Source organism: Microbacterium sp. NPDC089695, from assembly GCF_044749085.1.
Lineage (GTDB): Bacteria > Actinomycetota > Actinomycetes > Actinomycetales > Microbacteriaceae > Microbacterium.
Genome location: NZ_JBIVHG010000001.1, coordinates 1,282,592 through 1,337,452 on the forward strand (window position 1 = coordinate 1,282,592; position 54,861 = coordinate 1,337,452).

The 54,861-nt window shown below is 70.3% G+C and carries 58 protein-coding genes (2 of these 58 only partly in view); 28 read left to right on the top strand and 30 right to left on the bottom strand.

The genetic code is table 11. From position 1 onward, the window contains the following. A protein-coding gene (gene glp / locus ACIPYT_RS06320) for a gephyrin-like molybdotransferase Glp (RefSeq protein ID WP_401071720.1) crosses the window boundary here: on the bottom strand, positions 1-327 show its 5' portion. The gene continues 906 nt to the left of window position 1, outside the view; only the first 327 of its 1,233 coding nucleotides appear in the window; it begins with the start codon at positions 325-327; its stop codon lies beyond the left edge, outside the window. Next, complete coding sequence (locus ACIPYT_RS06325) at positions 324-1,094, bottom strand: HesA/MoeB/ThiF family protein (RefSeq protein WP_401071722.1); 771 nt, start codon at positions 1,092-1,094, stop codon at positions 324-326. Before ACIPYT_RS06325 ends, glp begins: the two co-directional genes overlap by 4 nt. A 129-nt stretch (positions 1,095-1,223) precedes the next feature. Here ACIPYT_RS06325 and ACIPYT_RS06330 point away from each other — a divergent pair, with 129 nt between their 5' ends. From ACIPYT_RS06330 to moaA, 5 genes are all read left to right on the top strand, one after another. After that, on the top strand, positions 1,224-1,616 hold the full coding sequence (locus ACIPYT_RS06330) for a molybdopterin-binding protein (RefSeq protein ID WP_401071724.1): 393 nt from the start codon (positions 1,224-1,226) through the stop codon (positions 1,614-1,616). Position 1,617: 1 nt separating this feature from the next. Then, positions 1,618-2,400, top strand: coding sequence for a molybdate ABC transporter substrate-binding protein (gene modA, locus ACIPYT_RS06335; RefSeq protein ID WP_401071726.1), 783 nt, complete (start codon positions 1,618-1,620; stop codon positions 2,398-2,400). Then, on the top strand, positions 2,397-3,182 hold the full coding sequence (modB, locus tag ACIPYT_RS06340) for a molybdate ABC transporter permease subunit (RefSeq protein WP_401071728.1): 786 nt from the start codon (positions 2,397-2,399) through the stop codon (positions 3,180-3,182). The genes modA and modB overlap by 4 nt, the downstream gene beginning before the upstream one ends. Further along, positions 3,179-4,243: a sulfate/molybdate ABC transporter ATP-binding protein gene (locus ACIPYT_RS06345; RefSeq protein WP_401071730.1), complete on the top strand. Its 1,065-nt coding sequence runs from the start codon at positions 3,179-3,181 to the stop codon at positions 4,241-4,243. Before modB ends, ACIPYT_RS06345 begins: the two co-directional genes overlap by 4 nt. 80 nt (positions 4,244-4,323) lie before the next feature. Next, a complete protein-coding gene (gene moaA, locus ACIPYT_RS06350) occupies positions 4,324-5,394 on the top strand; it encodes a GTP 3',8-cyclase MoaA (RefSeq protein WP_401071732.1) in 1,071 nt (356 codons plus the stop codon). Positions 5,395-5,603: 209 nt separating this feature from the next. Here moaA and ACIPYT_RS06355 read toward each other — a convergent pair whose 3' ends face one another. Further along, positions 5,604-6,818 carry an amidohydrolase gene (locus ACIPYT_RS06355; RefSeq protein ID WP_401071734.1) on the bottom strand — a complete coding sequence of 405 codons (1,215 nt, stop codon included), beginning with the start codon at positions 6,816-6,818 and terminating at the stop codon, positions 5,604-5,606. Positions 6,819-6,938: 120 nt separating this feature from the next. Continuing rightward, a complete protein-coding gene (locus ACIPYT_RS06360; RefSeq protein WP_401071736.1) occupies positions 6,939-7,583 on the bottom strand; it encodes a TetR/AcrR family transcriptional regulator in 645 nt (214 codons plus the stop codon). A 156-nt stretch (positions 7,584-7,739) separates the two neighbouring features. Here ACIPYT_RS06360 and ACIPYT_RS06365 point away from each other — a divergent pair, with 156 nt between their 5' ends. The 6 genes from ACIPYT_RS06365 to ACIPYT_RS06390 all read left to right on the top strand — a co-directional run bounded on the left by ACIPYT_RS06365 (position 7,740) and on the right by ACIPYT_RS06390 (position 15,659). Next, positions 7,740-9,404: an ABC transporter substrate-binding protein gene (locus ACIPYT_RS06365; RefSeq protein ID WP_401071738.1), complete on the top strand. Its 1,665-nt coding sequence runs from the start codon at positions 7,740-7,742 to the stop codon at positions 9,402-9,404. A gap of 182 nt (positions 9,405-9,586) precedes the next feature. After that, positions 9,587-10,411, top strand: coding sequence for an ABC transporter ATP-binding protein (locus ACIPYT_RS06370; protein ID WP_401071740.1), 825 nt, complete (start codon positions 9,587-9,589; stop codon positions 10,409-10,411). Beyond that, positions 10,408-11,229 (top strand): ABC transporter ATP-binding protein, encoded by an 822-nt coding sequence (locus tag ACIPYT_RS06375; protein WP_401071742.1) that lies wholly within the window; start codon positions 10,408-10,410, stop codon positions 11,227-11,229. The genes ACIPYT_RS06370 and ACIPYT_RS06375 overlap by 4 nt, the downstream gene beginning before the upstream one ends. Then, positions 11,226-12,326 (top strand): ABC transporter permease, encoded by a 1,101-nt coding sequence (locus ACIPYT_RS06380; RefSeq protein WP_401071744.1) that lies wholly within the window; start codon positions 11,226-11,228, stop codon positions 12,324-12,326. Before ACIPYT_RS06375 ends, ACIPYT_RS06380 begins: the two co-directional genes overlap by 4 nt. A 1-nt stretch (position 12,327) precedes the next feature. Then, positions 12,328-13,416: an ABC transporter permease gene (locus tag ACIPYT_RS06385; RefSeq protein ID WP_401071746.1), complete on the top strand. Its 1,089-nt coding sequence runs from the start codon at positions 12,328-12,330 to the stop codon at positions 13,414-13,416. Then, on the top strand, positions 13,413-15,659 hold the full coding sequence (locus ACIPYT_RS06390; protein ID WP_401071748.1) for a glycoside hydrolase family 3 N-terminal domain-containing protein: 2,247 nt from the start codon (positions 13,413-13,415) through the stop codon (positions 15,657-15,659). The genes ACIPYT_RS06385 and ACIPYT_RS06390 overlap by 4 nt, the downstream gene beginning before the upstream one ends. A 105-nt stretch (positions 15,660-15,764) precedes the next feature. On the opposite strand, the gene soxR is transcribed toward ACIPYT_RS06390, so the two are convergent. Then, a complete protein-coding gene (soxR, locus tag ACIPYT_RS06395) occupies positions 15,765-16,238 on the bottom strand; it encodes a redox-sensitive transcriptional activator SoxR (protein WP_401071749.1) in 474 nt (157 codons plus the stop codon). 74 nt (positions 16,239-16,312) lie between these two features. Here soxR and fdxA point away from each other — a divergent pair, with 74 nt between their 5' ends. The 3 genes from fdxA to ACIPYT_RS06410 are packed head-to-tail and all read left to right on the top strand — an operon-like array spanning position 16,313 to position 17,845. Further along, a complete protein-coding gene (gene fdxA, locus ACIPYT_RS06400) occupies positions 16,313-16,639 on the top strand; it encodes a ferredoxin (protein ID WP_401071751.1) in 327 nt (108 codons plus the stop codon). Then, positions 16,636-17,172, top strand: coding sequence for a flavin reductase family protein (locus ACIPYT_RS06405; RefSeq protein WP_401071753.1), 537 nt, complete (start codon positions 16,636-16,638; stop codon positions 17,170-17,172). The genes fdxA and ACIPYT_RS06405 overlap by 4 nt, the downstream gene beginning before the upstream one ends. A 43-nt stretch (positions 17,173-17,215) precedes the next feature. Next, on the top strand, positions 17,216-17,845 hold the full coding sequence (locus ACIPYT_RS06410) for a superoxide dismutase (RefSeq protein ID WP_401071755.1): 630 nt from the start codon (positions 17,216-17,218) through the stop codon (positions 17,843-17,845). A gap of 129 nt (positions 17,846-17,974) precedes the next feature. Here the strand turns inward: ACIPYT_RS06410 and ACIPYT_RS06415 are convergent, their stop codons facing one another. Both ACIPYT_RS06415 and ACIPYT_RS06420 read right to left on the bottom strand, forming a co-directional pair. Beyond that, the gene (locus ACIPYT_RS06415; protein WP_401071757.1) at positions 17,975-18,379 is read right to left on the bottom strand and encodes an arsenate reductase ArsC; all 405 of its coding nucleotides are present in this window, start codon (positions 18,377-18,379) and stop codon (positions 17,975-17,977) included. A gap of 92 nt (positions 18,380-18,471) precedes the next feature. After that, complete coding sequence (locus ACIPYT_RS06420) at positions 18,472-20,133, bottom strand: glycoside hydrolase family 13 protein (protein WP_401071759.1); 1,662 nt, start codon at positions 20,131-20,133, stop codon at positions 18,472-18,474. Between the two features lie 117 nt (positions 20,134-20,250). Here ACIPYT_RS06420 and ACIPYT_RS06425 point away from each other — a divergent pair, with 117 nt between their 5' ends. Then, on the top strand, positions 20,251-20,679 hold the full coding sequence (locus tag ACIPYT_RS06425; RefSeq protein ID WP_401071761.1) for a DUF1761 domain-containing protein: 429 nt from the start codon (positions 20,251-20,253) through the stop codon (positions 20,677-20,679). Here the strand turns inward: ACIPYT_RS06425 and ACIPYT_RS06430 are convergent. Continuing rightward, positions 20,676-21,128 carry a VOC family protein gene (locus ACIPYT_RS06430; protein WP_401071763.1) on the bottom strand — a complete coding sequence of 151 codons (453 nt, stop codon included), beginning with the start codon at positions 21,126-21,128 and terminating at the stop codon, positions 20,676-20,678. The two genes, ACIPYT_RS06425 and ACIPYT_RS06430, sit on opposite strands and share 4 nt — an antisense overlap. A gap of 185 nt (positions 21,129-21,313) precedes the next feature. Between ACIPYT_RS06430 and ACIPYT_RS06435 the strand changes: the two genes are divergently transcribed. Further along, complete coding sequence (locus ACIPYT_RS06435) at positions 21,314-22,579, top strand: hypothetical protein (protein ID WP_401071765.1); 1,266 nt, start codon at positions 21,314-21,316, stop codon at positions 22,577-22,579. Positions 22,580-22,631: 52 nt separating this feature from the next. Here the strand turns inward: ACIPYT_RS06435 and purQ are convergent, their stop codons facing one another. From purQ to ACIPYT_RS06450, 3 genes are all read right to left on the bottom strand, one after another. Further along, on the bottom strand, positions 22,632-23,339 hold the full coding sequence (gene purQ, locus ACIPYT_RS06440) for a phosphoribosylformylglycinamidine synthase subunit PurQ (protein ID WP_401071767.1): 708 nt from the start codon (positions 23,337-23,339) through the stop codon (positions 22,632-22,634). Continuing rightward, a complete protein-coding gene (gene purS / locus ACIPYT_RS06445) occupies positions 23,336-23,584 on the bottom strand; it encodes a phosphoribosylformylglycinamidine synthase subunit PurS (RefSeq protein WP_401071769.1) in 249 nt (82 codons plus the stop codon). The genes purQ and purS overlap by 4 nt, the downstream gene beginning before the upstream one ends. Positions 23,585-23,659: 75 nt before the next feature. Further along, a complete protein-coding gene (locus ACIPYT_RS06450; protein ID WP_401071771.1) occupies positions 23,660-24,190 on the bottom strand; it encodes an adenine phosphoribosyltransferase in 531 nt (176 codons plus the stop codon). A gap of 253 nt (positions 24,191-24,443) precedes the next feature. On the opposite strand from ACIPYT_RS06450, the gene ACIPYT_RS06455 reads away from it, so the two are divergent. Continuing rightward, positions 24,444-25,439 carry a LacI family DNA-binding transcriptional regulator gene (locus ACIPYT_RS06455; protein ID WP_401071773.1) on the top strand — a complete coding sequence of 332 codons (996 nt, stop codon included), beginning with the start codon at positions 24,444-24,446 and terminating at the stop codon, positions 25,437-25,439. A gap of 91 nt (positions 25,440-25,530) precedes the next feature. On the opposite strand, the gene ACIPYT_RS06460 is transcribed toward ACIPYT_RS06455, so the two are convergent. Both ACIPYT_RS06460 and ACIPYT_RS06465 read right to left on the bottom strand, forming a co-directional pair. Further along, entirely contained in the window at positions 25,531-26,592 is a 1,062-nt protein-coding gene (locus ACIPYT_RS06460) for a hypothetical protein (RefSeq protein ID WP_401071775.1), read from the bottom strand. Continuing rightward, the gene (locus tag ACIPYT_RS06465; protein ID WP_401071777.1) at positions 26,565-27,437 is read right to left on the bottom strand and encodes a DUF1266 domain-containing protein; all 873 of its coding nucleotides are present in this window, start codon (positions 27,435-27,437) and stop codon (positions 26,565-26,567) included. The genes ACIPYT_RS06460 and ACIPYT_RS06465 overlap by 28 nt, the downstream gene beginning before the upstream one ends. Before the next feature lie 115 nt (positions 27,438-27,552). Between ACIPYT_RS06465 and ACIPYT_RS06470 the strand changes: the two genes are divergently transcribed. After that, positions 27,553-28,236, top strand: coding sequence for a TetR/AcrR family transcriptional regulator (locus ACIPYT_RS06470; RefSeq protein WP_401071779.1), 684 nt, complete (start codon positions 27,553-27,555; stop codon positions 28,234-28,236). A 51-nt stretch (positions 28,237-28,287) separates the two neighbouring features. On the opposite strand, the gene ACIPYT_RS06475 is transcribed toward ACIPYT_RS06470, so the two are convergent. Next, complete coding sequence (locus ACIPYT_RS06475) at positions 28,288-28,926, bottom strand: GntR family transcriptional regulator (protein WP_401071781.1); 639 nt, start codon at positions 28,924-28,926, stop codon at positions 28,288-28,290. 149 nt (positions 28,927-29,075) lie between these two features. Between ACIPYT_RS06475 and ACIPYT_RS06480 the strand changes: the two genes are divergently transcribed. The 4 genes from ACIPYT_RS06480 to ACIPYT_RS06495 are packed head-to-tail and all read left to right on the top strand — an operon-like array spanning position 29,076 to position 34,479. Further along, positions 29,076-30,353, top strand: coding sequence for an NRAMP family divalent metal transporter (locus ACIPYT_RS06480; RefSeq protein WP_401071783.1), 1,278 nt, complete (start codon positions 29,076-29,078; stop codon positions 30,351-30,353). 4 nt (positions 30,354-30,357) lie between these two features. Then, entirely contained in the window at positions 30,358-31,125 is a 768-nt protein-coding gene (locus tag ACIPYT_RS06485; RefSeq protein WP_401071785.1) for a LamB/YcsF family protein, read from the top strand. Between the two features lie 16 nt (positions 31,126-31,141). Further along, on the top strand, positions 31,142-32,749 hold the full coding sequence (locus tag ACIPYT_RS06490; RefSeq protein ID WP_401071787.1) for a carboxyltransferase domain-containing protein: 1,608 nt from the start codon (positions 31,142-31,144) through the stop codon (positions 32,747-32,749). Beyond that, complete coding sequence (locus ACIPYT_RS06495; RefSeq protein ID WP_401071789.1) at positions 32,746-34,479, top strand: acetyl/propionyl/methylcrotonyl-CoA carboxylase subunit alpha; 1,734 nt, start codon at positions 32,746-32,748, stop codon at positions 34,477-34,479. Before ACIPYT_RS06490 ends, ACIPYT_RS06495 begins: the two co-directional genes overlap by 4 nt. Before the next feature lie 71 nt (positions 34,480-34,550). On the opposite strand, the gene ACIPYT_RS06500 is transcribed toward ACIPYT_RS06495, so the two are convergent. The 11 genes from ACIPYT_RS06500 to ACIPYT_RS06550 all read right to left on the bottom strand — a co-directional run bounded on the left by ACIPYT_RS06500 (position 34,551) and on the right by ACIPYT_RS06550 (position 44,267). Next, positions 34,551-35,906: a uracil-xanthine permease family protein gene (locus ACIPYT_RS06500; RefSeq protein ID WP_401071791.1), complete on the bottom strand. Its 1,356-nt coding sequence runs from the start codon at positions 35,904-35,906 to the stop codon at positions 34,551-34,553. 87 nt (positions 35,907-35,993) lie between these two features. Continuing rightward, a complete protein-coding gene (locus tag ACIPYT_RS06505) occupies positions 35,994-36,761 on the bottom strand; it encodes a carboxymuconolactone decarboxylase family protein (protein WP_401071793.1) in 768 nt (255 codons plus the stop codon). Positions 36,762-36,838: 77 nt separating this feature from the next. After that, on the bottom strand, positions 36,839-37,528 hold the full coding sequence (locus ACIPYT_RS06510; RefSeq protein ID WP_401071795.1) for a GntR family transcriptional regulator: 690 nt from the start codon (positions 37,526-37,528) through the stop codon (positions 36,839-36,841). A gap of 31 nt (positions 37,529-37,559) precedes the next feature. After that, complete coding sequence (locus ACIPYT_RS06515; RefSeq protein ID WP_401071797.1) at positions 37,560-38,435, bottom strand: NAD(P)-dependent oxidoreductase; 876 nt, start codon at positions 38,433-38,435, stop codon at positions 37,560-37,562. Beyond that, on the bottom strand, positions 38,432-38,851 hold the full coding sequence (locus ACIPYT_RS06520) for a carboxymuconolactone decarboxylase family protein (RefSeq protein WP_401071799.1): 420 nt from the start codon (positions 38,849-38,851) through the stop codon (positions 38,432-38,434). Before ACIPYT_RS06520 ends, ACIPYT_RS06515 begins: the two co-directional genes overlap by 4 nt. Beyond that, positions 38,851-39,261, bottom strand: coding sequence for a cupin domain-containing protein (locus ACIPYT_RS06525; RefSeq protein WP_401071801.1), 411 nt, complete (start codon positions 39,259-39,261; stop codon positions 38,851-38,853). Before ACIPYT_RS06525 ends, ACIPYT_RS06520 begins: the two co-directional genes overlap by 1 nt. Then, a complete protein-coding gene (locus ACIPYT_RS06530; RefSeq protein ID WP_401071803.1) occupies positions 39,258-40,178 on the bottom strand; it encodes an NAD(P)-dependent oxidoreductase in 921 nt (306 codons plus the stop codon). Before ACIPYT_RS06530 ends, ACIPYT_RS06525 begins: the two co-directional genes overlap by 4 nt. Beyond that, complete coding sequence (locus ACIPYT_RS06535; protein ID WP_401071805.1) at positions 40,175-41,056, bottom strand: SDR family NAD(P)-dependent oxidoreductase; 882 nt, start codon at positions 41,054-41,056, stop codon at positions 40,175-40,177. The genes ACIPYT_RS06530 and ACIPYT_RS06535 overlap by 4 nt, the downstream gene beginning before the upstream one ends. Before the next feature lie 14 nt (positions 41,057-41,070). Then, on the bottom strand, positions 41,071-41,865 hold the full coding sequence (locus ACIPYT_RS06540) for an N-acyl homoserine lactonase family protein (RefSeq protein WP_401071807.1): 795 nt from the start codon (positions 41,863-41,865) through the stop codon (positions 41,071-41,073). 12 nt (positions 41,866-41,877) lie between these two features. Continuing rightward, positions 41,878-43,239 carry an MFS transporter gene (locus tag ACIPYT_RS06545; RefSeq protein ID WP_401071809.1) on the bottom strand — a complete coding sequence of 454 codons (1,362 nt, stop codon included), beginning with the start codon at positions 43,237-43,239 and terminating at the stop codon, positions 41,878-41,880. Between the two features lie 152 nt (positions 43,240-43,391). Beyond that, complete coding sequence (locus ACIPYT_RS06550; RefSeq protein ID WP_401071811.1) at positions 43,392-44,267, bottom strand: phosphoribosylaminoimidazolesuccinocarboxamide synthase; 876 nt, start codon at positions 44,265-44,267, stop codon at positions 43,392-43,394. Between the two features lie 78 nt (positions 44,268-44,345). Between ACIPYT_RS06550 and ACIPYT_RS06555 the strand changes: the two genes are divergently transcribed. The 5 genes from ACIPYT_RS06555 to ACIPYT_RS06575 all read left to right on the top strand — a co-directional run bounded on the left by ACIPYT_RS06555 (position 44,346) and on the right by ACIPYT_RS06575 (position 49,455). Beyond that, a complete protein-coding gene (locus ACIPYT_RS06555) occupies positions 44,346-44,969 on the top strand; it encodes a PadR family transcriptional regulator (protein ID WP_401071813.1) in 624 nt (207 codons plus the stop codon). Beyond that, positions 44,966-46,519, top strand: a complete 1,554-nt coding sequence (locus ACIPYT_RS06560) for an MFS transporter (RefSeq protein ID WP_401071815.1) — start codon at positions 44,966-44,968, stop codon at positions 46,517-46,519. Before ACIPYT_RS06555 ends, ACIPYT_RS06560 begins: the two co-directional genes overlap by 4 nt. A 111-nt stretch (positions 46,520-46,630) precedes the next feature. Further along, entirely contained in the window at positions 46,631-47,185 is a 555-nt protein-coding gene (locus ACIPYT_RS06565; protein ID WP_401071817.1) for a GNAT family N-acetyltransferase, read from the top strand. A gap of 117 nt (positions 47,186-47,302) precedes the next feature. Next, the gene (locus tag ACIPYT_RS06570) at positions 47,303-48,730 is read left to right on the top strand and encodes an amino acid ABC transporter substrate-binding protein/permease (RefSeq protein ID WP_401074757.1); all 1,428 of its coding nucleotides are present in this window, start codon (positions 47,303-47,305) and stop codon (positions 48,728-48,730) included. After that, positions 48,727-49,455 (top strand): amino acid ABC transporter ATP-binding protein, encoded by a 729-nt coding sequence (locus tag ACIPYT_RS06575; RefSeq protein ID WP_401071819.1) that lies wholly within the window; start codon positions 48,727-48,729, stop codon positions 49,453-49,455. Before ACIPYT_RS06570 ends, ACIPYT_RS06575 begins: the two co-directional genes overlap by 4 nt. A 108-nt stretch (positions 49,456-49,563) precedes the next feature. Here the strand turns inward: ACIPYT_RS06575 and ACIPYT_RS06580 are convergent, their stop codons facing one another. From ACIPYT_RS06580 to ACIPYT_RS06595, 4 genes are all read right to left on the bottom strand, one after another. Then, a complete protein-coding gene (locus ACIPYT_RS06580) occupies positions 49,564-50,880 on the bottom strand; it encodes an MFS transporter (RefSeq protein WP_401071821.1) in 1,317 nt (438 codons plus the stop codon). Continuing rightward, on the bottom strand, positions 50,877-51,362 hold the full coding sequence (locus ACIPYT_RS06585) for a winged helix-turn-helix transcriptional regulator (protein WP_401071823.1): 486 nt from the start codon (positions 51,360-51,362) through the stop codon (positions 50,877-50,879). The genes ACIPYT_RS06580 and ACIPYT_RS06585 overlap by 4 nt, the downstream gene beginning before the upstream one ends. 141 nt (positions 51,363-51,503) lie before the next feature. Next, positions 51,504-52,781: a phosphoribosylamine--glycine ligase gene (purD, locus tag ACIPYT_RS06590; RefSeq protein WP_401071825.1), complete on the bottom strand. Its 1,278-nt coding sequence runs from the start codon at positions 52,779-52,781 to the stop codon at positions 51,504-51,506. A 164-nt stretch (positions 52,782-52,945) separates the two neighbouring features. After that, positions 52,946-53,626 carry an NUDIX hydrolase gene (locus tag ACIPYT_RS06595; RefSeq protein ID WP_401071827.1) on the bottom strand — a complete coding sequence of 227 codons (681 nt, stop codon included), beginning with the start codon at positions 53,624-53,626 and terminating at the stop codon, positions 52,946-52,948. Between the two features lie 157 nt (positions 53,627-53,783). Here ACIPYT_RS06595 and ACIPYT_RS06600 point away from each other — a divergent pair, with 157 nt between their 5' ends. Further along, positions 53,784-54,155 carry a sterol carrier family protein gene (locus tag ACIPYT_RS06600; protein WP_401071829.1) on the top strand — a complete coding sequence of 124 codons (372 nt, stop codon included), beginning with the start codon at positions 53,784-53,786 and terminating at the stop codon, positions 54,153-54,155. A gap of 2 nt (positions 54,156-54,157) precedes the next feature. Here the strand turns inward: ACIPYT_RS06600 and ACIPYT_RS06605 are convergent, their stop codons facing one another. Beyond that, positions 54,158-54,861 carry the 3' portion of a heme ABC transporter ATP-binding protein gene (locus ACIPYT_RS06605; protein WP_401071831.1) on the bottom strand. It continues 85 nt past the right edge of the window, so the window shows 704 of its 789 coding nt (coding positions 86-789); its start codon lies off the right edge, out of view — the gene reads right to left on this strand; the stop codon is at positions 54,158-54,160.

Consider the following 54,861-nt stretch of genomic DNA (forward strand, 5'->3'; position numbering starts at 1 on the left):
GGCCGCTGTCGGCGCGGGGGAGCCCGTCATGATCCGGGCGGCCTCACCCGCGCCCAGAGCCGGATCGTCGGCGACGCCGGCCGGCAGATCGGCGACGACGCGCACGCGCACGGGGTTCTCGGGGGACGCCGCGGCGACATCGGCCGCGCGCACAGCGAACCCGTCCATCGCGGAGTTGTCGAACAGGGGGATGTCGTGGGCGGCCGTCGCATCGACCGCGAGGGTGCGGCCCGCGGCATCCTCGATCGGCACCTGTGCGACGGGCAGCGTCTGCACCGCGTCGAGCACCCGGGCGAGCTGCTCCTCGACCGTGAGCCGCGCGCTCATGCGGTCACCGCCGGACGGATCGCGATCTCGTGCTGTCGGGCCGACAGGGCGTCGATCATCGCGAGGCGGCCGAGCAGCGGCTCCCCTGCGCCGGTGATCAGCTTCACGGCCTCGCCGGCCAGCATCCCGCCGACCTGCACGCACAGCGCCCCGAGCACGCCGACCTGCGCGCAGCTGGGCGGCTCGCCCTCGGTGCCGGGCGGGAAGAGGTCGGCCAGCACGACCGGCTCGTGCCCGGCGGGTGGCGCCGACCAGAACACGGTCGCCTGCGCGTGCCACTCCTGCACGGCGCCCCACACGAGCGGGAGGCCGAGCGCCTCGGCTGCCGCCGCGACATCGCGTCTGGTGGCGAACGAGTCGCTCGTGTCGATCACGACGTCGGCGTCGTGCAGCAGATCGGTCGCGTTCGCGGCGTCGAGGCGTACCTGCTGCGGGACGACCGCGGCCTGCGGAGCGAGCGCGGTGATCGCCCGCTCGGCCGACACGGTCTTGGCGGTGCCGACGTCGTCCGCACGATGCGCGAGCTGGCGCTGCAGGTTCGTGAGCTCGACCACGTCGTCGTCGATCACCGTGATCGTGCCGACTCCGGCCGCCGCCAGCGCGAGCAGCACCGGCGAGCCGATGCCGCCGACCCCGACGACCGCGACGTGGGATGCCGCGAGCCGCCTCTGCCCCTCCTCGCCGATGCCCGCCAGCACCGCGTGTCGGGCCGTGCGCACGAGCTCCGCAGGATCGAGCACGGGCGCGGGTGCGACGAGGGGGTCCATGGGACAAGGCTATGCCCGTCCCTCTCCGGAGGGTTCGAGTGCGAAGCGAGCGCAGGGATGCGTGCCCCGGATCTCCGCATCTGCGCCTCCTGCGGCCCTGAACACCCGCAAGGGCGGTACCCTCGAGCCATGCAGACCTTCCGCATCGCTCGCGCCGCCCAGCTTCTCGGGGTCAGTGACGACACCGTGCGCCGCTGGATCGACCAGGGACTGCTCCCGACCACGGATGCTGTGCCCGCCGAGATCCCCGGCGACGCTCTCGCCGCGCGGGCCGTCGCGCTCGCCGATGAGACGACGGATCCCAACGGCATCCTGTCGAGCGCTCGGAACCGCTTCGTGGGCATCGTGACGCGCGTGCAGATCGACGGACTCATGGCGCAGGTCGACCTGCAGTCCGGGCCTCATCGCGTGGTCTCCCTGATGTCCGCCGAGGCGGCGCGTGAACTCCACCTCGAGTTCGGCTCCCTCGCCACCGCATCCGTCAAGGCGACCCAGGTCGTCGTCGAAGTCCCGAAGGGCTGACATGAACCGCTCACTCGTCCGATCCGCCGCCGTGCTGGTGCTTGCCGCGCTCGCCCTCACCGGATGCTCGTCGCCCGCCGCCGAGCCCGCGCCCGACGAGACGGCCGCCACGGAGGCCAGCACGCTCAGCGGCGACCTCACCGTCTACGCCGCGGCATCCCTGCAGGGCGCCTTCGACGAGATCGGCGCGGCCTTCACCGAGGAGAACCCCGACGTGCGCTTCAGCGGCGTGTACGACGGCTCGTCGACCCTGGTCACCCAGCTGCAGGAGGGCGCACCCGGCGACGTGTTCGCCTCGGCCGACGAGAAGAACATGGACAAGCTCGCCGACCTCGCGATCGATCCGACCCTGTTCGCGTCGAACACGCTCGTGATCGCCGTGCCCGCGGGCAACCCGGGCGGTGTCGAGACGCTGGCCGACCTCGCCGACGTCACGACGGTGCTGTGCGCGCCCGAGGTGCCGTGCGGAGCGGCATCCGCCACGCTGCTGTCGCACGCCGGGCTCACGGTCGAAGCCGCCAGCCTCGAGCAGAACGTCACCGCCGTGCTGACCAAGGTCGCCGCGGGAGAGGCGGATGCCGGACTCGTCTACGCGACCGATGTGATCGGCCGCGACGACGTCGAGGTCATCGTGCCCGACGGGGCAGACGACGTCGTGAACCACTATCCGATCGCCGCGCTCGACGGCGCGCCGAACAGCGACGCCGCGGAGGCGTTCGTCGCGTTCGTGCTGTCGGATGCCGGGCAGAAGATCCTCGCGGACTACGGCTTCGGAGCCCCGTGAGCGCCGACGCGCGGGGCTACGCGCCGCGCGCGATCGTCGTGCCGGCGCTCGTCGGCCTCGCGTTCCTGATCCTGCCGCTCACGGCGCTCGTCGCCCGGGTGCAGTGGTCGACCTTCGTCGCCGACGTGACCTCGGACGCCGCCCGATCCGCCCTGGTCCTCTCGCTCGGCACCGGGCTTCTCGCGACCCTGATCTGCGTGATCGTGGGCGTGCCTCTCGCGCTCACCATCGCCCGATCGGGGCCGCGGGTCGCGGCCGTTCTGCGCGCCGCCGTCACGGTGCCGCTCGTGCTGCCGCCCATGGTCGGCGGCGTCGCCCTCCTTTACCTGTTCGGCCGTGCCGGATGGTTCGGCGCGCTCGGTCTGTCGTTCAGCACGCCGGCCGTGGTGCTCGCGCAGACGTTCGTGGCGCTCCCGTTCCTCGTGCTCGCTGTCGAGGGCGCCGTGCGCACCTCGGGAGTCGACTTCGAACGCATGGCCGCCGCGCTCGGTGCGAGTCGGTGGACGATCCTGCGGCGCATCACGCTTCCGCTGGCCGCCCCGGGCATCGTCGCGGGCGTCGTGCTGTGCTTCGCCCGCGCGATCGGCGAGTTCGGCGCCACGGCCTTGTTCGCGGGCAACCGCCCCGGAGTGACGCAGACCATGCCCCTCGCGATCTACACCGCGTTCAACGGGGCCGGCGTCACACAGGGTGCCGCCGTCGCGCTCGCTCTGCTGCTGCTCGCGGCGGCCATCGCGGTGCTGCTGCTGGTGCGCGGCTGGCGTCCGGGGGCGGCACGATGAGCGGGCAGGTCGACGGGATGCAGGCGCGGGTCGTCGTCGAGCGGGAGCACTTCGCGGTGGACGTCGCGCTGCAGGTCGCGGTCGGCGAGACCGTCGCCGTCATGGGCCCGAGCGGGGCGGGCAAGTCGACGCTGCTGCAGGCGCTCGCCGGATTCGCCTCGCTCGACGAGGGTGAGATCGCCGTGGCGGGCCGGGTGGTCGACCGCGTCGCCGCTCCCCGCGTGCGCACCGAGCCGATGCGGCGCGGCATCGTGCTGCTCGGACAGAACCCGCGGCTGTTCCCGCACCTGAGCGTGCGCGAGAACGTCGCCTTCGGGCCCCGCGCGGCGGGCACCTCGGCCGCGCACGCGCGGCGGGATGCCGACGACTGGCTCGACCGCGTGGGCCTCCCCGGCGCCGGGGATCGACGGCCGCAGGAGCTGTCGGGCGGCGAGGCGCAGCGCGTCGCCGTCGCGCGAGCGCTCGCCGCCGCTCCCCGCGTCGTGCTGCTGGATGAGCCCCTCGTCGCCCTCGACCCCGAGACCGCCGGCGGCATCAGGCGGATGCTGCGCGACCAGCTCGACGGCACCACCACCGTCGCGGTGACGCACGACGCCGCCGACGCGGTCGCTCTCGCCGACCGGCTCGTCGTGCTCGAACGCGGGCGCGTCACGCAGGAGGGCGCCGTGCGCGAGGTGCTCGCCGCTCCGGCATCCGGTTTCGTCGCCTCGATCGCGGGGGTCAACCGGATCGAGGGCGTCAGCGACGGTGGCGGATGGAGGCGCGGCGACGTACTGCTGTTCGCGGCGGACGCCGGATCGCAGGCGCTCGCAGCCGCCGACGGGGTCGCACTCGCAGCGGTGTTCCGGCCGGGCGATTTGCGCGTGGCGGGCGAGGGTGCGGCGACGAACTCGTGGCGGGCGGTCGTGGCGCGTGTCGAGCCGACGGTGGAGGGGGTGCGCGTACTCACCGACCTCGGCGCCGTCGACCTCTCGCTGTCGGATGCCGGGGCGCTGCGCCCCGGAGACGCACTCGCTCTGCAGGTCGCCCCCGAGCACGTGCGGTTCGTCCCGGCATCCTGAGCCCGTCGCGGCGTGTCGTCTCGTGACGGCCCTCGGCCCCGCTGCGCGGGTTAGTCTCGAAGGATGACGGGGAGCGGGGGATGACCGCCGTACCGGTCGCGATCGGCGTACGGTCGGTCGCCGCGCCGGCGGGCGCCGACGGTGCGCTCGTCGACACCCACGGGCGCGTCCACCGCGACCTGCGCATCTCCCTGACGGACCGCTGCTCGCTGCGATGCACCTACTGCATGCCCGAGCAGGGCAACGAGTGGCTCGCCCGCACCAGCATCCTGTCGACCGACGAGATCGTCGAGGTGGCCGAGGTCGCGGCAGGGCTCGGCATCCGCACCTTCCGCCTCACCGGCGGGGAGCCGCTGCTGCGACCCGACATCGTCGACGTGGTGCGGCGCGTCTCGCGCATCGAGGGAGCGGACGGCCCGGTCGAGGTCGCGATGACCACCAACGGCATCACGCTCGAGAAGCATCTGCCCGACCTGATCGCCGCGGGGCTCACCCGGCTGAACATCAGCATCGACACGATCGACCGGCAGAAGTTCGCCGACCTCACGCGCCGCGACCGCCTCGACGATGTGCTGTCGGGGATCGCCGCGGCCGCGGCATCCGACCTGCGCCCGCTCAAGCTCAACGCCGTCGCGATGCGCGGTGTGAACGACGACGAGCTCACCGACCTCGTCGCGTTCGCCATGGACGTGGGGGCGCAGCTGCGCTTCATCGAGCAGATGCCGCTCGACGCGGGGCACACCTGGGATCGTGCATCGATGGTCACGCGCGAGGAGATCCTCGCCGCGCTCCGCGAGCGGTGGCGGCTCGACCCGGTGCCCGGCCGCGGCGGGGCTCCGGCCGAGAAGTGGCGCATCGACGGCGGCCCGCACGAGGTCGGCGTGATCGCCTCGGTGACGGCGCCGTTCTGCGGGGCGTGCGATCGACTGCGGCTGACCGCCGACGGCCAGTTCCGCAACTGCCTGTTCTCGAACACCGAGTACGACCTCTCCGGCGTGCTGCGCGAGAACGCGGCATCCGCTCCCGCCGACCGGGCCGAGGCGATCGCCGCGCTGCTGCGCTCGTGCGTGCACGGCAAGCTGCCCGGGCACGCGATCGACGACCCGTCGTTCCTGCAGCCGGCCCGCGGGATGAACGCGATCGGCGGCTGAGGGCGGCGTCTGCGGAGTCGGACTCGGGGTGCTCGCCATGACGCTCCCTGGTGCGCCGTCCACAACTCCGGAGAGAACGACCGTTCCGGGGTGCTGAACGGGCTGCTGAGCCCGAACACCGGCGCTTTTCCGGAGTTGTGGTGCGGCGACGGACTGCTCAGGCCGCGACGGAACGCCCAGACCGGGGTGTCCGGACCCGAACCCGGGCGTCAGCCGAGGAACTCGCGCGCGGCTGCCGACAGCGCCGTGACGCCGACCTCGATCGTCGGGTGGATCTCGGGCGCGAAGAACGGCGAGTGGTTGGTCGGGATGTCCTTGTCGAGCGTCCCCGCGGCCATCGCGGTCTGGAAGCGCACCGGGTCGATGCCGCCCCAGAACCAGAACACGAGCGGGGCGCCGGTGTCGCGGGCGAACCACGACACGTCTTCGCTGCCCGTGAACATGCCGGGGTCGATCACCGACGCCTCGCCGAGGGCCTTCTGCAGCGCCGCGGTCACGCGCGCCGTGGCGTCCTCGTCGTTGATCGTCGGCGGGAGGGCGTGGTCGGTGCGGATCTCGGGCTCGCGTTCGGCGCCGGATGCCGCGGCTTCGGCGCGCACGATGCGCTCGACGCTCGCGAGGACCTTGTCGCGCATCTCGTCGGTCGGATAGCGCAGGCTCAGCTCGAGCTTCGCCTCGGCCGGGATGATGTTGTTCTTGAGCCCCGCGTGGATCGATCCGACCGTGACGACCGCCACGTCGCGCGGGTCGACCTCGCGCGCCGCGATCGTCTGCAGCCGCATGACCGTGGCCGCGGCCATGACGACGGGGTCGATCGTGGAGTGCGGGCGCGAACCGTGTCCGCCCCGGCCGTGCAGGGTGACGGTGAGGCCGTCGGACGCGGCCATCTGCGTGCCGGGGCGCACACCGATCGTGCCGGCGGGCAGCGGGGTGACGTGCTGGCCGAGCACGATGTCGGGGCGCGGCACGAGGTCGAGCAGCCCGTCGTCGAGCATCGCGCGGGCGCCGGCGCCGTACTCCTCGGCGGGCTGGATCAGCACCACGAGCGTGCCCGACCAGTCGGCGCGGTCGGCGACGAGCCGCTCGACGGCGCCGATCATGGCGGTCACGTGCATGTCGTGGCCGCACGCGTGCATGACGGGCACGGTGTTGCCGGCGGGGTCGATGCCGGTGGCGGTGCTGGCGTAGGCCAGGCCGGTCTCCTCGCCGACGGGCAGCGCGTCCATGTCGGCGCGCACCCACACCACGGGGCCGTCGCCGTTCTCGAGCACGCCCACGACTCCGGTGACGCCGACGCCCTCGCGCACGTCGAGGCCCAGGTCGCGCAGGTGGCCGGCGGCGATGCCGGCGGTGCGCGTCTCCTGGAACGAGAGCTCAGGATGCTGGTGCAGGTCGATGTACAGCGCTTCGAGGTCGATCGTCATGGCCCCGAGCCTACTCGCGGCCGGTCAGCGGCATTGCGGCGAGCCACCCCTGTCCGTGCGACCCACCCCGTTGCGCGCGGTCCGCAGGGGGGTGGATCGCTCAGAAGGGGGTGGTTCGGGTCAGTGGCGGTAGGACTCCAGCTCGGGGCCCGGGTGCAGCACGCCGTTCACGATCGCGCGGATCGCGAACTCGCTCGCCTCGCCCAGGTCGAACACCTCGCGGTGCAGCAGCCACTGCAGCTGCAGTCCGTCCATGACGGCCAGGATGCCGGCGGCGGCCATCGCCACGGTGTCGGGCTCGACGACGCCCTCCTGCGCGCAGAGCTCGTGGAACGCCTCGGTGACCTCGCGGCGCAGCGTCGTGTAGCGCTCCTCGAAGTACTCGCGTCCGGGGTGGTTGTCGGTCACCGACTCCGACGACAGCACGGTGTACGCCTGCACGATGCCGGGGCGCGAGACGTTGGCGATCGCGGTGCGCACGAGGTGCAGGAACAGCTCCGGTCCGCCGGGGATGTGCTTCTCGGCGAGGTTCTGCACGTCGGCCTGGTCGCGGTAGGCGAGCACTTCGAGAAGCAGCTTCTGCTTCGAGCCGAAATGGTGCAGCACGCCGGCGTGGGTGATGCCGACCTGCTCCGCGACGTCGGCGAGCGTGCCGTTCGTCGACCCCTTGTTGCCGAAGATCTCGACCGCGGCCTTGAGGATCTGCTCGCGCTTCTCCCGGGTCGCCGGGCGCACGTGCGTCGTGGCGACAGCATCCGTGGGCATGGTCTCTCCTCTCCTGCTGGGACCGTACTTGCCAACCTTACTTACTAACGAGTAACCTCGCATCAACTTACTTTCTCGCCAGTAAGCAAAAATATCGGCGGATGCCCGAGCAGCCGCCGCACACACAGCACAACGACCCGTGCCCTAGGAGAAGCAATGAAGCTCAGGAAATCCCTCATCGCCGCGCTCGCGGTCGGCGCCCTCGGCGCCACGGTCCTCGCGGGCTGCTCGTCGGACGGCGGCTCCGGCGACGGCGCCGAAGGCGGCGCAGCGCTCACGATCGCCAAGCCCGACGGCGCGATCACGACCGAGTCGAACAACCCGTACGTCGGCGACTCATCGGCATCCAAGTACGGCTACGGCAAGGTCATCTTCGAGTCCCTCGCCCTCGTCAACCAGACCGGCGACCGCGAGACCACGCCGTGGCTCGCCGAGAGCATCGAGTGGAACGACGACTACACGTCGGTCACCGTCGTCCCCCGCAAGGACGTCACCTGGAGCGACGGCGAGCCCTTCACCGCCGACGACATCGTCTACACCTACGAGCTCGTCTCGACCCCCGCGCTCGACACCGCCGGCCTGAAGTTCGAGGGCGCGACCGTCGAGGGCGACGCCGTCACGCTGAACTTCGGCGAATCCAAGTTCGTCAACCAGTCGCGCGTGCTGCACGTGCCGATCGTCCCGAAGCACATCTGGGAGAACCTCGACGACCCGGCGACGAACCCCGTCAAGGGCGACGACCTGGTCGGCACCGGCCCGTACGCGCTGTCGAACTGGTCGACCGAGTCGGTCACGCTCGAGGCTCGCGACGACTACTGGGGCGGCGACCTCGCCGTGCCCGAGCTGCATTACGTCTCGTACGGCGACAACACCGCGCTGACCACGGCTCTCGCGCAGGGCGAGGCCGACTGGGCGCAGGCGTTCATCCCGCAGATCCAGGAGCAGTTCCTCGACGCCGACCCCGAGCACAACAAGTTCTTCGTGGCCCCGACCACCGGCTCGGCGACGCTGTTCATGAACCTGCAGCAGAAGCCCTTCGACGACGTCGCCTTCCGTCAGGCCCTCGCCTGGGTCATCGACCGCGACGCCTACGTCGACATCGCCCGCGAGGGCGCGAGCGAGCCGGTCTGGTCGGTCACCGGTCTGTCGTCGATCCTCGAGGACGAGATCCAGCCCGAGTTCAAGGACGAGAACTACTCCGTCGACGCCGAGAAGGCACGCGGCATCCTCGAGGATGCCGGCTACACGTGGAAGGACGACGCGCTGATCGACCCCGACGGCACCCCCGTCTCGTTCACGCTGTCAGTGCCCTCGGGCTGGAGCGACTGGAACACCGCGCAGGAGCTCATCGCCGAGGACGTCACCGAGGCGATCGGCGCCGAGGTCAAGATCGACATGCCCGACTGGGGCGGCTGGGCAGGCCCCCGCGACGAGGGCAGCTTCTCGGCGATCATCCACTGGCTCGAGGACAGCGGCACGGCGTACGGCCTGTACACGTCGACCATGGACCCGCGCTGGATCTCCCCCGAGGGGATCGCGGGCTTCAACTTCGGTCGCTTCGACGACCCGGTGGCCACCGAGGCGCTGAACACCTACGCGAACGCGTCGTCCGACGAGGAGCGCACCGCGGCGATCACCACGCTCGAGGAGATCTTCGTCGACCAGGTGCCGGCGATCCCGCTCGGCGCCCACCCGCTGCTCGGCGAGTACAACACGCGCAACTACGTCGGCTGGCCGTCGGAGGACGACCCCTACGCATCGGGTGACCCGACGCAGCAGAACATCGTGATGATCCTCACGAAGCTGAAGCCCGCCGAGTAAGACGCCTCACCCGGTCGTTGAGCGAGGACCGAAGGACCGAGACGAAACGCGTCCACCCGGCGCGGAACGTCGAACGCAGGCGCAGCGCGTTTCGTCACTTCGACTCGCTTCGCTCGCTCAGTACGGCGCTCGCTCCGCTCGCTCAACGACCGGGTGCTCAGCACCCGACGAAGGACACCACCATGCCAGACCCCCTCCTCAGCGTGCGCGACTTCTCGGTCGTGTACGACGTCGATCCGCCCGTCGAGGCGGTGAAGAACGTGACGCTCGAGCTGCAGCGCGGCGAGATCCTCGGCCTGGCCGGCGAGAGCGGATCCGGCAAGACCACGCTCGCCTACGGGGTGCAGCGCCTGCTGCGGGCTCCCGCGGTGATCGCGGGCGGCGACGTCACGTTCCACGACGCCTCGGGCGTCGACGTCGACATCAGCGCCCTCGACGTCGAGGCCATGCAGCGCTTCCGCTGGGACAAGGTGTCGATGGTGTTCCAGGGCGCGATAAACGCGCTCAACCCGGTCGCGACCATCGGTTCGCAACTGGAGGACGTATTCGAGATCCACCGTCCGGACATGACCAGGAGACAGCGCCGCGCCGAGGCCGAGGAGCTGCTGGAGATCGTCAAGGTCGGACGTCAGCGCATGAAGTCCTTCCCGCACGAGCTGTCCGGCGGTATGCGTCAGCGCGTCATGATCGCGATGGCGCTCGCCCTGCGTCCGCAGCTCATGGTGATGGACGAGCCGACGACCGCGCTCGACGTCCTCGTGCAGCGCGAGATCCTGAAGCAGATCTCGCAGCTGCGGCACGAGTTCGGCTTCTCGGTGATCTTCATCACTCACGACCTCCCGCTGCTGCTCGAGATCAGCGACCGCATCGCGATCATGCGTGCGGGTGAGATCGTCGAACTGGCACCGGCCGAGCGGATCTGGAACGACCCGCAGCACGACTACACGAAGACGCTGCTGTCGTCTTTCCCCCGCCTGACCGGCGAGAGAGGGGTGCTGGCGCGATGACCACCCTCGAATTCGAGAACGTCACGAAGATCTACAACGTCCGCGGCGCCGGCCAGCTCAAGGCCCTCGACGACGTGAGCTTCACCCTCACCTCCGGACAGACGATCGGACTCGTCGGCCAGTCGGGCAGCGGCAAGTCGACGATCGCCAAGATCCTCACGCAGCTCGAGACCCCGACCAGCGGCCAGGTGCGTCTCGACGGCACACCCATCCCGCGACGGGGCAAGGGCCTGCGCGCCTACCGGCAGCAATTGCGCATGGTCTTCCAGGACCCGTTCGCCTCGCTCAACCCGTATCACACGATCCGCTACCACATCGAGCGTCCCATCCGCCTCGACGACGTCGTGCCGAAGAACGACACCGAGGCCGAGGTGCGCCGGCTGCTCGAGCGCGTGCGCCTCGACGCGGATGCCGTGATCGACCGCCGCCCGCACGAGCTCTCCGGCGGCCAGCGCCAGCGCGTCGCGATCGCCCGCGCCCTGGCATCCCGCCCGAGCCTCCTTGTGGCCGACGAGCCCGTCTCGATGCTCGACGTGTCGATCCGCCTCGGCGTGCTGAACCTGCTCGCCGACCTGCAGCGCGAAGAGGGCCTCGGCGTGCTGTACATCACCCACGACCTCGCGACGGCGCGGCACTTCAGCGACGAGATCATGGTGCTCAACCAGGGTCGTGTCGTCGAGTACGGCCCCGCCGACGACGTCATCCTCGACCCGCAGGACCCGTACACCCGCGAGCTCCGCGCCGCATCGCCCGACCCCGAGAAGCACTTCGCCTCGGCGGGCGCGTCCGGCGCCGGACACACAGGAGGCGCCCAGTGACCACCGCATCGCCCGAGCTCGGGCAGACCGGACTGAACCCGGAGGACGGACGCCCCGACGCGCTCGAGGTCGGCACCACCGCGACGGCCGCGCAGAAGGGGCGGAAGATCGTGCCCTGGCGGTTCTTCGCCGGACGCGCCGCGTTCTACCTGTTCACCCTCTGGGCCGCGATCACGATCAACTTCTTCCTGCCGCGGTTCATGAAGGGCGACGCGGTCAGCTCGTACCTGGCCCGCAACCGGAACATCAGCCCCGAGGCCGCTGATTCGCTCCGCATCCTGCTCGGCATCGACTCCGACAAGTCGCTGTGGCAGCAGTACATCGAGTACTGGGGCACGCTGTTCCGCGGCGACCTCGGCATCTCGACGCTGCACGGTCTGCGACCCGTCGCCGAGGTGCTCAGCGCCGCCCTTCCGTGGACCCTGGGTCTGGTCGGACTCGCGACCATCATCTCGTTCGCCCTCGGCACTGTCGGCGGCGCGATCGTCGGGTGGAAGCGGGGCAGCCGTCTCGACGCGCTCATCCCGATCACGACGTTCTTCAACACCATCCCGTACTTCTGGCTCGGCCTCATCGCGATCGCGATCTTCTCGTCGACGCTCAAGTGGTTCCCCTCGTCGCACGCCTACGGCAAGGGGCAGTCGCCGGAATGGAGCCTCGACTTCATCGGACAGGTGATCGCGCACGGCACCCTGCCGGCGGTCACGATCATCATCGCCTCGCTCGGCGGATGGATGCTGGGCATGCGCAACATGATGCTCACGGTGCTCGACGAGGACTACATCACGGTCGCGCAGGCCAAGGGCATGCCGAACCGGCGCGTGCTGTGGGCCTACGCCGCCCGCAACGCGGTGCTGCCGCAGATCCAGAGCTTCGCGCTGTCGATCGGCTTCATCGTCGGCGGCACGATCGTCATGGAGATGGTGTTCAGCTACCCGGGCGTCGGCAAACTGCTGCTCGACGCCACGAACGCGAAGGACTTCGCCCTCATGCAGGGTGTCTTCCTCGTGATCACGCTGTCGGTGCTCGTCGCGAACATCATCGCCGACATCGTCTACGCGTACCTCGACCCGCGCACGCGCCAGACGGAGGCCTGACATGAGCGTTCCCACGCACACCGACACCACCGCCCCCGACGGCACCCCGCTGTCGACGGGAATGCCGGAGACCGCGACGGTGCGCACGCCCGGCGCGGCGGCTCCTGAGCGCAAGACGTTCTGGTCGCAGATGGCCCAGGCGTTCGCGATGTTCCGCAACGGCAAGTCGATCGCGGGCCTGATCATCCTCGGGATCTTCGTGCTCGTCGCGATCTTCGCGCCGCTCATCGCCCCCTACGGCCCGACGCAGAAGGATCGCTCCGCGCTGCGCCAGCCGCCGTCGTTCGAGCACTGGCTCGGCACGACCCACATGGGCGAGGACGTGCTCAGCCAGATCATCTTCGGCACCCGCGGCGTCGTGGTCGTCGGCTTCCTGTCGGCGATCATCGCGACCCTGATCGCCATCACGATCGGTGTGATCGCGGGCTATGTGCGCGGCTGGAAGAGCGAGTCGCTGTCGGCGCTCACGAACGTCTTCCTCGTGATCCCCGGCATCCCGCTCATCATCATCGTGGCCTCGCAGTTCGAGAACCCGCCGCTCATCGTGATCGCCGCGGTGCTCGGCCTGACCGGCTGGGCGTGGGGCGCGCGCGTGCTGCGGGCGCAGACCATGTCGCTGCGCAACCGGGACTTCATCCAGGCCGCGCGGGCGAACGGCGAACCGCTGCGCCGCATCATCACGATCGAGATGCTGCCGAACCTCATGGCGCTGATCGCCTCGAGCTTCGTCGGCACCGTGACCGCGGCGATCCTGGGTCTGACGACGCTTGCGTTCATCGGCGTGATCCCGGTGAGCAACCTCAACTGGGGAACGATCCTCTTCTGGGCGCAGCAGAACGGCGCCTTCCCGCGGCTGTGGTGGTGGTACGTGCCCGCCGGTCTCTGCATCGCGATCATCGGCGTCGCGCTCTCGCTCATCAACTTCGGCATCGACGAGTACGTCAACCCGCGGCTCCGGTCGGCGGGCGAGCGCGCCCGTGCAATGAAGAAGAAGGGCCTGAACGTGAACGACCCGGTGACGGCCGTGCGCGCCCCGGCATCCGCGGCCCCCGACGATACGAACACGAACACGACGAACAGCAAGCGATGACCTCTCAGACACTGACCGACTCCCTTCCCTACCTCGACCCCGCACTCCCGATCGCCGCCCGCGTCGCCGATCTCCTCGACCGCATGACGGTGGAGGAGAAGGTCGGCCAGATGCTGCAGCTCGACGCCCGTGACGACCTCGACGACCACGTGCTGCGGCGCACGGTCGGCTCGATCCTGCACACGTCTCCCGAGCGACTGATCCGCGCCAACGAGCTCACGGCGCAGACGCGCCTGCGCATCCCGCTGCTCGTCGGCGAGGACTGCATCCACGGGCACTCGTTCTGGCCCGGGGCGACCATCTACCCGACGCAGCTCGGCATGGCGGCGACGTGGGACGCGGAGCTCGTCGAGAAGGTCGCACGCGCCACCGCGGTCGAGGTCGCGGCGACCGGCATCCACTGGACCTTCTCGCCCGTGCTCTGCATCGCCCGCGACCTGCGCTGGGGACGCGTCGACGAGACGTTCGGCGAAGACCCGTTCCTGATCGGCGAGCTCGCCTCGGCCATGGTGCGCGGCTACCAGGGCCAGGGTCTCGACGACCCGACCGCCATCCTCGCGACCGCGAAGCACTTCGCCGGGTACTCCGAGACGCAGGGCGGACGCGATGCGAGCGAGGCCGACATCTCGCGCCGCAAGCTGCGCTCGTGGTTCCTGCCGCCGTTCGAGCGCGTCGCCCGTGAGGGATGCCGCACGTTCATGCTCGGCTACCAGACCACCGACGGCGTGCCGATCACGGTCAACGACTGGCTGCTCAGCGACGTGCTGCGCGGCGAGTGGGGCTACACCGGCACCCTCATCACCGACTGGGACAACGTCGGACGCATGGTGTGGGAGCAGCAGGTGCAGCCCGACTACACGCACGCGGCGGCTGCCGCCGTGAAGGCCGGCAACGACATGGTCATGACGACCCCGGGCTTCTACGAGGGTGCGCTCGACGCGGTCGCCCGCGGGATGCTGTCGTCCTCGGACTTCGACGATGCGGTCGCCCGCATCCTCACCCTCAAGTTCGAGCTCGGACTGTTCGAGGATCCGCGGCTGCCGCAGAGCGACCTGGACGTCGTGGTCGGCGCCCCCGCGCACGCGGAGCTCAACCTCGAGGTCGCTCGCCGGTCGCTCGTGCTGCTCGAGAACGACGGCACGCTGCCCCTGTCGACGACCGCCCCGCTGTCGGTCGCGGTCGTCGGGCCGCTCGCCGACGACGCGCAGACGCAGCTCGGCGACTGGGCCGGGGGATCGGGCCAGGCGGGATGGCTCGACGGGCAGCCCCGCGAGATGATCACGACCGTGCTCGACGGCCTCGCCGGTGTCGAGGGCTGGACCGTGACGCACGCCCGCGGCGCCGAGATCCTCACCCTGGAGGAGGACCCGCGCGGAGCGACGTTCCCCGACGGGCAGCCCCGCCCGCCGGTCGTCGTGCCGGCCGCCGTCGATGAGGCGCTGATCGCCGAGGCGGTCGCCGCGGCCTCGGCATCCGACGTCGTGGTCGCCGTCGTCGGCGACCGGATCGAACTCGTCGGCGAAGGCCGCTCGACCGCGACGCTCGAACTGATCGGCGGACAGAACGCCCTGCTCGACGCGCTGATCGCGACCGGGAAGCCCGTGGTCGTGGTGCTGCTCGCCTCGAAGCCGCTCGTGCTGCCGGCATCGGTCTCGCAGGCATCCGCCGTGATCTGGGCCGCGAACCCCGGCATGCAGGGCGGGCGCGCGCTCGCCGAGATCGTCACGGGGGCCGTCGAGCCCTCGGGGCGCCTGCCGATCTCGTTCGCGCGGCACGTCGGACAGCAGCCGACGTACTACAACCAGATCCGCGGACAGCACGGCGACCGCTACGCCGACCTCACGCAGTCGCCCGCGTGGGCGTTCGGCGAGGGGCTGTCGTACTCGACGGTGTCGTACTCCGACCTGACCGTGCCCGCGGGCCCTCTGTCGCTCGGCGACGATGTCGTGGGCGAGGTCACGGTGACGAACACGGGATCGCGGCCGGTGCGCGAGACCGTGCAGGTGTACGTACGCGACGAGGTCACGAGCGTGAGCTGGACCGACCGCGAGCTCAAGGCCTACCTGCAGGTCGACCTCGCCCCGGGGGAGAGCGCGCGCGTGCGCGTCGAGGTCCCGGTGGCAGAGTGCTCGATCGTCGACGCCGCCGGCATCCGTCGTGTCGAGCCCGGCGAGTTCGCGCTCCTGGTGGGCCCGAGCTCTCGCGAGCAGTCGCTGCTGGCCGCGGCGTTCACGGTGGCGTAGCCCCGCGCGCTTCCACAACTCCGGAGATCTGAGCCTGTCTCCTGCCCGAGGCCTCCGGAGCGACGTTTCCGGCGCGTTTCTCCGGAGTTGTGGAAGACGAGTCGGTCAGTCCTGCAGGCGCTGAGGGCCCGCTCCGTGCGTGCCGAGCTCGTCGTCGGGGTTGAGCAGCCCGCACGCCTTCATCGACAGGCAGCCGCAGCCGATGCATCCGGTGAGCTCGCGTTCGAGGCGCTCGATGCCCTCGCGACGCTTCTCGAGCTCGCGCTTCCACCGCCGTGAGGCGCGCTGCCAGTCGTCGTGACTGGGCGTCTGGGTGAGTGGGACGTCGGCGAACGCCTCCTGCACATCGGAGAGCGGGATGCCGAGGCGCTTCGCCACGGTGACGAGTGAGACCCTCCGGAGCATGTGCCGGGCGTACCGACGCTGGTTGCCGGCCGTGCGTGTGGAGGCGATGAGGCCGAGGGTCTCGTAGAAGTGCAGCGCCGATGGGGCGACGCCCGTGCGGCGGCTCATCTCACCGATCGTCAACGGCTCGTCAGGGCCGTGCGGTGTGCGATCGGCATCCGCTCGCGTGGTCATGGCTCCTCCTCGACTTGACCTCAAGTGTACTTGAGGTCTTACGGTGGAACCGTGACGCGAACGAAGACCACCCGATGACCTATGTGATCGCGCTGCCCTGCGTCGACGTGAAGGACAAGGCCTGCATCGACGAGTGTCCGGTGGACTGCATCTACGAGGGGGAGCGCTCGCTGTACATCCACCCCGACGAGTGCGTGGACTGCGGCGCGTGCGAGCCGGTCTGCCCGGTCGAGGCGATCTTCTACGAAGACGACCTGCCCGACGAGTGGCAGGACTACTACAAGGCCAACGTCGAGTTCTTCGACGAGGTCGGATCCCCCGGCGGCGCCGCGAAGGTCGGCCTCATCTCCCACGACCACCCCCTCATCTCCGCACTGCCGCCTCAGGAGGCATCCGAATGACCAGCACTCCGTCGCCCGAGCCGACACCGGCACCCGTTCCGTCGCCCGTCGGCGAGGGGCTCAAGGCCGCATTCCGCCAGCATCCGGCCGGCGTCGCGATCATCACCGCGACCACCCCTGCCGGACCCGTCGGTCTCACGGCATCCAGCGTCGCGTCCGTCGCGGTCGACCCCGCCGCGATCGTGTTCTCGGTCACGCGCGCGACCGGAAGCGCGGGCGCGATCCTCGCCTCCGACAGCTTCGTGGTGCACCTGATCGACGACGAGCACTCCGCTCTCGCGCAGAGCTTCGCGGTGAGCGGCGCCGAGCGCTTCACCGACGCGCAGGGCTGGAGCGCCCTCCCGACCGGGGAGCCGTACCTGCGCGAGGCGCGTGTCGCGATGCGCTGCCACCCCATGTCGACCGTCGCCGTCGGCTCGTCGACCGTCGTGATCGCCGAGGTCGACGAGGTGCTGCTCGGCCAGCCCGGTCGCCCGCTCGTGTACCTCGACCGCCGATTCCACTCGCTGCCCGGCGGCGACGCCGACGCCTGAGCCGCAGAACAGACCGCAGAATCCACCGAAGGAAAGGAAGCACATGTCCGCTCCGTACACCCTCCCCGAGCTGCCGTACGACTACTCGGCGCTCGCCCCGCACATCTCCGGCAAGATCATGGAGCTGCACCACTCCAAGCACCACCAGGCGTACGTCACGGGTGCGAACACCGCGCTCGAGCAGCTCGCCACGGCCCGCGGGGCCGGCGACCTCGCCGCCGTGAACAAGCTCGAGAAGGACCTCGCGTTCAACCTCGGCGGGCACATCAACCACTCGGTATTCTGGGAGAACCTGTCGCCCGACGGAGGCGGCGACCCCGAGGGCGAGCTCGAGGCGGCACTGGCCGACGAGTTCGGCTCGATCGACGCGTTCCGCGCGCACTTCACCGCGACGGCGCTCGGTGTGCAGGGGTCCGGCTGGGCGGTTCTCGCCTGGGATGCGGTCGGCGCGCGGCCGGTCATCTTCCAGCTGTTCGACCAGCAGGGCAACGCGCCCCTCGGCGTCACGCCGCTGCTGCAGCTCGACGTCTGGGAGCACGCGTACTACCTCGACTACCTCAACGTGCGCGCCGACTACGTCAAGGCGTTCTGGGAGCTCGTGAACTGGCCCGACGTGCAGCGCCGCTTCCAGCGCGCCCAGGAGAAGACCGCGGGGCTCATCGTCGCCCGCTGAGGCAGGCGGAGCGATCTCCGCGCGCTGCCGCCGAGATCACCACTTCGCGCCGAAACCCCCACGTGCCGACGCGGCGATGTGGGGGTTTCGGCGCGAAGCGGTGGCTTCGGCGCGGAAGGAAGTGCAGAGTCAGGCGAGAAGCTCGACGGCGAGGGCCTCGATGCGCCGGCGGATGTCATCGCGGATCGGACGCACGGCGTCGATCCCCTGACCGGCCGGGTCGTCGAGCTGCCAGTCCTCGTAGCGCTTGCCGGGGAAGTAGGGGCATGCGTCGCCGCACCCCATCGTGATCACGACGTCGGATGCCTGCACGGCCTCCGTCGTCAGCACCTTCGGCGTCTCGGCGGTGATGTCGATGTCGAGCTCGCGCATCGCCTCGACCGCGACGGGGTTGATCTGCTCAGCCGGCAATGATCCCGCCGAGCGCACCTCTATGCGGTCGCCCGCGACATGCCGCAGGAAGCCCGCGGCCATCTGCGAACGCCCCGCGTTGTGCACGCACACGAACAGGACGGAGGGGATGCCGGTGGCCATGCCTCCAGCATCCCACGGCCTTCCCGTCGCCGCTCGTGCAGCGCCGAGGCGCGCGGTGGGTCTCGGGGTATGGGCGCGGGGCGCAGACGACGTCAGACCGTGGTGTACCAGACGGCCGTGTCGACGGGCAGGGCGCCGCCGTCGAACGGCTCGCTCCGTTCCACGACGAGCGCATCGGCGGGCAGCGCGAGCGGCTCGGTGCCCAGGTTGACGAGCACGTGCAGGTCGCCGCGGCGGAACGCCACCGCATCCGCTCCGGCGTCCTCCCAGACCAGTGATCCGCTGCCGAGGCCGTACTCGCGGCGACCCGCGAGCAGTCGCTTGTAGAGCGCGAGCGTCGAGGAGGGATCGACCTCTTCGGCGTCACGGGCGTACGCCGCCCACTCCGCGGGCTGGGGCAGCCAGGAGGCGCCGGTGTCGTTGAAGCCGAATGCGGGGGCCGCGGCCTCCCAGGGCAGCGGTACACGGCATCCGTCACGTCCGTAGCGCTCGTGGTTCGTGCGGAACCAGGTCGGATCCTGACGGAATTCGTCGGGGATCTCCATGGCCTCGGGCAGGCCGAGCTCCTCGCCCTGGTACAGGTACGACGATCCGGGCAGCGCGAGCATGAGCGTGGTGGCCGCGCGGGCGCGGGCGAGACCGATCGCGGTGTCGGGCTTGTGCGGCGTGTTCGGGCCGATGCCCTCGCCCTGCGGGTTCTCGGTGGTGAGGGCAAGGCGCGAGGCGTGGCGCACGACGTCGTGGTTCGACAGCACCCAGGTGCTGGGTGCGCCGACCGCGCCGAACGCGTCGAGCGATTCGCGGATCACGTCGCGCAGCTCCGCGGCATCCCACGGCGTCATCAGATAGCCGAAGTTGAAGGTCTGGTGCATCTCGTCGGGGCGCACCCAGAGGGCGGTCTTCTCGATCGTCGGCAGCCAGGCCTCGCCGCACAGGGCGCGGTCGCCGTCGTACTCCGCGAGCACCCTGTGCCAGTCGCGGTAGATGTCGTGCACGCCGTCCTGACCCCAGTACGGCACGTCGTCCTCGCCGCCGCCCATCGAGTCGGCGTCGCTCGGCGGGGTGTAGTCGGGCAGGCCGTCCTTCTTGATCATGCCGTGGGCGACGTCGACGCGGAATCCGTCGACACCGCGGTCGAGCCAGAAGCGCAGGATCGAGCGGAACTCCTCGCGCACCTCTTCGTTGGTCCAGTCGAAGTCGGGCTGCGTGGCGTCGAAGATGTGCAGATACCACTGGCCGAGCGTGCCGTCGGCCTCGGTCACGCGCTCCCACATGCCGCCGCCGAACACCGACTCCCAGTTGTTCGGCGGGATCTCGCCGTTCTCGCCCTTGCCGTCGCGGAAGATGTACCGCGCGCGCTCCGGGCTGCCGGGCGCTGCCGCGAGCGCCTGCTGGAACCACACGTGCTGGTCGGAGGAGTGGTTGGGGACGAGGTCGATGATCACGCGGATGCCGCGGGCGTGCGCCTCGTTCAGCATGAGGTCGAAGTCGGCGAGGGTGCCGAACAGGGGGTCGACGTCGCGGTAGTCGGCGACGTCGTAGCCCGCGTCCCTCTGCGGACTCGTCATGAAGGGGCTGAGCCAGATCGCGTCGACGCCGAGTTCCTCGAGCGAGTCCAGACGGCTCGTGATGCCGGGGAGGTCGCCGATGCCGTCGCCGGAGGCGTCGGCGAACGAGCGCGGGTAGATCTGGTAGATGACGGCGCTGCGCCACCACTCGGAACCGGGCGCTGCGATCTGCTCGAGCTGTGTCATGGCACCAGGCTAGTGCACTCGCGCGATCCCTTGTCGCGTCTGGGATCGAATCGTTTCGTGGAAGACGCGTCGGAGGTGGGGAGTATGCTTCGGGCAACCGACGATGTGGAGGCTGTCATGGTTCCCGAGCTCAACTACTGGGCGGTCCTGCTCGCGACGCTGTCGAGCATGGTCGTCGGATCGGTCTGGTACGCGCCGCCGGTGTTCGGCACGCGGTGGGCGAAGCTCGCGAACGTCGACATGGACCGGCCGCCGGCGACCGCTGTCGTGCCGATCGTCACGACCGTCATCGTGAGCTTCTTGACGTCGTGGGTGCTCGCGGGAGCTGCGGCCATCGCGTGGCATTTCTACGGCGGCTCGTTCTTCTGGGGCACGATCGTCACGGCGGTGCTGCTGTGGGCGGGGTTCACCGCCGCGCGCTTCATCACGCACGACGCGTTCGAGGGGCGCCCGACGGCGCTCACCACGATGAACATCGCGCACGAACTCGTGACCGTCGTCGTGATGGCGCTGCTGATCGGCGTGTGGCCGCCGGCGCTCGGCTAGCCGTTCGCGCTGGCGTCCTTCGTGAGGTCCTGCGCGAGCATCACAAGTATGCCGCTGGGCCCGCGCAGGTAGGTGAGCCGGTAGACGTCCTGGTAGTTCGCGACGCCGCGGAGCGGATGGAACCCGTGCCGGGCGGCGATCGCGAGCGAGGCGTCGATGTCGTCGACCGAGAAGGCCACGCGGTGCATCCCGATCTCGTTCGGAAGCGTGGGGTCGGTCTCGATCGCTGCGGGATGGATGTACTCGAAGAACTCGAGCTGACCTCGCCCGTCGGGCGTCTGGAGCACGGCGATCTTCGCGTGGTTGCCGTCGAGGCCGACGGCGGTCGACGCCCATTCGCCGCTCACCTCGTCGCGGCCGACGATCGTGAGGCCGAGGTCGGTGAAGAAGGCGATGGCCTCTTCGAGGTCGCGGACGGCGATGCCGACGTTCTCCAGTGCGATGGGCATGTCGCGATGCTACTCGCGGCGTCTGACGCGGACGGACCGACATACCAGGATGTTGGACGGATGGGCGCGGGACTGTGGACGTTCGGTGCTAGCATTTCGGGCCCTCGGATCGGCACACTCGTGGAGTGACCTCCCGGTCGCCTGCGCACGCTCGGCCCGTGCGCGGTCTCGACCGAGAGGGTCCCATGTCCGGTTCTTCGCGACGTTCGGTGTCGTGGATCGTCGCCGTCGCACTCGTGACCACGGCGGTGTTCGCCGGTGCCGCGGGCGCATCCGGATCCGTGAACCCCGTCGACGAACCCGTGCCTGCTGCCGATCCCACAGACCCCGCGACGTCGGTCGCCCTCGCCTACGAGTTCCTCGACGCGCGCGTCGACGAGTTCTGCGACGGCGCGGGCCGCTGTCTGCCGCGCAGCTATCAGGGCGGGTTCTTCACCGACCTCCCCACCTGGGACTTCACGCCGTCGTTCGTCTACGACGACGCCCTTGTCGTGATCGCCTACACCGCACGCGGACTCCCCGACGACATCCGCCGCGCCCGCGCCGTCGCCGACACCCTGCTGTTCGTCCAGGAGAACGACCCGATCGGCGACGGACGGGTGCGCACCTCGTACGAACCGCACGGCATCCGCCAGGGCCGCGTCGAGATCACCGGGCCCGGCACGTTCACGGGCAACCAGGCATGGGTCGGCATGGCGCTCGCGCGCCTGTTCGACGCGACCGGCGACCAGAAGTACCTCGACGGCGCCCTCGACATCGCGCAGTGGATCCAGACCAACACGGCCGACATGGCCCGCGCGCCCTACGGCTACACGGGCGGGCAGCTGCCCGACGGCAGTTCGCTCGTCTGGAAGTCGACCGAGCACAACGCCGACATCGCCGGGTTCTTCGGTCAGCTCGCCCAGCTCACGGGCGACACCGTATGGGCCGATCGCGCCGCGACCGCCGCCGCCTTCGTCGCCGCGATGCAGGCGGCCGACGGCCACGTCGACACCGGCACGCTGCTCGACGGCAGCACCACGAACGTGTACCCGGTTCCGCTCGACGCGCAGACGTGGAGCTCGCTCGCGACCGGCGACGCTCGCTACGACACCGCCCTGGACTGGACGCTCGCGAACCTCATCGCGACGGACGGCCCCCATCACGGTCCGTCCATCAGTCACGTCGACGTCTCGAAGGTGTGGTTCGAGGGCGCGGGGCACCTGGCGCTCGCCCTCCGACTCCGCGACGGAGCGGGCGACGCGGCGGCGGCCGAGTCGCTGCTCGACAGCATCCGTCTGGCGCAGCGCGACGCGGTGAACGGCGACGGCAAGGGTATCGTCGCGACATCGAACGACGGCCTCGACTCCGGCTTCGGCGACTTCTACTACGCGAGCCTGCACACCGGCACGACGGCCTGGTACCTGCTCGCCGCGATCGGCGACAACCCCTTCGCGCTGCCCGCCCCCTGAGCGCTCGCGCCGGTCGTGCGCGGGATGCCGGACTGCGGCGCCTCCCGCGGGACTACGCGGCGACGCGCGCGACCGCGGCGATCGCGCTCGTGAAGAAGTCGAGTCCGTCGACGCCGGAACGCATCGCGGCGGTCGTGTCGGGGCCGAAGCCCGGCTCGGTGGCGTGCTCGGGGTGCGGCATCAGACCGACCACGTTGCCCGCCTCGTTCGTGAGGCCCGCGATGTCGCGCAGCGACCCGTTGGGGTTGACTCCCGCGTAGCGGAAGGCCACGAGGCCCTCGCCCTCGATGCGGTCGAGCGTCTCGTCATCGGCGATGTACCCGCCGTCGGCGTTCTTCAACGGGATGACGATCTCCTGGCCGGTGCGGAACCGGTTGGTCCACGCGGTGTCGGAGTTCTCGACGACCAGCTTCTGGTCGCGACGCACGAAGTGCTGGTGGTCGTTGCGGATCAGCCCGCCGGGCAGCAGGTGCGCCTCGACGAGCATCTGGAAGCCGTTGCAGATGCCGAGCACGGGAAGGCCCTTGGCCGCCGCGTCCTTGACCTCGGTCATGATCGGCGACAGCGCGGCGATCGCTCCGGCGCGCAGATAGTCGCCGTAGCTGAAGCCGCCGGGGAGCACCAGGGCGTCGACGCCCTCGAGATCGTGCGAACCGTGCCAGAGCGCGACCGGCTCGGCGCCGGCGAGGCGCACGGCGCGCTGCGCGTCACGGTCGTCGAGCGAACCGGGGAAGGTGACCACCCCGATGCGAACGGTCACTCGGCGACCTCGATGCCGACCACGTCCTCGATCACGGAGTTCGACAGCACCTCGTCGGCGATGCGGCGGGCCTCGGCGAGAACCTCGTCGGTGACCTCGCCCTCGACGGTGAGCTCGAAGCGCTTGCCGATGCGGACGTCGGTGAAACCCTGGACGCCCAGGCGCGAGAACGCTCCGGAGACCGCCTTCCCCTGCGGGTCGAGCAGTTCGGGCTTGGGCATGACGTCGACGACGATGGTGGGCATGAACGGCTCCGGGAGTCGCGGGCGGACGGGCGCCCCCAGTCTACCGGAGCGCGATCGCCCCGAGTCGCCGCGGAATCAGGAGTGGAAGACGGTGTGCAGGTCGCCGATCGTGTCGCGACCGCCCAGGCCGTCGATCTCGAACAGCACGGAGATGCCGGTCACGTGGCTGCCGAGACGCTCGACGAGCTCGCGCCCGGCTGCGAGCGTGCCGCCCGTGGCGAGCACGTCGTCGATCAGAAGCACACGCGAGCCCTCGGGCAGGTCGTCGTGCATCTCGATCGTCGCGCTGCCGTATTCGAGGGCGTAGTCGACGGATGCCGCGGGGCGGGGCAGTTTGCCGGCCTTGCGGATCGGGATGAGGCCGACGCCGGCGGCGATCGCCGCCGCCCCCGCGAGGATGAACCCGCGCGCCTCGATGCCGGCGACGACGTCGAACGTGCCGGCGAACGGCTCGATGATCGCGGCGGTCGTGGCCGCGAGCGCCTCCGCGTCGGCGAGCAGCGGTGTGATGTCGCGGAACACGATGCCCGGCTCCGGATAGTCCGGGATGCTGCGGATCAGGGACTCGGCACGGAGGAGCGCGGGGGAGAGTTCGGTGTCGGGCACGGCTCAAGGCTACCCGTGGCGTAGGTTAGTGGATTTCCGCATCCGGTCCAATAATTGTGCAGAATCTGAAATTCGGGAGCGCTCCCGTGTGTAATGCCGATATATTGCACGGAACACGCGGGGGAGACGAGCATCGGGGCGCGCCAGGCAACCACGGGAGCAGTACGCTCAGATCACCACCGTCCGTGCACTCCGACACGGTCGGTGAACTGGGAACCGACCCGAGTCGCAGCCGGGTGGAGGGGAGACTGTCGTGCCGTCACGCGCGACCATCGAAGAAGTGGCCGCGGCCGCAGGTGTATCACGGTCGACGGTGTCGCGAGTGGTGAACGGGTCTTCGGCGGTGAGCCCCGAAGCGCTTACCGCCGTGCAGGACGCGATCGCCACCCTCCACTACATCCCCAACCGGGCCGCTCGATCGCTCGCCTCGAGGCAGACGCACGCGATCGCCCTCGTGGTGCCCGAAGACACCACGTCGTTCTTCGGCGATCCGTTCTTCTCCGTGCTCGTCGCCGGCATCACCGGCGCGCTGCGCGGATCGGACTATCTGCTCAACGTGCTCATCGCGAGCGAGGACCCCGGCGACAAGGTCGCGTCCTTCGTGCGCAACGGCGGCGTCGACGGTGCGCTCATCGTCTCCCAGGGGACCAGCGACGCGTTCGTCGCGCGCATCGCGGAAGCTGTGCCGGTCGTCTGGGGCGGCACGCCCGCCGTGCAGCGAGACGGCGAGTTCGTCGTCGACGTCGACAACGTGGCCGCATCCCGCCTGGCCACCCAGCATCTCGTCGACACGGGTCGCACGCGCATCGCGACGATCTCCGGACCCCTCTCCATGGTGTCGTCCGTCGAGCGGCTCGAGGGCTTCCGATCGACGCTCCGCGGAGCCGGCCTGGCGCCCTTCGCCGAAGCCGCCGGCGACTACACGGAGGCCGGTGGAGCCGACGCTGCGCGGCGCATCCTGGCGAGCGGACAGCCGGACGCGATCTTCGTGGGCAGCGATCTCATGGCGCGTGGAGCGCTCACGGCGCTCCGATCCGCGGGGCTGCGCGTTCCCGACGACGTCGCGATCGTCGGATTCGACGACACCTCGGTCGCGCTGAGCACCGACCCGCACCTCACGACGATCCGCCAGCCCATGTACGCGCACGGCGAGGCCATGGTCGACGTGCTGCTGGCGCACCTGGCCGGGCGCGAGCCCGAGCGCACGACGATCCTCCCGACCGAGCTGATCGTCCGCGACTCGGCATAGCGCGTCGTGCTCCCGGTCGCGAGAGCGCGGGAGAACACGGACGCGGACCTGACGCCCCTCCAGGTGGGTCCGCATCCGTGGGTTCATGGGGTCAGCCACCGAGACTCCCCAGAACGTCTCCGCCGAAGAGCGTGACGGCGGTCACGCCGGCGGAGAGCAGGATCGCCGCCGCAGTGCCGGCGACGGCGAGCACCGAGACCCCGCGGCCTCCGAGGCGTTGACCGCGGAGTCCGACGGACACCCCGGCGCGCAGCGCCAGATCGCCCGCCGCGTCGTCGCGATACAGGGCTGTGCGGGCGGCGAAGCGGCGGTGGAACTCCTCCGCGAGCGTCACCGCCGCGCGCATCACATCGGCGCGGTCGAACCGCGTCGACCCCGGCAGGTACACGTACAGACGATCGGACACGAGCTCGATCTCGGCGCGCGAGCCGAGATCGATGACCCGCGCCATGAGGTCGGGGGTGAAGATGTACAGCGCATCCTGCTGGTACCCCTCGGGCACGATCAGTCGGAACACCGACGCGAACTCGCCCTCGAGATCCATCTTCGCCGCGCCGCGGCCGAGACCCAGGGTCGGGATGATGCTGCGGGTCCGGTTGGCGAGCACGATGTGCGGCACGGCGGTCGGCAGCGGGAGCTCGATGAACGCGAACGGCCGCTGCACGGTCGCGGCCTGCTGGCCGCGCGACACCGAGTGGTGATGGCCGAGCTCGAACGGCATCCGCTCGTCCGCACAGACGACGACGGCGCGCTCCTGGCCGTGGACGACGCGCGCGAACGCGCTCCCCGGTCGGCGCGTGTGCGTCAGCAGGTCGGCGTAAGCCCAGTCGTTGCGCCACGCGAAGGCCGCGATCTTGACGCGGCGCCCGAGGGATACGGCGAACCACACGAACCCGCCGGCGGCGATGATCGTGTAACCGATCACGAAGACCCCGAGGATCGGCGCGACCTGAAGGATGTCGGCGCGACCGAGGAACCACAGTCCGACCAGCATGGCGGCGGCGAACAGCAGTACCGCGGTGAGCACGACGACGAAGCGTCGATGCGGCGGCACGCGGCAGATCCGCTCGTACGCGGTGATGTCACGGAGCCCGGCGCTCCGTCGCAGGGGAGCGAGGTCGACCTCTACAGGCGCCACGACAGCGTCGCCCATGGTCCGTTCCGCTTCTGGGTCGTGGCCGCCGCGAAGTCGCTCCAGCCGTCGCCGTATTTCTCGAAGGACTTCTCGTCGACCGCGCCGTCGCTCCAGTGCATGACCCGACCGGCGATGTAGCTGAGTCCGAAGTCGGCCCACGAGGTGAAGGCGGGGCGCGCGTCGACGTTGATGCGATGGATGATCTGGCGTGCCTCGGCGACGTCGCCGTGGCCGAGCGCGACGCCCCAGGTGGTCATCGCCACGGCCTGGCCGATCGCGTAGCCGTCGAGCGTGCGCACGAACACGTCGGGCGTGATGACGTCTTTGCCGACGTGCTTGCGCACCTCGCGCTCGATGTACTCGATCGCCGTGACGAAGGTGCGCGCGTCACGCTTGTCGCCGCCTTCGGCGACGATCGCAGCGAGCCACTCCTTGCTCTTCGGCGCACGGCCGAGGGAGGTCGCGAGCTCGGAGCGCACCGCGAGGTAGAGCGTCCACACCTCGCGCCGGCGACGCACGGTCGTCAGGCGTTCGATGTTGTCGAGCCAGTCCTGTCGCGAATGCACACCCCACTGGTCGACGAGCACGGACTTCTCGCGATCGCCGAGTCCGGAGGCGGTCGGGTCGTTCCACGGACCCGACGGGAGATTGCGGATCTGCAGGAAGCCCAGCGCGATCTCGTTGGCCTCGACGTCATCGGTCGAGAACGCCTCGGAGGGCTTGACCTTCGCGGCCGGGATGATCCAGATCACCAGGAAGATCAGCACGATCGCCCCCACGATCGTCCACACCCACCACTGTCCGACCAGCCACTCCAGGAGGGAGAAGACATTGTTGAGGTCGAGGCGCGCGGCAGGGGTCATGCAAGCTCCAGTCGAATCTGAACCCCACCATATGTTGAATGGGTATTCAATGAGTAATCTATAGGGCGGGGGGTGAATTCCGGAAGACATCCGGAAGAACTCAGGAGGTGGAGCCGTGGCGCGCTCCGACGAGCAGAACCGCCTCGCGCGAGAGCGCGCTCGAGGCGTCATCCTGCAGGCAGCGATCGAGACCTTCGCCGAGCGCGGGGTGACCGGCGCGAGCATCGCGGAGATCACCCAGCGCGCCGGCGTCGCCCAAGGGCTCGTGAACTACCACTTCGGCGGCAAGGATCAGTTGGTCGTCGCCGTGATCGACCAGTGGTTCGAGGCGCTGTTCGGCATCCCCGAGGTGCCGGGTGACGCCGATCTGCGACTGGCCGGCATCATCGACGGTGCGATCATGGCCACCGGATACGCGCTGCCCCTGCAGAAGGTCGTGCTGGCACTGCAGCAGCAACCGGCCACCCATCGCCTCTACGCGCAGGCCGAGGACCGGCACCACGAGCGGGCTGTCGCCGCGGAGGAGAAGGTGCGCGACATCTTCCGCGAGCGCGGCGCCGCCGATCCCGAGCTCGAAGAGATCATGCTGCGCGGGACGCTCGAGGGCATCCTGTTGAAGTTCGCGGTGTACGAGGAGACCTTCCCGCTCGAAGACGCGCGACGCTGGATGTATCGGCTGTATGCCCTCCCCGAGCCGGCGCAGCCCCTGCCGCTGACCGGGCCCGCCCGCGCGACGCCGCTGCGCCTGCGCGCCTCGGGCGTTGTCACAGGCGCGTCGAAGGGCGCCGACGCCGACTGAGGCGCACGACTGTCCGCCGCGGCTCGCGGAGCAACGGCCGGGCGTCGGACTTCAGGGATGACCCATGCGTGCGAACGCGCCCAGCACGCTGCGCTCGGATGCCGTGAGGTAGCGCTCGAGCTCGTCGGCCGCCTCCGCAGGGCCGCGGTCGAGCAGCGTCGTCAGCACGGCCCGGTTGCGGCGGACGAACGGCTCGTGGAGCGAACGCGGCTGATCGATCTCGAGGAACACGAGGCGCAGCTCGGCTGCGACGTCGCGGTAGGTGCGAGCTAGGCGCGCACTGTCGGCCAGAGCCACGATCGCGTCGTGGAAGGCCATGTTGGCGCTGCCGACGCGTCGCCAGTCCTCGTGCGGCAGGTGCTCCTCGGCATCCGCGACCGCGTCGCTCATCAGCTGCACGGCAGGATGCTCGGGCTCGGACTGCCGCAGCGCCGCGCACTCGATCACCCGACGGGCGCGGTAGATGTCTATCACGTCGGCGATGGTCGGCGACGCGACCGATACGCCGCGGTGGGGCACGTGCTCGACGAGTCCCTGTTCGGACAGCACGCGGAACGCCTCGCGGAGAGTGTTGCGCGACACGTCGAACTGCTCGGCGAGCGCAGACTCCGACAGACGCGACCCCGGAGCGAAGTCGCCGTCGATGATGCGCTGACGGAGCACGTCGGCGAGCACGCCCTGGTGATTCATGCCTTCATCGTAGGTCGACGGCCCGCAACATCACACGAAAGCAACCTCGATGTAGCACAACAGAAACATGATTGTTGAACAATCGGGAACAATCCGTTCTACACTGGGGGTCTCCGCACCCCCACCAACGACGATGGGAACACCCCCGCATGTCAGAGCAGACCACCGCCTCCCTCTCTCCCGAAGACGAAGCGCGACTCGCCCAGGCGAAGAAGCGCGTAGGTCGAAGCGCTGTGATCGGCGCGATCTTCCTCATGGCGACCAGTGCCATCGGTCCCGGCTTCATCACCCAGACCGCGACGTTCACCGCGACCATGGGGGCCGCGTTCGCGTTCGCCATCCTCGTCTCGATCGTCGTCGACATCGCCGTGCAGCTGAACATCTGGCGCATGATCACCTCGTCGGGCAAGCGCGCCGGCGAGCTGGCCAACAGCGCCATCCCGTACTCCGGCCACCTGATCGCCGTGCTCGTCGTGATCGGCGGACTCGCGTTCAACATCGGCAACATCGCCGGTGGCGGCCTCGGCCTGAACGCCCTGCTCGGCATCGACCCCAAGCTCGGCGGAGCGCTCACCGCCGCGCTCGCGATCATCATCTTCCTCGTGAAGAAGGCCGGCCCCGTGATGGACGTCGTGCTCGTGATCCTCGGCATCGGGATGATCGGCATGACCATCGTGGTCGCCGCGATCGCGCAGCCGCCGATCGGCGAGGCGCTGCGCCAGACCTTCGTCCCCGACGAGCTGAACTTCGCCACGATCACCACCATCGTCGGCGGCACCGTCGGCGGCTACATCACGTACTCCGGTGCGCACCGCTACCTCGACTCCGGACACACCGGCCCCGAGCACGCGGGCCCCGTCATGCGCGCGGCGACGAACGGCATCCTCGTGACGGGGATCATGCGGTACGTGCTGTTCCTCGCGATCCTCGGCGTCGTGACCTCCGGCGTCGCGCTCGACCTGTCGAGCCAGGCGGCGAACCCCGCCGGTCAGGCATTCGGCGCCGTGCTCGGCGACGCCGGACTGCGCATCTTCGGTGCGATCTTCTGGGCGGCGGCGATCAGCTCGGTCATCGGTGCCGCGTACACCTCGGCGACCTTCCTCTCCACCTTCACCGCCAAGCTCCGGGCGGGCTGGCCCCTGCAGCTCGCCACGGTCGCCTTCATCGTCGTGTCCCTGCTCGTGTACCTGTCGATCGGCACGGCTCCCGCGGCGATCCTGGTGTTCGTCGGCGGCTTCAACGGACTGATCCTCCCGATCGGACTCACCGTGTTCATGTACATCGGCTGGTTCCGGCGCGACCTGCTCGGCGCGAAGAAGTACCCGCTGTGGCTGCTGATCGCGGGTACGCTCGTGACCGCCCTCACCTGGTACATGGGCGCCGTCTCGGTCGGCCCGATCTTCGCCTTCCTCGGTATCGGAGCGTGACCGCATGACGACCATCGACCTCAACTCCGACCTCGGCGAGAACGTCGCCGACCGCATCGTGAGCGACGACGAGAGCATGCTGCGGATCGTCACCAGCGCGAACGTCTCGTGCGGGTTCCACGCCGGCAGCCCCGAGGGCATCCGCGACACGCTCGGCGCCGCCGTGCAGGGCGGCGTCGTGATCGGAGCGCACCCCGGATACCGGGACTACGAGAACTTCGGACGCACCGCGATGGAGATCGATTCGCGCACGCTGCAGGCCCATGTCGAGTACCAGCTCGGAGCGCTCATCGGTCTGGCCGCGGCCGTCGGCGGACGCGTCTCGTACGTCAAACCCCACGGCGCGCTGTACAACACGATCGCGCGTGACGAGCGACAGTCGAACGACGTGGTGGCGGCCATCCGTGCGATCGACCCGAGCCTCGTGCTGCTCGGCCTCGCGGGCGGCGTCGTGCTCGACGTCGCCGAGAAGGCCGGGCTCGCCGTCGCGGCCGAGGCCTTCGCGGATCGCGCCTACCTGCCCGACGGCCAGCTCGTGCCGCGCTCGCAGGAGGGAGCCGTGCTGCACGACCCGGCCGCCGTGGCCGAGCGCATGGTGCGGCTCGCCGGCGACGGGGTGATCCGGGCGATCGACGGTTCCGACGTGCCGGTCGACGCGCAGTCGATCTGCGTCCACGGCGACAGCCCGGGGTCGGTCGCGATGGCCGCCGAGACGCGCAGGATGCTGCAGGACGCCGGCATCGTGATCGCGCCGTTCGCGGGATCACGATGACGGAGGACTTCGTCTGATGCGCATCCTCACGGCATCCGATCACGCGCTTCTCGTCGAGGCCGCCGACCTCGACGAGGCGATGCGCCTGAACCTCGCGTGGGACGGGACCCCGGGAGTGGTCGAGCGGATCCCCGGAGCCCGCACCGTGCTCGTGCGCTTCGACCCGCTGCGTGTCTCGGCCGCCGATCTCGCCGCCGTGCTCGAGACGACCGACGTCGACGACGTCCGGCTCTCGGGCGGGGGAGAGGTCACCGTGCCCGTGGTGTACGACGGCGAGGACCTCGACGAGGCCGCTGCGCTGCTCGGCGTCTCTGCGGACGAGCTCGTGCACCGACACCTCGCGGCGGACTGGCGCGTCGCCTTCTCGGGCTTCGCGCCCGGGTTCGGATACGTCGTGAGCGGGGATCCGCTGTTCGCCGTGCCCCGGCGCTCCTCGCCCCGCACTCGCGTGCCGGCCGGCTCCGTCGCGCTCGCCGGGGAGTTCACGGGCGTGTACCCGCGCGAGAGTCCGGGTGGGTGGCAGCTCATCGGGCACACGGATGCCGTCATGTGGGACATCGACCGCGACCCGCCGGCGCTGCTGACGCCGGGGGTCGCCGTGCGGTTCGTCCGCGCGCAGGCGCAGGCCCGGCTCGCGGGGGACACCCGATCGACGGACACCGGCGACTCGCCGACGCCCGGACGGCGTCTCGAGACGCGCCGCGCCGAACAGGGCGAGGATGCTCCCGGCTCCCCCTCGGCCGGGGCCGTCGAGGTCGTACGTCCGTCGCTGCAGATGCTGGTGCAGGATGCCGGGCGGCCGGGCTATGCGGCGCTCGGCGTCTCGGCATCCGGCATCGCCGATCGTCGTGCGATGCGCGACGCCAACGCGGCGGTCGGCAACACCCGCGGTGCGGCCGTGGTGGAGAGCGTGGGCGGGGCGATCCTCCGCTTCCGCGGGGCCGGCGTCGCCGCCGTCACGGGTGCGTTCGGGACGCTGACGCTGACCGAGGCCGGCGGCGCGGTCCGCGACGTCACGCACGGCGAGCCGTTCGCCACGGTCGACGGCGACGAGCTCACCCTGGGCCACCCAGATCGCGGACTGCGCTACGTCGTCGCCGTGCGCGGGGGGCTGGACGCCGCGGCGGCACTGGGGAGTCGCGCGTCCGATACGCTCGCGGGCCTCGGCCCCGCAGCGCTCGTGGCGGGTGACGTCCTGCCGATCGGCGCCGCAGGGCGGCATCCCGTCGCTCTCGGAGCGCCGGCACGCGACCTCCCCGCGCCGGGAGACCTCGTCGAACTCGAGATCACCCTCGGCCCGCGCGACGACTGGTTCAGCGCGGCCGCTCTCGACGTGTTGACCGGGCAGGAGTGGACGGTGACGCCGCGATCGGATCGCGTCGGCATCCGCCTCCAGGGCGAGGTGCCGCTCGAGCGCGCGCGCGGCGGCGAACTGCCGAGCGAGGGCGCCGTCACCGGCGCCATCCAGGTGCCGCCCGACGGCCAGCCCGTGCTCTTCCTGCCCGATCATCCGCTCACCGGCGGGTATCCGATCATCGGCGCCCTCACGGATCGCAGCCTCGACCTCGCGGCGCAGCTGCCTCCCGGAGTGCATCTCCGCCTCACCGTCAAGGAGTGCTCATGACCATGGAGTCGACCTCGAAGCAGAAGATCCTGATCGCGAATCGCGGAGAGATCGCGGTCCGCGTCGTGCGCGCCTGCGCGGAGGCCGGATACACGTCGATCGCGGTGTACGCCGACCAGGACGCCGACGCCCTGCACGTGCGTCTGGCCGATGAGGCCGCGGGTCTCGGCGGCACCACGGCCGCGGACACCTACCTCTCGATCGACGCCCTGCTCGGTGCCGCAGCCCGGACGGGCGCCACCGCCGTGCATCCGGGATACGGCTTCCTGTCGGAGAGCGCCGCCTTCGCGCGAGCCGTGGAGGATGCCGGTCTCGTCTGGATCGGTCCCTCGCCCGAGAGCATCGACGCGCTCGGCGACAAGATGACCGCGCGGCGGATCGCCCAGCGCGTCGGCGCGCCGCTCGCGGCCGGCACCGACGAACCGCTGACCGGGCCGCACGAAGCCGTCGCGTTCGCCGAGCAGCACGGACTCCCGATCGCGATCAAAGCGGCCTACGGCGGGGGCGGACGCGGACTGAAGGTCGTCCGTGAACTGTCGGAGGTGGCCGAGGCGTTCGACGCTGCCACCCGGGAGGCGGTCGCCGCCTTCGGTCGGGGCGAGTGCTTCGTGGAGCGCTTCCTGGAGCGTCCGCGGCACATCGAGGTGCAGGTGCTGGGCGACGGGCGCGGCGGCGTGGTCGTGGTCGGCGACCGCGACTGCTCGATGCAGCGACGGAATCAGAAGCTCATCGAGGAGGCGCCGGCACCCGGGCTGAGGCCCGAGCAGCGCTCGCGGTTCCACGAGGCGGCGCGGGCGATCTGCGCCGAGGTGCAGTACCGCGGCGCCGGGACCGTCGAGTTCCTGCTCGCGGAGGACGGCACGATCTCGTTCCTCGAGGTGAACACGCGGCTCCAGGTCGAGCACCCGGTCACCGAGGCCGTGACGGGCGTCGACCTCGTGCGTGAGCAGTTCCGCATCGCCTTCGGCGAGGGGCCGTCGCTCTCCGAGACCCCGCGCCCGAGTGGGCACGCGTTCGAGTTCCGCATCAACGCCGAGGACCCGGGGCGCGGGTTCCTCCCCAGCCCGGGACGGGTCGACCGCCTGTGCGTGCCCGGAGGGCCCGGCGTGCGCTGGGACAGCGGCATCGAGGCCGGGGATGCCGTGCAGCCGGCGTTCGACTCGATGATCGCCAAGCTCATCGTGCACGCCGACACCCGCGACGCGGCGCTCGTGCGTGCGGGCCGTGCGCTGCGCGAGCTCGCGATCGAGGGGCCCGCCACGGTCGTGCCGTTCGACCTGCTCGCGATCGACGACCCCGCGTTCGCCACCGCGACCTTCGCGGTGCACACGCAGTGGATCGAGAGCGAGCTGCTGCCGAGGGCGGAGGTGCAGCCGCGGCCCGCTCCGGTGCCGGACGAGCCGCTGCGGCGCGTGCCGGTCGAGATCGACGGGCGCAGGGTCGTGCTGGGGCTTCCGGTGGCACTGCTCGCCGGGTTCGGGTCGGCGTCGACGGGCCTCGTCGACGAGGCTGTCGCCGATCCGGCCGAGCTGCGCTCGACGGTGCCGGGCACACTGGTGCGCTGGCTCGTCGACGACGGCGCCGAGGTCGCCGAGGGCGACCCGGTCGCGGTGCTCGACGCCATGAAGATGGAGACCACGGTCGCCGCTCATCGCGCCGGCGCTCTCACGCGGCGGGTCGAGGTCGGCGAGGCCGTCTCGCCCGACGGAGTTCTCGCGTCGATCGGCTGAGCACCGTCACGTGAGAAGCCCCGGATGCCGTGTGCACGGCATCCGGGGCTTCGTCGTGGTGGGGGAGCGACCTAGGCGGGGTCGCCGCCGAGCGGTCCCACGGCCTCCAGGGGCTTGGGGTCGTCGGCGCCGGTCTTGCGCGCCCGGGCGATGAGGTTGCCCAGGTGGTAGATGAGCAGCGCCGCGACCGTGCCGAGCACGATGCCGCCGAACGCGAAGTCGCCGAGGTTCATCGAGAAGCCGGCGATGCCGATCACGAGTGACACGGCAGCCGTGTACTGGTTGACCGGGCGCGAGAAGTCGACCTTGCTGTCGACCCAGATCTTGATGCCGATGATGCCGATCAGGCCGTAGAGGGCCGTGGTCGCGCCGCCGAGCACGCCCGCGGGGATCGAGTTGAACACCTCGCCGACCTTGGGCGAGAAGGCCAGTAGGATCGCGAAGAGGCCGGCCACCCAGTACACGGCGGTCGAGTAGACGCGGGTCGCGGCCATCACGCCGATGTTCTCGCCGTAGGTCGTGGTGCCCGAGCCGCCGAAGCCGCCGGCGATCGTCGTCGCGACGCCGTCGGCGATCAGCGCACGACCGGTCTGCTTGTTGATCGAGGCGTCCTCGGTCATGGTCGCGACGCCGCGCACGTGGCCGACGTTCTCGGCGATGAGTACGAGCACGACGGGCAGGAACATCGCGATGGTCGACCAGGTGCCGGGCTCGACGAAGTCGGGCAGCTGGAAGTGGGGGAGTCCGACCCAGGGGGCGTCCGCGATCAACTCGGCCGGGGTCTTGCCGCCGCGCAGGGCGTTCGGCACGTCGAAGGAACCGTTGAACGCGGCCCAGACGAACCCGACCGCGACGCCGAGGAAGATCGAGATGCGGCCGAGGAATCCGCGGAACAGCACCGCGAACAGGATGATCGCGACGAGCGTGATGGTCGCTGTCACCGGGTCGAGCTGGAAGTTGTTCCACGCGGTGGGCGCGAGGTTGAAGCCGATCAGGGCGACGATCGCGCCGGCCACGACCGGGGGCATGAGCGCATCGACCCAGCGGAGGCCCGCGAACTGCACCACGAGTCCGACGACGGCGAGCAGGATGCCGACGGCGACGACGCCCGCGAGGGCTGAACCCGTGCCGCCTGCGGCCACGGCGGCCGTGATGGGCGCGATGAACGCGAACGAGGAGCCGAGGTAGCTCGGCAGCTGGTTCTTCGTGATCAGCAGGAAGATGAGCGTGCCGAGACCGCTGAACAGCAGCGTCGTCGAGACCGGGAAGCCGGTCAGGGTCGGGACCAGGAACGTGGCGCCGAACATCGCGACGACGTGCTGGGCGCCGATCGCGATCGTCGCGGGCCAGTTCAGGCGCTCGGCGGGGGTGACGACGGCGCCGGGTTCGACCGTTCGGCCGTTTCCGTGGATCTTCCACAGGGGCATGGGGGCTCCTCAGATATCGGGGGAGGGAGGGAGTGCTGGAGCAACACTATCGATTCCTGAGTGTTCGCTGAGTAGCGCGCCCCGAACTCAGGGGCGGTCCTTGCCCGCGGCCTCAGCCTCCTCGATGAGGATCGGCACCGCGCTCGTGGCGGCGTGCACGCCCAGCACGCTGGCGATCTCCATGACCTCGAGCAGCTCGCCCACGGTCGCGCCGTAGCCGATCGCGTTCTCGATGTGCAGCTTGAGGCCCTTGACGTAGAGGTGCGTGGCGGCCGTGTCGAACGCGATGTAGACGAACTCGCGCACCTTGGGCTCCAGCGTGCCGGTGCGCCACGGCACCGACGAGAAGTCGGTGTACGCCTCGAACATCTCCGGGTCGAGTTCGAGGATCTCGTCCCAGAAGCTGTTCCAGTAGCCCCGCGTCTTCGTGAACTCGTCCTTGAGTTCCTGCTGGTGCGCGTCGAGCGGGGCGGGCCCCGTGCGCAGCCCCTTCTCCTCGAGCACCTCGACGAGGATCGGCACGCCGATGTTCATCGCGTGGATGCCGAGGGTCGAGGCGAGCTCGATGACCTCCATGATCTCCTGCACGGTCGCGCCCTGCGCGAAGGCCGCCTTGATGTGCTGACGCACACCCGGGAGATACATGTGCGTGGCGTTCGCGTCGATTGCGATGTAGATGAGCTCCTTGGTCTTGGCGTCAAGATGGGTCTTGCGCCACGGCACCATCGACATCTCGCGGTACGCGTCGAGGAACTCGGGGTCGAGGCGGGCGACGCTCTCCCACAGCGGGCTCCAGGTGCCGCGCTGCGCGATGAAGTCGTCCTTGGACTGCTGCTGACGGGGTGTGAGGGTCATGCGAGTGCGCCTTTCGAGAGAGGACGGAGGGATGCGGCAGCCGACCGCACGTCCGCGTGCGGTCGAGAGAGAGGAGGTCAGGCCCGGTGCAGCGCCGAGAGCGCGAGCGTCGACGCCATCTGGATGTGCTCGGTCATGAGACGCGAGGCGCGATCGATGTTGCGGTGCGCGATCGCGTCGACGATCTCGCGCATCTCGGTGACGACGTGCGGCAGCCGGTCGGGGGTCGACAGCGAGGTGAGGCGCAGCATGCGCACCCGGGCCTGGATGCTGGCGAGCAGTTGACTGAGCGACGCCGACCGCGCCCCCGTGTCGAGCACGGCGTAGAACTCGTCCTTGGCGCGCAGGAAGCTGTTGATGCCCGTGTCGTCGTCGAGCTCGCGCTGCATCAGGCCGACCGTGCCCTGGAGCAGCGCGACCTCGTCGTCGGTGGCGCGCTCGATGAACCGCCGCACGACGAGCGACTCGAGGGCCGCGCGCACCTCGTACAGGTCGGCGGCGTCGTCGGCGGAGGGGATCGCGACGTGCGCGCCCTTCTGCGGCACGACCGTCACGAGGCCTTCGCTCGCGAGCACCGACAGCGCCTCGCGCACGGTCGCGCGCGACACGTCCATGCCCTGCATGATCTCGCGCTCGACGAGACGTTCACCCGGGGTGACCTTGAACTCCAGGATGGCTTCGCGCAGCGCGGCGACGACACGCTCCTTGACGGGCGCGGCTGACCGGGCGACCGGGGTCATGCCCCACCGTGCCTCGTTGTCCGTCACACGAGAGATCGTATCGAGCGTGGACATGTGATCACGCCTCCGACGTCCGCGCGGCGATCCATTCCGCGACGCGCGTGTGGTCGGCATCCGCCGGCAGGTCGTCGGCCGCGGCCTGCCAGAGGTCCACGGCATCCGCCCCCAGCGCCGAGGGCGCGTCGAGCGCTGCGGCGAGCGAGGTCGCGATCTTCATGTCCTTGAGCATCAGGCGGAGGCCGAATCCCGAGTCGTACGAGCCGGGGAGGATGAAGTTGGGCCACTTGTTCTCGGTCGATCCGCTGCGCCCGCTCGACCCGTTGAACACGTCGAGCATGACCGCGGGGTCGAGGCCGAATCGGCGGCCGGCCTCGATGGCCTCGCTCGTGACCCACAGGTGCGTCGCCGAGAGCAGGTTGTTGAGCGCCTTCACCGCGTGGCCGGCGCCCACGCCACCGCTCGGCACGACGCGGCCGAGCACCGCGAGGATCGGCGTCGCACGGGCGATGTCGTCGTCCGCTCCGCCCACCATGATCGTGAGCGCACCGTTCTGGGCGCCGCGGACTCCACCGGAGACCGGGGCGTCGACGAGGGCGCGGCCGGTCGTCTCGACCGTCGCGGCGAGAGCACGGGTGCGCAGGGGGTCGGACGAACTCATGTCGATCACGAGCGCCCCGGGCGCGAACGCGTCGGCATCGAGAAGGCCGCCCACCACGGCGTCGACCACGTCGGAGTTCGGCAGCATGAGGATCACGGCGTCCGCGGCGGCGACCGCGTCCTCCGCGCTCGTGCGCACCTGCACGCCGTGGCGAGCCGCGGCGATGCGTGCCGCGTCGGCCGGATCGAAGCCGCGCACCTCGTGGCCGGCGTCGACCAGGCGCGCCGACATGGGCGCGCCCATGTTGCCGAGCCCGATGACGGCGACGACGCTCACGGCACGATCCCGTCGACCGCGTCGTCGCCCAGCTCCTCGCGCAGCACCTTCTCGGCGACGCGGAACGACTCGAGGGCGGCGGGTGCGCCCACGTACATGGCGGTCTGCAGCAGCACCTCCTGGATCTGCGCGATCGTGACGCCGTTGCGCACGGCGCCGCGCACGTGCACCCCGAGCTCGTGCGAGCGGTTGAGCGCGGTGAGGATGCCGATGTTGACGAGCGAGCGCTCGGCGCGCTCCAGGCCGGGCCGCGACCAGATGCCGCCCCAGCAGAACTCGGTCACGTAGTCCTGGATGGGACGCGAGAACTCGCTGACCTTCGCCATCGAGCGCTCGACGTGCGCGGATCCGAGCACCTCCTTGCGGATCGCGAGGCCCTCCTCGTACATCTCCTGGTGGGTTCCTTCGGCGAACATCAGGCCTCCTCGCGCACAGCGCTGTCGATGGGATCGTCGGTGTACGTGGCGTCGTCCACGGGGTCGCTCCACACGGTCTGGCCGAGCGAGATCGCGGTGTGCACGAGGTACGAGTCGGGGGCGGCGCCGTGCCAGTGCTGCTCGCCGGGCGGGCACCACACGGTGTCGCCGGCGCGGATGACGTGCACCTCGCCGTTCGCCGAGACGAGGCCGCGCCCCGCCAGCACCTGCAGGATCTGCCCCTGCTCGTGGTGGTGCCAGTGCGTGCGGGCGCCGGGGGCGAAGTTCACCGTGTTGATGGTCACGCCGTCGGTCTGGGCCATCGTGACGTAGGGGGTCGCGGTGCCGGTGAACTGCGAGCCCGGCTTTCCGGCCGTGCCCGCTGCGGTGTCGGGTCGGGTGATCTTCATGAGCGGGGGCCTTCCTCGGTGTGCTCCGCGGTGTGCAGCCGGACGCCGCCGGAGACGTCGCCGATCGCGTCGACGACGGTGTTGGAGATCTCATCGGCGTACCCGAGCGCGCGGGCCAGGCCGAAGCTCGCGACGGGACCGGCGGAGTTCAGGCTCGTGACGCCGAGGTCGGCGAGCAGCTCGAGGTAGAGCGTGACGTCCTTCAGCATGAGCGAGTTGGTGAGCCCGCCCTTGAGGTAGTCGCCCTGGATGATCTTGGGGAACCGGTTGAGGCTCGCGAAGTTCACGCCGCTCGACGCGTTGATCACGTCGAGCACGGTCGACAGGTCGAGGTCGGCCTTGCGGGCGGCGACCATGACCTCGGCGGTCGCCGCGAGCGACACCGCGTTGAGGAAGTTGTTGAGGAGCTTGACCGTGTGGCCGGCGCCCGTGGGGCCGCAGTGGAACACGGATGCCGAGAACAGGTCGAGCACGGGAGCGACGCGCTCCAGCGCCGCGGCCTCTCCGCCGACCATGAGGGTCAGCGCGCCCTTCTCGGCCGCGGCTGCTCCGCCGGAGATGCCGGCGTCGAGGTAGGCGGCACCGCGAGCGGCCAGCTCGGCGTGCAGCCGGCGGGTCGATTCGGGGGCGGCGGTGGAGAGGTCGATCACGACCGTTCCCGCGCGCACACCGGCGAGTACGCCGTCGACGCCGTTCATGACCGCTTCGACGACTCGGCTGTCGGGCAGCGACAGCATCACGACGTCGCTCTGCGCCGCGACCTCGCGCGCGCTCGCCGCAGCCGTCGCCCCGGCCTCGCCGATCGCCTCCGCGCGGGGGTCGTAACCGAGGAGCTCGCGCCCCGCGCCGGTGATGCAGCGCGCGATGCGTCCCCCCATGTTGCCGAGGCCGATGAATCCCAGACGCTCGTCGCTCATGCGTCGTCCTTTCCGTGGTCGGCGGGGTCGCCGTCGATCTGGTCGCCGTAGAGCGGGCCGTCCACGCGTGAGGGCTCCCAGGCTCCGGCGCCGCCGGACGGGCGCACGCCGTTCACGATGGAGGCGCCGCCGTCGGCCGAGACGATCTCGCCCGTGGTGTAACTGCTGTCGTCGCTGAGGAGGAAGGCCACGACGCCGGCGATCTCCTCTGCACGGCCTGCGCGTCGCAGCGGCGTCGTGCGGGCGCGATGGCTCATGTCGTTCGCGCCGCCGGGGGTGGTCGCGGCCGCGGCGAACAGGTCGGTGGGGACGATGCCGGGGGCGACCCCGTTCACGCGGATGCCGAGAGGGCCGCCGTACACGGCCGCGCCGTGCACCAGGCCGACGACCGCGTGCTTCGACGTCTGGTACGGAAGCAGGTCGGCGGAGCCGCGGTGGCCGGCGATCGATGCGGTGACGGCGATCGCGCCGGGGGAGCGGCGCTCGCGGTAATGGCGGAACGCCGCGCGCAGACCGAGGAACTGCCCCGACACGTTCACGCGCATGACGGCGTCGAAGTCGTCGAGCTCGAGATCGGGCAGGGGCGTGAAGCTGCCGAAGATCCCGGCGTTGAGGTGGAAGCGGTCGATCTGCCCGAAGGCGCGGATGCCGGCATCCATGGCGCGGTCGACGTCGTCCTCGCGGGAGATGTCGGCGACGACGCCGATCGCGTCGGAGCTCAGGGAGGCGGCGATGTCGGCGATCGCCTCGTTGCGGTCGACGGCCACGATGCGGGCGCCCTCGTCGGCGAGCCGACGGGCGGAGGCGAGGCCGAGGCCGCCTGCGGCTCCGGTGACGAGCGCGACGAGTCCGTCGAAGCGCCGGGTGGCGGTGGTCATGCGGGGTCCTTTCGTCAGCCGATGCGGGCTGTCAGGCCGGGGAGCGGGCCGTCGGCGATCGCGCCGAAGCGGCGCAGCGTGTCGGGGTCGTGGCCGGAGACCATGTGCTGTACCGTGCCGTCGCGCTCCATCTCGTGCAGCAGGTCGAAACCCGCGTACATCTCGGGGAGGTCGGCGACGAAGGCGAAAGGCACGTCGTCCTCGTACTCCTCGTAGTAGTGCACGGCGTCGGAGGCGAGGGCGACCCGGCCGTCGGCGGTGTCGACCAGCACGATCGACTGGCCGGGCGTGTGGCCGCCGACGCGCAGCATCCGCACACCCGGGGCGATCTCGATCTCGTCGTCGAAGGTGCGCAGTCGGCCCTGAGCGTGCACGCGGCGGAGCTCGGTCAGTTCGGCGTCCTCGACCGAGTGGTGGAACTGCGCACGGTTCTGCATGCCGCTTGTCCAGAACTCCCACTCGGCGGCGGCGATCGTGACCCGCGAGGAGGGGAACAGATCGAGGTTGCCGATGTGGTCGTAGTGCGCGTGCGTGACGAGCACTTCCGGTGCGGACTCGGCGGTGATGCCGAGGGCCGAGAACGCCTCGGCGGGCGTGACGAGGAAGGTGCGGTTGCGGTTCGCGCCTCCCTCGGGAGAGAACCCGGTGTCGACGACGATCGTGCGGTCTCCGTTCCGGATGATCCAGAAGAAGTAGTCCATCTCGATCGGCTCGTCCGGTCGGCCGTAGATCGGCCAGTTCAGGTACACCTCCGACTTCGCGCCGAGGCGCGTGCCGTAGCGGACGATGGTGATGTTGTTCGTCGACACCGGGTTCCTCTCTCAGACGCGCGCGGTCGTCGTGGCGTCGCTCTGCACGGTCGACTCGCCGTGCTCGGCTTGCGTGTCGAGCGTGATGTCGCGCCCTGCGGTCTCGGGCAGCCACTTCCAGATGAACGGCAGTGCGATGAGCGCGAGAACGACCAGGTACCAGGCCGGCGAGACCGGGTCACCCGTGGCACCGGCGAGCCAGGTGCCGATGTACGCGGCCGGACCGGCGATGAACGCGAGCGCGATGTTGAAGCCGATCGCGCTGGCGCTCGAGCGGTTCGAGGCGGGGAACAGCTCGACGAGCATGACGACGGTCGTGACGCTGACCAGCGACTGCGTGATCGCGAGGACGATCATGCCGATCACCACGGGGGCGAACTGCCCCGACGACATGAAGAAGAACATCGGGATGGGCAGCACGATGTAGCCGATCGTGCCGATGATGTTCAGTCGGCGACGGCCGAACCGGTCGGACAGGGCGCCGGCGAGCGGGCACAGGAACATGTACACGCCGAGTCCGGTCGCGGCCATCGCGAGGGCCGGTCCGCGTTCGACGCCGATCGTCGTCGTGAGGTAGTTCACGATGAACGTGGCGAGGTAGTAGAACCCGGTGCCCTGCACGGCGGCGATCGCGAGCGTGAGCAGGATCGGCTTGAGGTTGTTCTTGAAGCTGCTGAGGATCGGCGACTTCTGCACCGCCTGCGACTCTTCGACGTTCTTGTAGACCGGCGTCTCGCCGAGACGCATGCGGATGTAGAGGCCGATGAGCGCGAGCGGGGCGGCGAGCAGGAAGGGCACACGCCAGCCCCACGAGATGAGGTCCTCTTCCGACATCACGGCGTTCAGGAAGAGCGCGAAGAGGCTGCCCACGATGGTCGCGAGCGCGGCGGTCGCCGAGATGATGCTGCCGAACTTGCCGCGGTGGGCGCTCGGGGTGCTCTCGACGAGGTAGGCGGCGGAGCCGGTCCACTCGCCGCCGGCCGACAGGCCCTGCACGCAGCGGCACAGCACGAGCAGGATCGGCGCCAGGATGCCCACGGTCGCGTACGTCGGCAGCAGGCCGATGATGGTCGTCGCGATGCCCATGGCGAGCACCGAGATCGCGAGAGCGGTGCGGCGGCCGTACTTGTCGCCGATCGGCCCGAGGATGAATCCGCCGAGCGGACGCATGAAGAACCCGACCGCGAACACGGCGAGCGACGACAGGATCGCGACGAACGGCGTGGTGTCGGCGGGGAAGAAGAGCTGGCCGATGATGACGGCGAAGAAGCCGTACACCGCGAAGTCGAACCACTCCATGAAGTTTCCGATAGCGACGGCGATGCTCACCTTGAACTTCGATGGCGGCGTCGACGCGGCAGTAGCAGAGCTCACAAATACCTCCTTGTATTGGACGGCAATCCTGCCGCCCGTCGAGTTTGCCTGATCGTCGGACAATCTGTCAATTCATAGCGATAAAGAATCGCCCCCGGTGTCAGATTGTCTGACAGTCGGGGGCGATTCCGGAAGGATCGTGTACTCCGTGATCAGGCTCCGAGGCGCTCGATGAGCTCGCGGTACCGGGCGGCTGTGCGGGCGACCACGTCGTCGGGCAGCACGGGAGGCTCGCCCTGCTTGTCCCAGTTCGCGGCGAGCCAGTCGCGCACGATCTGCTTGTCGAAGCTCGCCATGCGTGCGGACGGCGTCGTGCCGGTGCGCCAGGCCTCGGCATCCCAGTAGCGCGAGGAGTCGCTCGTGAGCACCTCGTCGGCCAGGCGCAGCACGCCCTCGGCATCCGTGCCGAACTCGAACTTGGTGTCGGCGAGGATGAGGTCGCGTTCCTCTGCGATGGCCGCGGCGCGGGCGTAGATCGACAGCGCGGCGTCGCGCAGCTCGGCGGCGCGCTCGGCGCCCACGAGCTCCTCGACGCGCTCGTAGGTGATGTTCTCGTCGTGCTCGCCCATCGGGGCCTTGTAGGCGGGAGTGAACAGCGGCTCGGGCAGACGGTCGCCGTTCTGCAACCCGGCGGGCAGCGGGATGCCGCACACCGTGCCGTTCTCGACGTACTCGGCCCATCCCGACCCGGTGATGTATCCGCGCACGACGCACTCGATCGGCAGCATCTCGAGCGACTGCGCGAGCATCGCGCGATCCGCGACGACCGAGGGGATCTCGCCCTCGACCAGGTGGTTCGGCACGTCGAGGTGGTCGAACCACCACCGGCTCAAGCGGGTGAGGAGCGCCCCCTTCTCGGGGATGCCGGTCGACAGCACGACATCGAACGCGCTGACGCGGTCGGAGGCGACGACGAGGATGCGCGTGTCGCCCGCGTCATCGGAGGCGTACAGGTCGCGGACCTTGCCCGAGTAGAGGTGGCGCCAGCCGGGGATCGTCTGCGCGGTGCTGTCGGTAGGAGTGCTCACCCGCCCATTATCGCGGTTGCGTCGGATGCGCTGCAGGGCGTATAGTCCACGTGGACTAATCGGAATGGAGTAGGCGACGTGAAAGAGCCGATCGACACGCTGACGCCCATGGGGGTCATGGTGCTCGCGCTGCTGCGCGAAGCCGACATGCACCCCTATGAGATGGTGCGCCTGCTGCGGGCGCGCCACGACGATCGACTGCTCACCATCACGAACGGCACGCTCTACCACACCGTTTCGCGGCTGCAGAAGAGCGGTCTGATCGACGAGATCGGCATCGATCGCGACGGCAACCGCCCCGAACGCACGACGTACACGCTGACGGATGCCGGACGAGACGCCGTCATCGCCTGGGTGCGCCGTGAGCTCCCCCGGGTCGACCGCGAGACGGACTTCCGCATCGCGCTCGCCGAGTCCCACAACCTCGAACGCGACGACGTGCGCGCGCTGCTCCAGGAGCGTCGCGCCGCCCTCGTCGACGCCCACGACATGCACCACCACGGCCTGGCGAAGGCCAGAGCCAAGGGCATCCCCGCCCAGGTGCTCGTCGAGATCGAACGCGAGGAGGTGCTGCTCGACGCCGAACTGCGCTGGCTCGACACGCTCCTCGCCCGTCTCGACGGCGACGACCTCCCCTGGGGGCCGTCCGCCTTCATCGATTCAGACCGCTACCTCGCTCAGCGAAAGGCTGCACAGCAATGACCGACTCCCGACAGGCCGCAGGGCCCCAGACCGGCCCCTTCGCCGCCGGCCACGCGCCCGCGAGCCCCTGGCCCGCTCTGTGGGCGCTCGTCATCGGATTCTTCATGATCCTCGTCGACACGACGATCGTCTCGGTCGCGAACCCCGCGATCAAGGCCGCCCTCGACCCGAACACCAACAACCTCGACAACGTCGTGTGGGTCACGAGCGCCTATCTGCTCACCTACGCCGTACCCCTGCTCATCACGGGTCGCCTCGGCGACCGCTTCGGCCCGAAGAACATCTACCTGATCGGTCTCGCGATCTTCACGCTCGCCTCCCTGTGGTGCGGTCTCTCCACCTCCCTGGAGGGACTGATCGCCGCCCGCGCCGTGCAGGGTCTCGGCGCCGCGTTCATGACGCCGCAGACCATGGCCGTGATCACCCGCACGTTCCCGCCGAACCGGCGCGGGGCCGCCATGGGCCTGTGGGGCGCGACGGCCGGCGTCGCGACCCTCGTGGGCCCGCTGCTCGGCGGCGTGCTCGTCGACGGTTTCGGCTGGGAGTGGATCTTCTTCGTCAACCTGCCGGTCGGCGTGATCGCCTTCGTCGCCGCGTGGATCCTGGTCCCGAAGCTCAAGACGCACCCGCATCGCTTCGACATCCTCGGTGTCGTTCTCAGCGCCGCCGCGATCTTCCTCGTCGTGTTCGGACTGCAGGAGGGCGAGAAGTACGACTGGGGCGTGATCTGGGGGCCGATCTCGGTCTGGGGCCTCATCATCGCCGGCATCGTCGTGCTGGGCATCTTCATCCTGCAGCAGTGGAAGACGAAGAGCGAGGCCCTCGTGCCTCTCGACCTCTTCCGCGACCGCAACTTCTCGGGAGCGAACATCGCGATCGCGACCGTGGGCTTCGCGGTCACGAGCATGTCGCTGCCGCTCATGTTCTTCCTGCAGATCGCCCGCGGACTCACGCCGACCCAGGCGGCGCTGCTGATGATCCCGATGGCGGTGTTCTCGGGCGTGCTCGCGCCGGTCGCCGGCCGCATCCTCGACCGTACCGACCCGCGGTTCATCCTCATCCCCGGGCTCGTGATCTTCGGCTCGGCGCTGCTCTGGTACTCGTCGCTCGTGAACATGGACAGCGAGATCTGGATGTTCCTGTTCCCCTCGGCGCTCCTCGGCATCGGCAGCGCCGGCATGTGGGGACCGCTCGCGACCACCGCGACGCGTCGTCTTCCGATGCGCCAAGCGGGCGCGGGGGCGGGCATCTACAACACGACCCGCACCATCGGCTCGGTCATCGGCTCGGCCGCGATCGCGACGTTCATGCAGGCGCGGCTGGAGGCGAACCTCCCGGGCATGGGCGACTCGGCGGGCTCCATCAGCTCGGGCGGAGCGCTTCCCGCTCCGGTCGCCGACGGGTTCGCCGCGGCGATGTCGCAGGCGATCCTCCTGCCGGCGAGCGTGATCGTGATCGGCCTGATCGCGGCCCTGTTCCTGCGCGGTGCGCCGAAGGCGGTGGATGCTCCGGCATCCGCGCCGGTGACGGATCCCGCACCGGCCGCCTGAGGCGTTTCGTCTCGCTGCGCTCGCTCAACGACCGGAAGGGTGCCTCCCCGGTCGTTGAGCGAGGAGCGCAGCGACGAGACGAAACGCGGGTCGGTGTGATGGGATCGAGCGATGACCATCTCCCTCGTCCGTCCCACGCCCGCCCTGTTCGACAGCTGGGCCGCGGCGGTCGGCGAGTTCGGCGAGGTGCACATCGACGGATCGGGCCTGCAGGCGCCGGCCACCCCCGACCGTGAGACGCTCGACGCTCTGGTCGCGAAGTCGGAGGTGCTCGCCGACACCGAGGCCGAACTGCCCGAGGGCGCCGTGCACAACGATCTGTACTGGGTCGTCGACGGCGACGAGGTCGTCGGCTTCCTGTCGTTCCGGCACGAGCTGAACGACTTCCTGCGCGAGGTCGGCGGCCACATCGGGTACTCCGTGCGTCCCTCCCGGCGGCGCCAGGGCATCGCCTCGACGGCGCTCGCGCTCGGCCTCGACCGTGCCCGCGAGATCGGTCTCGACCGGGTGCTGATCACGTGCGACGACGACAACGTGGGCTCGTACCGCACGATCGAAGGGGCCGGCGGCGTGCTGCAGGACGTGCGCGATCAGAGCGCGCACGGGCACGCGATGCTCCGTCGCTACTGGATCGAGCTCGCGGGGGCGGGAGCGCGCGCCAAGTAGGGTGGATGCTCGGCGGCAGTCCGTTCGCCCCTTCCGATCCGAGGAGCATCCGTCGTGATCCCGAAATCCACCTCTGCGACCGCGCGCCTGCGCCGGCTCGGCCGCACCGCCGGCGCGATGGCGCTCACCGCGTTCGTCGCGGTCGGCGCGCTGCTGGGCGGCGCGACCGCCGCCACGGCAGACACCACCGGCGAGACCTACGTCATCGGCACCGACACGACGTTCGCGCCGTTCGAGTTCACCGACCCGAACGGCGACCTCGTCGGCATCGACATGGACCTCCTCCGCGCGATCGCGAAGGACCAGGGCTTCGAGGTCGAGATCCGCCAGCTCGGGTTCGACGCCGCCGTGCAGGCGCTGCAGGCCAACCAGGTCGACGCCGTCATGGCCGGCATGTCGATCACCGACGAGCGCAAGCAGGTCTTCGACTTCAGCGACCCCTACTTCACGAGCGGCATCCAGCTCGGCGTGCTCGATTCCAGCGACATCGAGTCGCTCGACGATCTCGACGGCAAGACCGTCGCGGTCAAGACCGGCACGCAGGGTCAGACGTTCGCCGAGGACAACCAGGACCAGTACGGGTTCCGCGTCACGCCATACTCCGACACGACCGACATGGTCGACGCGGTCAAGGCCGGCCAGGCCGTCGGCTACTTCGAGGACTTCCCGGTGCTCGCCTACGGCATCCAGCAGGGATCCGGCTTCCGTCTCGTGGGCGAGCCGGAGCTCGGCGGCGAGTACGGCTTCGCGGTCAACAAGGGCATGAACCCCGAGCTGATCGAGATGTTCAACGCCGGCCTTGCGAACCTCCAGGACTCGGGCGAGTACGACGAGATCGTCGACACCTACCTGTCCGCCGGTGAGGACGGCGAGGGCGGCTCCACGCAGGCGACCGATATCTTCTCCGTCGCCGTGAAGTACTGGCCGGCGCTCATGGAGGGCCTGTGGCTCACGATCCTCGCGACCCTCGTCGCGATCGTCGCCGCGTTCATCCTCGGCCTCGTGTTCGGGTTCGGGCGCATCTCGCGCATCGCCCCGTTCCGCTGGATCGCCACCGCGTACGTGTTCGTGTTCCGCGGCACACCGATCCTCGTGCAGGCCTTCTTCGTGTTCTTCGCCATCCCGCAGCTTTTCCCCGGGCTGACGTTCAACCCGTTCGTCGCCGGTGCGATCACCCTGTCGCTCAACACCGGTGCGTACATGACCGAGATCATCCGCGGCGGCATCCAGGCCGTCGATCCCGGCCAGAACGAGGCCTCGCGCTCGCTGGGCCTCGGGCACTGGAAGACCATGCGCAAGGTCGTGCTGCCGCAGGCCTTCCGCATCATGATCCCGTCGTTCGTGAACCAGGGCATCATCACCCTCAAGGACACGTCGCTGATCAGCGTCATCGGCCTCGCCGAGCTCACCTTCGTGTCGCGGCAGATCATCGCCTCGACGTACCTGTCGGCGCAGGTGCTGACGATCGTCGCGATCATCTACTTCGTCGTGATCACGCTGCTCACGCTGCTGGCCAATCGCCTGGAGAGGAAGTTCAACGCATGAGCAAGATCGAGGTCAAAGACCTGCACAAGTCGTTCGGCGACAACCAGGTGCTCAAGGGCATCGACCTCACGGTCGAGGACGGCGAGGTCATCGCGGTCATCGGCCCGTCGGGCTCGGGCAAGTCGACGCTGCTGCGTTGCCTGAACAAGCTCGAGGAGCCCACGTCGGGTCACGTCGTGATCGACGGCGTCGACCTCACCGACAAGAGCGTCAAGCTCGACGACGTGCGTCAGCGGATCGGGATGGTGTTCCAGCACTTCAACCTCTTCCCGCACATGACCGTGCTCGAGAACATCACGCTCGCGCCCGTCGAGACCGGCAAGCTGTCGAAGGCCGAGGCGCGTGAGCGCGCACTGTCGCTGCTCGACCGGGTTGGCCTCGCCGAGAAGGCCGACGCGAAGCCGGCATCCCTCTCGGGTGGTCAGAAGCAGCGCGTGGCGATCGCCCGCGCGCTCGCGATGGACCCCGAGATCATGCTGTTCGACGAGGCGACGAGCGCGCTCGACCCCGAGATGGTCGGCGAGGTGCTGCAGGTCATCCGCGACCTCGCCTCGGGCGGCATGACGATGGTGCTCGTGACGCACGAGATGGGCTTCGCGCGCGAGGTCTCCGGGCGCACGGTGTTCATGGACGGCGGCGTCGTCGTCGAACAGGCCCCGCCGGCCGAGCTGTTCGGCGCCCCCAAGAACGAGCGTCTGAAGGACTTCCTCTCGAAGGTGCTCTGAGCTCCGGCATCCTCCGCCCGCGAACCACCCCCTTGTTCGCGAACCACCCCCTCGCGCACCGTCTCCGAGGGGGTGGTTCGGTGAGAAGGGGGTGGTTCGGCGGGGCTCTCAGGGCGTCGGGGTCGCGACCGGCGCGGGATGCCGGCGGATCGTCGCGCTCACGAGTGCCGCGACCGCGCACAGGCCGGCGGCGGCGAACCACGCGATCGTGTACTGGCCGGTGTGGTCGCGCACGAGTCCGGCGAGCACCGAGGCGATGCCGGCGCCCACCTGGTGCGCCGCGAACACCCAGCCGAACACGAGCGGGCCGCGGTCACCGAACACCTCGCGGCACAGCGCGATGGTCGGCGGCACCGTGGCAACCCAGTCGAGGCCGTAGATCACGATGAACACGACGATGCTTGGCTGCACCTCGGCCGACAGCAGGCTCGGGAGGAACAGCAGGCTCACGCCGCGGAGCGCGTAGTACGCGGCCAGCAGGATGCGGGGGTTCACCCGATCGGTGAGCCATCCCGAGAACACCGTGCCGACGATGTCGAAGATCCCGACGACGGCGAGCAGGCTCGCCGCGGTCGTCGTCGCCATGCCGTGGTCGTGAGCGCTGGGGATGAAGTGCGTGCCGATCAGGCCGTTCGTCGTGGCGCCGCAGATCGCGAACCCGATGGCCAGCGCCCAGAACGTCTTGGTGCGTGCGGCATCGCGGAGCGTCGTCAGGGCGAGGCGCGCGGCGCCCCAGGCGCTGCCCCGTGTGCGCGGGGCGGGCGGTGCGGTGGGTGCCGCCTCGCCGAATCGTCCGACGCCGAGGTCGCTCGGGCGGTTGCGGAGGAAGATCCACACGAGCGGCACGACCGCGAGCGCACCGCCGGCGATGATGAGGGATGCTCCGCGCCAGCCGATCTGCTCGGCCGAGGTCGCGATCACGGGAAGGAAGATCAGCTGACCGGTCGCGCTCCCGGCGGTCAGCACGCCCGAGACGAGCCCCCGCCGCGTTGCGAACCACGTGTCGGTGATGGTCGCGGCGAACACGAGCGCCATCGACCCGGTGCCGAGTCCGATCAGGACGCCCCAGGTGAGGATCAGCTGTGCGGGCGTCGCGACGAAGACGCTCAGCGCCGACCCCGCCCCGATCACGAACAGCGCGGTCACGGTCACCGCGCGGATGCCGAAGCGCTGCATGAGCGCGGCGGCGAACGGGGCGGTCAGGCCGAACAGCAGCAGGTTGACGGTGACGGCGAGCGAGAGTTCGGCCGTCGTCCAGCCGAACTCGTCCTGCAGCGGCAGCATCAGCACGCCGGGCGCCGCGCGGAACCCGGCGGCGCCGATCAGGGCTATCAGGGCGACGAGGGCGACGATCCAGGCGGGGTGCAGTCGTCGCGGCCGGGGCGTGGGGGTGCCGGTCGGCTCCTCGACCGACTCGGCGGTCACGCGGGGTCTCCCGGCATCCGCGTCGTGCCCGAGAGCAGCGCGAAGGGCGCGCCGCCCATGCTGCGGCGGGCCCACAGCGTCGAGCCGGTGTCGAGCGTCGCGTCGCACGTCGTGCACCAGTCGGCGGATGCCGCGGGCCGGCCGCACCGCGCGCACGAGATCGTGAGTCCCCAGGGGCCGTCGGGATCGGTCGTGCGGGAGAACTGCGCGAAGGCGTGCAGGATCGGGAGCGTCTCGCGGCCGGCATCCGTGAGGGAGTAGCCGCGTTCGTCGCCGCGCGTGACCAGACCGGCGTCGGTCATCGTCGTGAGGCGGCGGGAGAGCACGGAGTCGGCCGCGCCGGTCGCATCGCGCAGATCGTCGAAACGGGTGCGGCCGGAGAACATCTCGCGGAGGATCAGCAGCACCCACGGGTCGGCGAGGACATCGGCGGAGCGGGCGATCGGACACGTGGCGGTCGACCAGTCGGAGCGGAGCGGCATCCACTAACTTTCTTGAAGAAAGTAGCGCGTGTCAAGTGCGCGTCGCCGCCTCCTGCGCCGAACCACTCCTCTCTGCGCGAACCACCCCCTCGTGAACGGGTGGCAGAGGGGTGGCTCGGTGGCAGAGGGGTGGCTCGCGGGCTACTGCGCGACGCGCGCGGCGATGTCGGTGCGGTGGTGCGATCCGTCGAGACGGATGCGGCCGATCGCCTCATACGCGCGGTCGCGTGCCGTGCGGAAGTCGGATGCCGTCGCCACGACGTTCAGTACGCGTCCTCCGGTCGCGACCAGCGATCCGCCGGGGGCATCGGGGCTCGCGGTCGCGGCGTGCACGAGACGCACGCCCTCGACCTGTGCGGCCTCGGCCAGGCCTTCGATCGGCCGACCGGTCTGCGGCGCCTCGGGGTAGCCCTCGCTCGCGAGCACGACCGTGATCGCCACCTCGTCGGAGAACTGCGGCTCGGGCTGGTCTTCGAGAGTGCCGGAGGCGGCGGCGAGCAGCAGTTCCGACAGCGGCGTCATGAGGCGCGGCAGCACGACCTGGGTCTCGGGGTCGCCGAATCGGGCGTTGAACTCGATCACGCGCACACCGGCCGGCGTGAGGATGAGGCCCGCGTACAGCAGGCCGATGAACGGGGTGCCCTCGCCGTCGAGCTGGCGGATCACGGGAAGGGCCACGTCGCGCGTGACTTCCTCGACGAACGCCTGCTCGCTGCCGAACTGCTCCGAGAGCCAGGGGAGCGGCGAGTACGCGCCCATGCCGCCCGTGTTGGGGCCCTCGTCGCCGTCGAGCGCGCGCTTGAAGTCCTGCGCCGGGCTCAGAGCGCGCACGGTGTCGCCGTCGCTGAGGAAGAACAGCGAGACCTCGGGGCCCGACAGGAATTCCTCGATCAGCACCGGGCCCGAGGGGAGGTACTGCGCTGCGTGCGCGAGGGCCTCGGCGCGGTCGGACGTCACGATGACGCCCTTGCCTGCGGCCAGCCCGTCGGCCTTCACGACGTGCGGGGCGCCGAGCTCGTCGAACGCGGCCTCGACCTCGGCGGAGGTGGTCGCGCGCACCGCGCGTCCGGTCGGCACGGAAGCGGCATCCATGATCCGCTTCGCGAACGACTTCGAGCCCTCGAGCTGCGCGGCGGCCTTCCCCGGGCCGAACACGGGGATGCCGCGCTCGCGCAGCACATCGGCGACGCCCGCGACGAGCGGTGCCTCGGGGCCGACGACCACGAGGTCGATCGCGTGGTCGTTGGCGAAGGTCGTGACGGCGGCGCCGTCGAGCGGGTCGACCGAGACGGGGGTCGCATCCTGCGCGATGCCGGCGTTGCCCGGAGCGACGAAGACCTCGTGCTCCGTCTGCTCGGCCCGCAGAGCGAGGATGATCGCGTGCTCACGGGCACCGGAACCGAGGACGAGGATCTTCACCCGTCCAGCCTACCGAGCCGCGTCGCGACGTTTCGGCGGGGCGGTCGCCACAACTCCGGAAGAACGCCGCGTGAGGCGCGGAAAAGCTGTCTGCGGGGCCGAGATGCCTCAGTTCTCCGGAGTTGTGGCAGTCGAGCGGGGGCGGGGGCTCGACCGGATGCGGGTCAGAGCTCGATCGGGCGCTCGACTCCGCGGTCCCACTCCTGCGTCCAGCCGGTCGCGTCGAACAGGGCGTCGAGCACCATGGCGGTGAACCCCCACACGATCGTGCCGTCGACGTCGAACGCCGGTCCGCGCCAGGTCCGGCCCATCCGATGGATCGTCGAGGTGAAGCGGATGCTCGGGTCGAGCAGCTGGGCGACGGGCACGCGGAACACCTCGACCGTCTCGGCGTGATCCACGGCCGCCACGCGCGACGGCGAGCGCCACCACGCGAGCACGGGGGTCACGACATGGTTGCTCGCCGCGAGGGGCAGCTCGCTCAGCGTCGCGAGCACCTCGACGCCGGCGGGGTCGAGCCCGGTCTCCTCCTGCGCTTCGCGGAGCGCGGTCGCCGCGGCGTCGGCATCCTCGTCTTCGCGCCGACCGCCGGGGAACGACACCTGACCGGGGTGCGACGAGAGCGTGGCTGCGCGGCGCTGCAGCAGCACATCGAGGTCGGCGGCGACGGTCAGCTCGTCGGTCTGGGCCGGGATACCGTCGAGCCGGCCGAACAGCACCAGGACGGATGCCGCGTGCGCGTCGCCCGCGTTCGGAGGGAACCGCGGCGCCCAGGCGTCGGCATCCCGGGCGGCCGCGAGCAGCTCGGAGCGGGCGCCGTGCAGTGTCTCGGCATTCTGGCTCATCAGGTCGAGCCTATGCCCGTGCCGCGGCATCCGGGCCGACGCGGATCTCGGGGACATGCACCTTCCTCGGCCGTGCGCGCCGAAAGCATCCGAGGGAGGCGTGTTTCTCCGAGGCGAGGACCGGGAGGATGCCGCGCCGCGGCGTACCCTGGAACGCATGCCCTCCCGCCGGATCGACATCATCGACGGCCGCGCCGCGCTCGCGGCCGTGCGCGACGCCGACTCTGCGGGGAACCCGCCCGCGCGCACCGATCTCGCGACGGCTGTGCGCTACCTGCTGCAGCTGCTGGACGAGAAGGCTCCCGGCAACAGCGTCGAGGTGCGGGTGCCGCCGTTCGGGGCGGTGCAGGTGATCCAGGGGCCGCGGCACACGCGCGGCACTCCGCCCAATGTCGTCGAGATGGACGCCGCGACCTGGATCGCCGTCGCGACGGGCGCACAGCACTGGGCGGATGCCGCGGCGGCCGGCCGCATCCACGCCTCCGGCACCCGCGCCGACCTGGTCGACGTGCTGCCGCTGCGTCCCTGAGCTCAGCGCCGCGCGACGACCAGTGGCACGCCCGTGAGCGGATGAGGGAACACGTCGACCGCCTGTCCGTAGACGGCCTCGATCCGCGCGGCCGTCAGCACCTCGGCGGGAGCCCCGGTCGCGGCGACGCGACCGCCGTCGAGCAGCGTGACGCGGTCGGCGTGCGCGAGGGCGGCGTTCAGGTCGTGCAGCACGATCGCGACCGCGATCCCGGCATCCGCCTGCTCGCGGACCAGACGCATGACGTCTTCATGATGCTTGAGATCGAGCGCCGCAGTCGGCTCGTCGAGCAGCAGGATGCCGGTGCTCTGCGCGAGCACACGTGACAGGGCGACGCGGGCGCGCTCGCCGCCGGACAGCGAGGTGACGGGCCGAGGGCCGAGCGGCAGCACCTCGGTCGCGGCCATCGCCGCCGCGACGATCTCGTCGTCGTCCGCCGAGGCCTCCATCCGCGCCCACGGCGCACGCCCCATGCGCACGACCTGCTCGGATGTGAAGGGGAACGTGACCGCGTTCTCCTGCAGCAGCACGGCCCGCGCGCGGGCGAGGTCGGCGGCGCGGATGCCGTCGAGCGGCGCCCCGTCGAGGGAGACCTCGCCCGATGCCGCCGGGACATCGCCAGCGAGCACGCCGAACAGCGTCGACTTGCCCGCGCCGTTCGGGCCGACCAGTGCATGGATCTCGCCGGCTCTGATCTCGATCGACG

Excerpts from the sequence above, each read along its gene's own strand:
- ACIPYT_RS06325 (WP_401071722.1), bottom strand. The coding sequence starts at position 1,094 with ATGGACCCCCTCGTCGCACCCGCGCCCGTGCTCGATCCTGCGGAGCTC.
- ACIPYT_RS06330 (WP_401071724.1), top strand. The coding sequence starts at position 1,224 with ATGCAGACCTTCCGCATCGCTCGCGCCGCCCAGCTTCTCGGGGTCAGT.
- modA (WP_401071726.1), top strand. The coding sequence starts at position 1,618 with ATGAACCGCTCACTCGTCCGATCCGCCGCCGTGCTGGTGCTTGCCGCG.
- ACIPYT_RS06345 (WP_401071730.1), top strand. The coding sequence starts at position 3,179 with ATGAGCGGGCAGGTCGACGGGATGCAGGCGCGGGTCGTCGTCGAGCGG.
- moaA (WP_401071732.1), top strand. The coding sequence starts at position 4,324 with ATGACCGCCGTACCGGTCGCGATCGGCGTACGGTCGGTCGCCGCGCCG.
- ACIPYT_RS06355 (WP_401071734.1), bottom strand. The coding sequence starts at position 6,818 with ATGACGATCGACCTCGAAGCGCTGTACATCGACCTGCACCAGCATCCT.
- ACIPYT_RS06360 (WP_401071736.1), bottom strand. The coding sequence starts at position 7,583 with ATGCCCACGGATGCTGTCGCCACGACGCACGTGCGCCCGGCGACCCGG.
- ACIPYT_RS06365 (WP_401071738.1), top strand. The coding sequence starts at position 7,740 with ATGAAGCTCAGGAAATCCCTCATCGCCGCGCTCGCGGTCGGCGCCCTC.
- ACIPYT_RS06370 (WP_401071740.1), top strand. The coding sequence starts at position 9,587 with ATGCCAGACCCCCTCCTCAGCGTGCGCGACTTCTCGGTCGTGTACGAC.
- ACIPYT_RS06375 (WP_401071742.1), top strand. The coding sequence starts at position 10,408 with ATGACCACCCTCGAATTCGAGAACGTCACGAAGATCTACAACGTCCGC.
- ACIPYT_RS06385 (WP_401071746.1), top strand. The coding sequence starts at position 12,328 with ATGAGCGTTCCCACGCACACCGACACCACCGCCCCCGACGGCACCCCG.
- ACIPYT_RS06390 (WP_401071748.1), top strand. The coding sequence starts at position 13,413 with ATGACCTCTCAGACACTGACCGACTCCCTTCCCTACCTCGACCCCGCA.
- soxR (WP_401071749.1), bottom strand. The coding sequence starts at position 16,238 with ATGACCACGCGAGCGGATGCCGATCGCACACCGCACGGCCCTGACGAG.
- fdxA (WP_401071751.1), top strand. The coding sequence starts at position 16,313 with ATGACCTATGTGATCGCGCTGCCCTGCGTCGACGTGAAGGACAAGGCC.
- ACIPYT_RS06405 (WP_401071753.1), top strand. The coding sequence starts at position 16,636 with ATGACCAGCACTCCGTCGCCCGAGCCGACACCGGCACCCGTTCCGTCG.
- ACIPYT_RS06410 (WP_401071755.1), top strand. The coding sequence starts at position 17,216 with ATGTCCGCTCCGTACACCCTCCCCGAGCTGCCGTACGACTACTCGGCG.
- ACIPYT_RS06415 (WP_401071757.1), bottom strand. The coding sequence starts at position 18,379 with ATGGCCACCGGCATCCCCTCCGTCCTGTTCGTGTGCGTGCACAACGCG.
- ACIPYT_RS06420 (WP_401071759.1), bottom strand. The coding sequence starts at position 20,133 with ATGACACAGCTCGAGCAGATCGCAGCGCCCGGTTCCGAGTGGTGGCGC.
- ACIPYT_RS06425 (WP_401071761.1), top strand. The coding sequence starts at position 20,251 with ATGGTTCCCGAGCTCAACTACTGGGCGGTCCTGCTCGCGACGCTGTCG.
- ACIPYT_RS06430 (WP_401071763.1), bottom strand. The coding sequence starts at position 21,128 with ATGCCCATCGCACTGGAGAACGTCGGCATCGCCGTCCGCGACCTCGAA.
- ACIPYT_RS06435 (WP_401071765.1), top strand. The coding sequence starts at position 21,314 with ATGTCCGGTTCTTCGCGACGTTCGGTGTCGTGGATCGTCGCCGTCGCA.
- purS (WP_401071769.1), bottom strand. The coding sequence starts at position 23,584 with ATGCCCACCATCGTCGTCGACGTCATGCCCAAGCCCGAACTGCTCGAC.
- ACIPYT_RS06460 (WP_401071775.1), bottom strand. The coding sequence starts at position 26,592 with ATGGGCGACGCTGTCGTGGCGCCTGTAGAGGTCGACCTCGCTCCCCTG.
- ACIPYT_RS06465 (WP_401071777.1), bottom strand. The coding sequence starts at position 27,437 with ATGACCCCTGCCGCGCGCCTCGACCTCAACAATGTCTTCTCCCTCCTG.
- ACIPYT_RS06475 (WP_401071781.1), bottom strand. The coding sequence starts at position 28,926 with ATGAATCACCAGGGCGTGCTCGCCGACGTGCTCCGTCAGCGCATCATC.
- ACIPYT_RS06480 (WP_401071783.1), top strand. The coding sequence starts at position 29,076 with ATGTCAGAGCAGACCACCGCCTCCCTCTCTCCCGAAGACGAAGCGCGA.
- ACIPYT_RS06485 (WP_401071785.1), top strand. The coding sequence starts at position 30,358 with ATGACGACCATCGACCTCAACTCCGACCTCGGCGAGAACGTCGCCGAC.
- ACIPYT_RS06490 (WP_401071787.1), top strand. The coding sequence starts at position 31,142 with ATGCGCATCCTCACGGCATCCGATCACGCGCTTCTCGTCGAGGCCGCC.
- ACIPYT_RS06495 (WP_401071789.1), top strand. The coding sequence starts at position 32,746 with ATGACCATGGAGTCGACCTCGAAGCAGAAGATCCTGATCGCGAATCGC.
- ACIPYT_RS06500 (WP_401071791.1), bottom strand. The coding sequence starts at position 35,906 with ATGCCCCTGTGGAAGATCCACGGAAACGGCCGAACGGTCGAACCCGGC.
- ACIPYT_RS06505 (WP_401071793.1), bottom strand. The coding sequence starts at position 36,761 with ATGACCCTCACACCCCGTCAGCAGCAGTCCAAGGACGACTTCATCGCG.
- ACIPYT_RS06520 (WP_401071799.1), bottom strand. The coding sequence starts at position 38,851 with ATGTTCGCCGAAGGAACCCACCAGGAGATGTACGAGGAGGGCCTCGCG.
- ACIPYT_RS06525 (WP_401071801.1), bottom strand. The coding sequence starts at position 39,261 with ATGAAGATCACCCGACCCGACACCGCAGCGGGCACGGCCGGAAAGCCG.
- ACIPYT_RS06530 (WP_401071803.1), bottom strand. The coding sequence starts at position 40,178 with ATGAGCGACGAGCGTCTGGGATTCATCGGCCTCGGCAACATGGGGGGA.
- ACIPYT_RS06535 (WP_401071805.1), bottom strand. The coding sequence starts at position 41,056 with ATGACCACCGCCACCCGGCGCTTCGACGGACTCGTCGCGCTCGTCACC.
- ACIPYT_RS06560 (WP_401071815.1), top strand. The coding sequence starts at position 44,966 with ATGACCGACTCCCGACAGGCCGCAGGGCCCCAGACCGGCCCCTTCGCC.
- ACIPYT_RS06565 (WP_401071817.1), top strand. The coding sequence starts at position 46,631 with ATGACCATCTCCCTCGTCCGTCCCACGCCCGCCCTGTTCGACAGCTGG.
- ACIPYT_RS06570 (WP_401074757.1), top strand. The coding sequence starts at position 47,303 with ATGGCGCTCACCGCGTTCGTCGCGGTCGGCGCGCTGCTGGGCGGCGCG.
- ACIPYT_RS06575 (WP_401071819.1), top strand. The coding sequence starts at position 48,727 with ATGAGCAAGATCGAGGTCAAAGACCTGCACAAGTCGTTCGGCGACAAC.
- ACIPYT_RS06585 (WP_401071823.1), bottom strand. The coding sequence starts at position 51,362 with ATGCCGCTCCGCTCCGACTGGTCGACCGCCACGTGTCCGATCGCCCGC.
- ACIPYT_RS06595 (WP_401071827.1), bottom strand. The coding sequence starts at position 53,626 with ATGAGCCAGAATGCCGAGACACTGCACGGCGCCCGCTCCGAGCTGCTC.
- ACIPYT_RS06600 (WP_401071829.1), top strand. The coding sequence starts at position 53,784 with ATGCCCTCCCGCCGGATCGACATCATCGACGGCCGCGCCGCGCTCGCG.